The following is a 54,706-nucleotide window of genomic DNA, read 5'->3' on the forward strand; positions in this document are numbered from 1 at the left end:
CGCGCGAGCGGCTCGACGAAGAACGTCAAGCAAGCCTCCGTTGCAGAGTTTTGGGCGAGATCGTCAGTCCGAGATCGTCAGTCCATTGCCGGCAGCGATACCTTGTCGAGCGTGGCTTCGTCGACGTCGCGCGAGCGGCTCGACGAAGAACGTCAAGCAAGCCTCCGTTGCAGAGTTTTGGGCGAGATCGTCAGTCCGAGATCGTCAGTCCATTGCCGGCAGGTGCGCCAGGCGCGCCCTGCCTGGTCAGCCCTTCGACTTCGGCTTCAGGCTGCTCTCTGCCTGCTTGACCGAGGAACCGAACGGGGAGGCGGCCTTGGCCACCACCTTGTCTTTCTTGGGCTTGCGCGTTTCGCGATTGCTGCGCTGCTGACCCTTGGCCATCTGTCTGCTCCTTCGTACGTGCTGGGTGGGTGCGGTGTCAGACTGCCTGGCTGTCGGGGACAGCCGGGGCGTCCGCTACTTCGAGGTTGTCTTCCGTGGTGACCCGCTCATAGGTCTCCTCCTCGCTGCGGATGCGATATTGCGGCGAGCCATCCTTGACCGGCAATCTGCTCTTGATCTGAAACAGCTCGGCGGTCTTCTGGGCGAGCCCGCTGCGGCTCTTCATGCGCACGGTCTGGCCGATGGCGAAGAGGTGCGAGGGCGTGTCGGTGCGCGGACGCGCATTCTGCTGGAAGCGGATCATGCTGCGTTCTCCTGGTCGCGCCTCAGCGCTGTTTCGAGTTCGAGGTAGTCGATGGCGACAAGCTGGCTGGTGGCCGGGTTCTCCACCGCCCTTGCCGGCAAATGGATGAAGATGGCGACGCGACGCCAGGCAAGCCGCGACATGCCCTCGATCAGCTCTTCGTCGTGATCGATGTCATAGTCGCCGGCCGGCAGTTGCCCTTCCAGCCCGCTAAGCACGAAGGGTGCCGCGAAATGGGCGATGGAACGGGTGGTGCGATCCGGCATTGGCTTGGCTCTGGTTCGTCGATGCTTTCCGGCATCAACCGGGAACTCAACCATCGGCGATTGGAATGAGTTTGGCGGGTCGAGTATCTCCGACGCCGCTATATGCCAAGCTTGACCCAAAAAACGATCTCAGATCAATAATCCGAAATTGTTGGTTATTCAAGCTGATTTCCGCCGCGGCTCGACCGGTATAAAAAATTTCTCGTATAAACCCCTAATAAATCTGCTATTGTGGAACAATATCAGCCAATTTCTTATTTAGAGAGCATCGGAATAATTATTCCTGTGCCCCTAAGATTATTTTTTACGAAAGGCAAAAATATATGAGATTCATGAAAACGCCGGATCGTCCGACCGCAACAATCGAGCCAATCGTCCTCTTCCCCAAGGCAATATCAGTGCGCCTGACGACAAGAAGCGACGAAGCGGCACGGCGCAAGATTGCCGACACCGACGGCACGCAACGGCGGGAGCGCCGGCTCGCCGAGAGCAACCGGCTGATTTGAACGCTACATTTTCCTGGAATTCCTCTAGAGTTTCGAAGAGGTCCGCGCCCTTGGCGAGCCCACTCTTCCCTTGAACCTGCAGCGCCGATGGCCTAGATCGCGGCAAGCGGACAAAACACGGCAGGTTTCCCATCAACAGAGATCAGAGAAGAGCGGCGGGTGCTGGAGCTGGCGGACAGCCGCCGCTGGGCCTCGACCAATATGTGCAGCAGGCGCTGCAGCTGCATCAGGCCGGGCGCCGGCAGGAGGCCGAGACGCTGTACCGGCAGGTGCTGGCGCGCAAGGCCAATCACCCGGCAGCGGCGCATTTCCTGGGCCTGTTGCTGCACCAGACCGGGCGCAACCCCGAAGGGCTGGAGCTGATCGAGCAGTCTGTGCGTCTGCAGCCGAAGAATCCCGATTTCCTCAACAATCTCGGCACGGTGATGCGCGATCTCGGCCGCATCGCAGCGGCCGCCGATTTCTTCCGCGGCGCGGTAGATCTCAAGCCCGACCAGCTCGCGGCACGCGACAATCTGGGTTCGGCGTTGAAACAGCTCGGCCAGTTCGAGGCTGCGGAGGACATCTATCGCGGCACAATCGGGCGCAATCCCTTCCATGTCCGCGCCCGCATCGGGCTTGCCGAAACGTTGCAGGAAGCCGGTCGTCTGGACGAGGCGCTGGCGACCTTTCGCGAGGCGCTGACGATCCGGCCCAGGGATGCCGACCTGTTGCACGGGCTCGGCGTCGGGCTGATGGAAAAAGGCAAGCTCGATGAGGCGGCCGACCTGTTCCGGCAGGCGCTGGCGATCACGCCAGGCATGGCAAAAGCCTGGCTGATGCTGACGCAGGTCAAGCGCCAGAAGGAGCGCGACGCCGAACTCGCCGGCATGGAGGCCCAGCATGCCAAGGCGCCGGCCGACAGCCTGGCGCGCATGCAGCTGTCCTTCGGTCTCGGCAAGGCCAATGACGATTTGAAGGACTACAACAGGGCCTTCGACTATTTCGCTGAAGGCAATGCGATCCGCCGCAAGGGCATCGATTATGATCCGGTCAGGACGCGGGCCGAATTCGAGGCGATGAAGACGGTGTTCAACGCCGGCTTTTTCGAAAAGCACAAGCCAAGTGCAATCTCCGACGACACGCCGATTTTCGTCGTCGGCATGCCGCGCTCCGGCACCACGCTGGTCGAACAGATCATCGCCAGCCATCCACAAGTCTATGGCGCGGGCGAGCTCAGCATGTTGAAAACCGCGGTCGGCAAGCAATTTCCGCTGACCATGCCGGGAGGTTTCCCCTGGGGACTGGTCGATGTATCCGACGCGGAGTTTGCGGAGGCGGGCCAAGCCTATCTCGACATGCTGCATGAGCGCTATCCCAACTTCAGGCATGTCACCGACAAGATGCCCGGCAACTTCCTGCTCATCGGCTTCATCCATATGATGCTGCCGAAAGCCAAGATCATCCATTGCGCGCGCGATGCGGCGGCGACCTGCCTTTCGATCTACAAGGTGCATTTCCGCGGCGACAACCACCGCTACGGCTATGATCTGGGCGAGCTCGCCGATTTCCACAACATCTACACCGACATCATGGCGCATTGGCACGATGTTTTGCCGGGCGTCGTCCATGACGTGCGTTACGAGGATTTCGTGGCCGACCAGGAGGGACAGACGCGGGCGCTGATCGGGCATCTCGGCCTGTCCTGGGACGACAAGGCGCTGTCGTTCCACGAGACCGACCGCCCGGTGCGCACGGCCTCGGCCGCGCAGGTGCGCCAGCCGATGTATCAGGGCTCGGTCGATCTCTGGAAGCGCTATGGCGACAGGTTGAAGCCGCTGCTGGACAAGCTGGCCTGAGCAGCGGCTAAAGCTCGATGAAGGGCTGGAAGCCGCCGAAGATCATGCGCTTCATATCGAAGGGCATGGGCCCCGAATCGGGCGTCAAACGCGGATCGGCCATAACCTTGGCCATTACCGCGTCGCGGCTTTGCCTGGACGAATAGACGGCCCAGGCGAAGACGACGATCTCGTCGTCTTTTGCCTGAACGGCACGCGGAAACGAGGTCAACTCGCCATAGGGCACGTCGTCGGCGGTACATTCGACGTAGGCGAGCGCTCCGTGTTCCTTCCATATCGGGCCTGCGAGGTTGGCCAGCTTCTTGTAGTCATCGATATTTGCCTTCGGCACGGCGAGCACGAAACCATCGACATAGGACATGAGGTTCTCCTTGGAGTATCTCACAAAGCTCCTTACCGGCGTCAGCCGGTGAGGAGCTTTGTCAGCGGTGGTCAGTCTTTCTTCGCCGGCGCGTTCATCGCCCATTCGACCCCGAAGGGGTCGCGCATGTTGCCCCACTGGTCGCCCCAGAACATCAGCTGCAGCGGCACTGCGACTTCGCAGCCGGCACCGACCGCGCGCTTCCACCAGCCATCGATCTCGTCGGCGCCGAGATGGAGCTGCATGGTATAGCCCTGCGGCTTGACGGCAGGCATGCCGTTTTCGGGGTAGAAATCGGAAATCATCAGCGTCGAGCCGTTGATGTGGAGATGGATGTGCATCGTGCGGCCCTGCTCATCGGGCGGATAGAAGAACACCTGTTCGGCGCCGAAAGCCTTCTTGTAGAATTCGGCGGCCTTGAAGGCGCCGTCCAGCTGCAGATAGGGGGTCAATCCACCGAGAACTTTCGCGGCCGGCTGAATGGGGGTCTGGTCGGTCATGTCTTGTTCCTCTTTGGGTTTGGTCTGGGCATTTGGTTTGGCCTTGCGAACCCTAGGACGAACGAGCCGGCCGCGATCCTACATGTCTGATGCGATTTTCTGGCGAAACGAACTTGCGTCGGCGGCGCCCAATCAGAGCGCAATGCTCGCTGTCAGCAGGCTAGAAAGGGGACTGCTCCTTTAACCCCGCTGAGACGACAATGATCCTCTATTACCAGACCCATTCGCCCTTTGCTCGCAAAGCGCTCGTCTTCGCCCATGAGGTCGGGCTTGCCGACCGGTTCGAGGTCATTCATCACGAGACCAGCCCGACCTTGCGCAATGCCCGTGTCTACGCCGAAAACCCGCTCGGCAAGGTGCCGGTGCTGCTGCGGCCGGATGCGCCGCCGCTCTTCGATTCCGATGTCATCTGCGCCTATCTGGATACGCTGCATGACGGCCGCAAATTGCTGCCGCAGGACGGCGAAGCGCGCTGGCAGGCGTTGCGGCTGCAGGCGGTCGCCCAAGGCCTGGCGCAGACGGGCATAGGCCTGCGCTGGGAGACGGAAAGGCGGCCCGAACAGTTGCGCTATGCAGCGCTTGCCGAAGGCTACCGGGAAAAAATCGAGGCCAGCTATGACTGGATCGAAAGCGCGCTGGACGCCGAGACATCGCTCCATGTCGGCCATATAGCGCTTGCCACCACGCTGTCCTGGATGGCGTTCCGCCAGCTGCCGTCCTTTCGCGCGCGGGCGCGGCTGACGCGCTGGTTCGAGGCGTTCGAAAAGCGTCGATCGATGCAGGCGACGCCGCTGTCTGGCGATACGCATGACTGAGCAACGGTCGCCCCGCGGCGGCCTGCATCGATCTTTCCCGACCGCATGGTCAGGGCGCCCTGCAGATCCGCGGGCCGTTTTGCGCGTCGATGAGGATTTCCGGCCAGCCGATATCCTTGCGCAGTTCGATCGGCAGGGCCAGAAGCTCGCGCTCGCTGCGATAGCGGGCGCGGTTCTGTGCGTATCGGGCGGCGACGCGGCCTATGGATGACAAAATGGACATGATGCGTTCTCCTCAGATGAAGCCGGCATCATCGTGTCGGCATCCCAAGGACGCAGCAGGTTCAGCCGATCCGACAGAACGCTGAAAATATTTGCGGGAGATGCGAAAGCATGGACCGCAACACGGTGCGGCCCATGGTGGTAGTTCCTCAGCCCGCCGTTTCAGCCACCGAGCGGAAGAAATCCTCGGGGTCTTCGACTTCGGTCAGCTTCCGCTTGTCGACCAGCCAGAAGCGGTTGCCGACGGCGCGGATGAAGGAGCGGTCATGCGAGGCGAGCACACAGCTCGCCTGGTGCTTGAGCAGTTCCTCCTCCAGCGCTTCCTGGCCGTCGATGTCGAGATGGTTGGTCGGCTCGTCCAGCAGGTAGAAGTTGGGGTGGGTGAGCCTGAGCGCCAGCATCATCAGCCGCGCCTTCTGGCCGCCGGACAGCACACCGATCTTTTTCTCCTGCATCTCAATGACCACGCCAGCGCCGGCAAGCAGCGAGCGGGCGCGTTGCTCGCCGACATCGTAGCGGTGCGAGACCAGGGCCAGCGGGGTCTCGTCGCCACTGATGCCGGCCAGCGCCTGGTCGCTGTAACCGAGCACCGTCGACGGCGTCACTTTGACGTTCGGCACCGTGTCCGGCTCGGCGATGGCGTTGCGGATCAGATCGACGAAACGCGACTTGCCGACGCCGTTGCGGCCGAGCAGCACGATGCGGTCGCCCTGGCAGATGTGGCGCTTGCCGGTCTTGAACAGCAGCGTGCCGTCCGGCGTTTCCACCGCGGCGTCGTCCAGCGTAATCAGCACCTTGGCATGGGTGCCGCGGTTGGCCAGCCGGATCGCGCCGGCTGATTTCTCGCGATGCGCCGATACCGCGGCGTCTTCCAGCTTCTCCGCCCGTTCCCTGAGTTGCTTGGTCTTCACCGTCAAAAGGTCGCTGCCGGAATTGATGCCGATGTTGTTGAGCTTGGCGGCCTGCTTGCGCAGTTGCTGCGCCACCTTCATGTCGCGCTCGAACCGGCGCGCCGTCGAAGCGTCCAGGTCGTCGAGCGCTTGCCTCGCCCTGGAATAGGGCAGTGCAAACACCGGCGAGTCCTCCGGGCGCAAGAACAGCGTGCGGTTGGTGACAGCGTCGAGAAAGGCGCGGTCGTGACTGGCGATGACCACCGGCACCTCGCGCGGCAGGGCGTTCAGCCAGCTTTCCAGCTGGCTGATCTTGGCGAGGTCGAGATGGTTGGTCGGCTCGTCGAGCAAAAGCACATCCGGATCGGTGACCCAGACGCGGGCGATCAGCGCCAGCCGCTGCCATCCGCCGCTCAGCGCCTGCATCGGCCGTTCGCGCATCGGCTCGGGCACGTCGAGCGAATCCAGCACCACATCGACGCGCCACATCTCGCTGTCGGCCTGCTCGGCCGGCAAGGCATCGGCCACCACCTGATGGAAGGTGCGGCTAAGAAGGGCAGGTGGAACCGACTGCTCGACATGGCCGACACGCAGGCCGCGCGTGCGAGAAATGTCGCCCGAGGTCGGCTCCAGCGCGCCGGTCAGGCATTTAAGCAAGGTCGACTTGCCACGGCCATTGGCGGCGACGATGCCGAGCCGGTCGCCGGCGCCGATGGTGAGGTCGAGGCTGGAAAACAGCGGCGCACTCATGGTGACGCCGAGGGATTTGAGGCTGATCAGGGCCATTTTGATTTCTCTGGTCTTGCCGGAGAGAACTCCGGATCCACTTTGACGGTGTGCTTGCCGGCCATCAGGCTCAGCTTTGCGCACCACGAAGGGCAGACCAAAAAAATCGAGCGGGAAAAAACCCGTGATGTCCCCGGTCAGCCCTGCAAGCGAACTCGCAGGGCAGAAATCGGGCCACGCTGACGATGGTGACGATGAAACGTAAACACGTGAGCCCTCCTTTCAAGACAAGACGTTGAGTGTGCGGAGCGATTACACCAAAGGCGGGGGTGGTGGCAAGTGGGCGGGTCGGTTGGCAATCGGCCGCTACTGTCACACGGGCCTCAGATGGCCTCCGCTCACTCCGTATTCCCTGTTTGGATCCAGCAGGAAATGTCCGAACACTGCGCTCCTGTGAAGATCAACAACGATCACAAGCAGGGCGTTGAACCTGCCGGTGCCAATCAGAACTTGATCGAACCGGTTTTGGGCATCCCGGTAGACATAGTGGACGTCGTTCAAATAGGGCAGGCCGATCTCATCGAGATCCAGCGCCTCGACATACGGCCATATGTCCACGGCAGCCTCTGCCTTGGCGGTGACGTTCGTCATGGGCTCGGCGAAGCAAGCCTTGAACTCGTCTTCCTGAAGTCTGCGCGTGACGATCATCACGCATTCTAGTGGCCGGCGTCGAAAATTCGCAACGGTGCAGCGGGTCGGTTCTTACCTTCTCCCCTTGTGGGAGAAGGTGGCCGAGCGAAGCTCGGTCGGACGAGGGGTGTTCCAGAAAACACCAACGTCTCACTCCGCTGGAACACCCCTCAACCGTCTCGGCGCTGCTCGCCGATCCACCTTCTCCCACAAGGGGAGAAGGGGAAGGGCGCTTACTTTCCTGGCCGTCCCGTCTTCCCCGGCCGCCGCTTATCACGACGCGCATCGCCTGGGTCCTCGTAGGAGCCGATGCCAGCACGCTGGCGAATGATTGGCTTGGCGTCGCGATCCTTCGCGCCTGTCCCACCGGACATCTCCCCCACCTGGGGGGAGATTGGCTGCGGCTTGGCCGGCACTTTTCCTTCGATCGGCTTTTCGGTCCGCCGAACCGTCATCTCGTCCAGTGAGTTCTTCTTGAACAGCGGCTTGGTGGCGTCGCCCGGGATGCCGAAGTCGGAGCCGTGCGCTTCCTGCGCCGACTGTTTCTTGAACAGCGAGCGCGACACCGCCCCTGACGGTGTCGGCATGTCGGTGCCAGGCCCCATATCGTCGATCGACGGCTTGGCAAATAACGGCTTCTTCACCGGCACGGCGCCGTCGGCACCCATTTCGTCGAGCGCCGGCTTGCGGAAGAGGTTGGACCGGGCAGCCCTGGCCGCCTCTTCAGCCGCGCGTGCGTCGTCGAACTTGCGGAAACGCTCCTGTTCCTCAGCCGTACGGTGCTTGGCCACGCCCTTGTTGTGCTTGCCCTTCTCGCGGCCCGATACCGGGCTCTCCATGTCAGCGTATTTGGCCAGAGGGTCTTCCGAGATCGACAGTTCCATCTCGCGCAGCCGCTTGATCTCGTCACGGATGCGGGCGGCCTTCTCGAAGTCGAGATTGGCGGCGGCGTCGCGCATCTGCTTTTCCATGGCGTCGAGATGAGCCTTGAGATTGTTGCCCATCATCGCACCGGCGCCGTCGGTGAACTGCGAGATGTCGGCGCGGACATGGTCCTTCTCGTAGACCGAATCCAGAATGTCGGAGATGCGCGACTTCACCGATTCCGGGGTGATGCCGTTGGCCGCGTTCCATTCCATCTGCTTTTCGCGGCGGCGGTTGGTCTCGGCCATCGCCCGCTCCATCGAGCCGGTGACCTGGTCGGCATAGAGGATGACCTTGCCGTCGACGTTGCGGGCGGCGCGACCGATGGTCTGGATCAGCGACGTCTCGGAGCGCAGGAAACCCTCCTTGTCGGCGTCGAGGATGGCGACGAAACCGCATTCGGGAATGTCGAGGCCTTCGCGCAGCAGGTTGATGCCGACCAGCACGTCGAAAGCGCCGAGGCGGAGATCGCGCAGAATCTCGATGCGCTCCAGCGTGTCGATGTCGGAGTGCATGTAGCGAACGCGCACGCCTTGCTCATGCAAATATTCGGTCAGGTCTTCGGCCATGCGCTTGGTCAAAACGGTGACCAGCGTGCGGTAGCCGGCGGCCGTGGTGTCGCGGATTTCGCCGACGACATCGTCGACCTGGCTTTTCGCCGGGCGGACTTCGACCGGCGGATCGATCAGGCCGGTCGGGCGGATGACCTGCTCGGCGAACACGCCGCCGGCCTGTTCCATCTCCCAGGCGCCGGGTGTCGCAGAAACCGCGACGGAGAGCGGACGCATGGCGTCCCATTCCTCGAAGCGCAACGGGCGATTGTCCATGCAGGAGGGCAGGCGAAAACCATACTCCGCCAGTGTCGCCTTGCGCCGAAAGTCGCCACGATACATGCCGCCGATCTGCGGCACGGTGACGTGGCTTTCGTCGATGAAGACCAGCGCATTGTCGGGGATATATTCGAACAAAGTCGGCGGCGGATCGCCCGGCTGGCGTCCCGTGAGATAGCGCGAATAGTTCTCGATGCCGGCGCAGGAGCCGGTGGCTTCCAGCATCTCAAGATCGAAGCGGCAGCGCTGTTCGAGCCGCTGTGCCTCCAGCAGGCGGCCGGCGCGCTCGAGCTCGACCAGCCGGTGCTTGAGCTCCTCCTTGATCGACTTGATCGCCTGGTTGAGCGTTGGACGCGGCGTCACATAGTGCGAGTTGGCGTAGATCTTGACGCTCTTCAGCTCGCCGGTCTTCTGGCCGGTGAGCGGATCGAATTCGGTGATCGCCTCGATCTCGTCGCCGAACATCGAGATGCGCCAGGCGCGGTCCTCAAGGTGGGCCGGGAAGATTTCGATCGTGTCGCCGCGCACGCGGAACGAGCCGCGCACGAAATTGATGTCCTGGCGCTTGTACTGCTGGGCGACGAGGTCGGCGAGCAGCGCCCGCTGGTCGAGCCGATCGCCGATCTGCATCTGGAAGGTCATCGCCGTGTAGGTCTCGACCGAGCCGATACCGTAGATGCAGGACACCGAGGCGACGATGATGACGTCGTCGCGCTCGAGCAGCGAACGCGTCGCCGAATGGCGCATGCGGTCGATCTGCTCGTTGATCGAGGATTCCTTCTCGATGAAAGTGTCGGTGCGCGGAACGTAGGCTTCCGGTTGGTAGTAGTCGTAATAGGAGACGAAATACTCCACCGCATTGTCTGGGAAGAATTTCTTGAACTCGGAATAGAGCTGCGCGGCCAGCGTTTTGTTGGGCGCCAGGATCAAAGCAGGGCGCTGCGTCTGCTCGATCACCTTGGCCATGGTGAAGGTTTTGCCGGAGCCGGTGACGCCGAGCAGCACCTGAGTGCGATCATTGTTGTCGACGCCCTCGACAAGATCCTTGATGGCGGTCGGCTGGTCGCCGGCCGGCTCGAAATCCGACACCATCTTGATGGCGATGCCGCCTTCGGATTTTTCCGGGCGGGCAGGGCGGTGCGGCGTCCACAGCACGCCGTCCTTGTGCAAGGGGTTGCCGGATTCGATCAGCGCCGACAGCGCCGCGACCGTGGCGGTGACGCTGCCCGAGGCCATGGTCTCGGCGTCTTCCAGCGAGATGTCGAGGCCGGCGACCGGATTGAGGCCGGCTGCGGTGCGTTCGCGGGCCGTGGCCGCGCCGCCCATCGAGGTGCCGCGCGAACTGCGGCCGGGCGCAGCGGACCGCTCCGGGATCTTTTTCGCGGACTTTGGCGGTCTACCATCGCCCTTACCGGTGAGACGCCCTTCCTTCTCGGCCTCCTGCTCTATCTGCTCTGCCCAGTCGGCAATCGAGCCGCTCAGCGGCGTGCCGGTGAAATCGGCTTGCGGCGCTTCGGCGAAGCCGCCCTTGTGCAGGGGCTCCGAGGCATCGAGGAAATCGGTCAGCGGGCTGCGCCGCTTGGGCGGCGAAGCGCTGTTGTCACCCGCCGGAGACGGTGTCTTTTTCTCGGGAAGTTTGGCCATGCCCCAAATATGGGCAGAGTCCGCCAAAATGGAAAGAGTGCAGTGGCAAGGGACACTAAGCGGGTCGAAGCTCCTGACACAAGGGTGTCAGGAGCTGTGTCACGCAAAGCCGGGCCACCTGCTCAATTGAACCACAGCGCGAAGGTCAAAAACCCACCGCCACCGAACTGACGCTGGATCTGGTCGAACTCGCCGCTGGTCACGATCTCACCGCTCTCGAGGTAGGGCGCGATGGCCGGGCCGGTAATCGACAGCACGAGGTCGAAAGGCTTCGGTTCTTCGAAGAAACGCTTCATGTTGATGCCCTGGCCGGTGCTGGCCGTGATGCGGAAATGCGGCAGCAGCTTGCGGCCTTCCAAAAGGTCTTCGGCCATGGTCAGAGTGGCGAGCCAGGCCTCGACCTGCTCCTCGCCGACTTCGAGCCCGGTGAGCGGGTTCTCGCCCTTCTGCTGCGGTCCCGGCAACCATTCGCGGTCATTGTCGGTCTCGGCGCGGATCGCCTTCCAGTCCTGGCGCGACAGCCGGATCATTTCGAGCAGATGGCGGCGCGCCGCTTGACGTCGCTCGGGCTCGACCACCGGCCAGTTGACGAGGTGAACCATGGAGATGAAATCCGCGATGCGCCATTCCGATGAGAAGATGCTGCTGCCCATGTCCCCGGCGGGAGGCACGAGAATGTCCTGCAGCGGCAGTTTGGCGCGCGGAAACAGCATGTGGAACGAGCCGTCGAACATGGTCCTGAAATCATGCGCCAGCCAGAAATCGGCCTGCGCCATCAGGAATTCGGCATAGCCCTGCAGCCAGAAACCGTCGGCCCGATCGAAGCGGAATGTGAGCGAGGGAGCGGCGCCGTCCGACGAGATACCGCCGCGCGACAGCGCGGCCATGACCGCCGCGATGCTTTCATCCGGCGTGATACTGCCGTCCTCGTTGAGATCGATGCCGGCATGGGTGAGGTCGACGACCATGCCGATAGCGGCTCCCGCGGGCACCGAACCCAGTGTCGCCGCCGACCGTTCCAACCGGTCGCGAAAGGCGACCAGGATGGCGCGGAACTGCTCATAGGTCAGCGGTTCGGGATTGGGATTGTCCGGAACCGGCAGCCGCATCAGCGGCAGCATGAAGGATTGCGGGCTTTCGAACCCGTGGCGGTGCAGGCCGCCGGCCAGGATTTCCAGGGCGGTGAAGAATTCGCCGGCGCCGGCGGCGAAGGCTGACGCCGGATCGCCTTTCGCTGCAGACTCAAGCGTTGTGAGCGCACGGTTGCGCTCAGCCACCGTTTTGGCCTCGAACAGCGCGGTCGCTGCTTCGGGCGCGGCGGCGTGGGCCGAAGATAAAGGCAGCAACAGGAGGAAGGCGGACGCCAGCAGGCCTGCAAAACGTGTCATCTCATTCCTCCACTATGCCATTGCGCAGACATTACACGCATTTGGCGCCGTGTCTGCCGGCGGCAGTGTTCAAGGACTGACGGTCGACACTTCCCGGGCAGACCGTCTACACAAGCTAACCGATTGGGCAAACGATTGGGCGTCGCGTGTCGAACTATCCGCTTTCCTACAAACTGTCATGGCTGCCGCGCTTCCTGAAACCATCTCTCGGCGGCGATGTCAGGGATTTTGCACCGAGGGCGACGACGACGATCATCGATCCGCCGCCGGGGCGGAAGGTGCGGCTGGCCTTTGTCGGCGATATTTCGGCGGTGGCCAACCGTAGTGCGCCGGAGTGCGATTCGGAAATCGCAAAGCTCTTGGGCTCAGCCGATCTGGTGATCGGCAATTGCGAAAGTCCGGTCGTCGAGCGGCCGAGCGTGGCGTTTGGCACGCGGCTTGGCACGCACCATGCGATGAGCGAGCGGTTTCTTGCCGCGGCGCTTGCCGCCGTAGGCATCGCGCGTGAAAAGCTCGTGCTGTCGCTGGCCAACAACCACGTGCTCGACCAGGGCGTCGCCGGTTTCGACGAGACCGTTGCGGCGTTGAAGCGGCTTGGAATCCGCACCATCGGCACCGCGAAAAAAGGACCGGTCGAGCAGGTCAAGGCCGGGCCGCTGACGATCGGCTTTGCCGCCTTCACACTGTGGCGCAATGGTGACGCCGGGCCATTCACCGAGCTTGTCTCGATGCAAGGCGATCCGGCGGCATGGCCGAGAGGCGCGGCCGACAAGAACATCGATCTCACCTGTGCGGTGCCGCACTGGGACTGGGAGTTCCGGCATTTTCCGCAGCCGCAAACGCAAACGCTGGCGAGGTTGCTGGCCGGTCACGGCGTGGGGCTGATTGCCGGGCACCACGCCCATGTCGTGCAGCCGGTGCAATGGGTCGGCAAGACGCTCGTGGCTTACGGGCTTGGCGACTTCCTCGGCACGGCGCTGGCGCGACAGCCCTGGCCCGGCCGCATCGGCGGCATTTTCGTCGTCGATGTCAGCGCCGATCTCGGCAAGCGCGGCGCGATCGCCGGCTACCGGATGCATCCCTTCATGCGGCTGCGCTCAGGCGGGCATGAGCGGTTGGTTCCGGTCGAGGCGCTGACTGGCCGGATGAAGGGCAAGGTCGAAGCCAGGCTGAAGGCGATCTTTGGCGACTGACGACTTTCCCGCTATTATAGGCATAAACGGACTTGCGAGGGGGCGATGGAAGCAGCTGAGTTCATGCCTGATGAAGCGGTGGTCGCCGGCATCAGGAAGAATATCGAGATCTATGAGGCTGGACGGGCTTCGGCCTACCGCCAGGTGCGCTGGCGGGTGCCGGTGTTTCTGGGGCTGCTGCTGGTTTTGGTCGTGCTGGTGGCCTGGCTGTTCAACAAGGTCGCTGACTTGAACGAGCAATGGTTCTCGACGCCGCATGTGTTCCTCTATGCCGGCGGTTTCTTCGCGGCGCTGCTGCTGTACTTCCTGGCGATCAGGCCGGCGACGAGGCTGCAGCAATCGTTCCGTGACACGCTGCTGCCGATCATCTTCGGCTTCATCAGGGATGTGCGCTATCAGCACAGCGTGACGCCGAATTCCTTCGACCGGCTGCCGCGCGCCGTGGTCGGCGCCTTCAACCGGCAGAGCTTCGACGACATCGTGTCAGGCCGCTACGAGGATTTTCCGTTCGAGCTCTACGAGGCGGAGTTGCGCCAAGGTTCGGGCAAAGGCTCGTCGACGGTCTTCAAGGGCGTCATCGTTGCGTTCGAGACGATCGCGCCGTTCCCCGGCATATTGGTTGCGACGCGCCGCAGCAACGCGGTGGTCGGTTTCTTCCGCGGCATCTTCGCCGGCAAGATGCAGGAACTGTCCAGCGGCGATCCGCTGCTCGACGGCGACTACGAATTTCGCACCGACAATGTCGCCGCCGCGCAGCCGCTGGTGAGCGGCCGGTTGGCGCAGGCGCTGAAATGGCTGCACGAGACATGGCGCGATGATCCGGCGCGGGTGGCACTTAATGGCAGCGATGGCTTCCTGCTCTTGCCGCAGCCGAAGAATTTCTTCGAACTGCCCGCCATTTCCGTGCCGCTCGATTACACCAAGCACATCGCGCCGATGATCGCCGATATGGGCGCGATCTTGGCGACGGCGGCGCTGGTGCGCAAGATCGGCGCGACGGATGGCGAGGCCTAAAGCGCCGCGCGTCGAAACGAATTCATGCGACGCGCTTCAGGTCTTGTTTTCATGCATATCGTTGCCCCAAAACGGCGGTCCTGTTTGGGCGCATGCATTAGCCAGGCTGCCGCGCGTCAGCAGGCGAAGCCGTAGTTCTGGCGATAATATTCGACGTCTTCTTGCGCCATCGTCTTGAACATCACGCAGACGGTGAAGCTGCCGACCTGGCGACCGTTTTTGGTGTAGCCCCAGTCGGAAATATCGTCCGGTTGAATTCGAGTTCCTGGCCGGCCACGACATTGTGCACCGCTTGCGGCTCATTGGCCAATGTTCCTGCAAAGCCGGTCGCGGTCTTGTGGAAGGGGATGATCCAGAAATGCTCCGAGGCGTCTCCGTCCCTGACCTCGACTTTCAATTTGTAGCTGGTTGTCCCGGCTGGCGGCGCATCCGACAAGGACAGGAATTCATCGAGGCTGGCGCGCGCCTGCGCAATGGCCGCCGCCATGTCCGGATCGTCCCTGGCGACGCCTACAACCTTGTCGCCGCCCTGGCCGGAATCCTGCGCACCGGCCGGAATCGGCGCCAAGGCCAGCACCAGGGACAGCACGGTTCGAACTGCATGCTTCATGAAATGGCGCTCCTGCGTGTCGATGCCTGACACCATCATGCATCTATCTGGAGTTTTCAACGGCAGTGCGACAGCGTGGTATGGTCCGAACGGCAGGCCGCTCACAACCCGCTCGGCACCAGCCCTGCCAGCCAGTTCGCGGACCGCTTGGCAATGCCGACCGTTGCCGACGCGACGCGGCTGAGATCTGTCTTGACCACGGCGTAGCCGTTCCTGGTGCGGTAGAGCACGCCTGTTCCGCCATCGACCACTTGCTCGTAGGCGACGGGCCGTACCGCTGCTGCCTCCATGGCCGTCGTCGGGGAGCCGACGGGAACGCTCGGCCGATGGCTCAGTTCCGGCGGCAACGGGGTTTGGACATTCCGGCTGGCCGGCTTCAGTTCCGGGCGGGATGCGGCCGCCGCCAGTTGCGAAGAAGACGCCGACCCCTTGCTGCGGCAGATGCCGGAGACCAGCGGATAGTCGAAGTTCTTCTGGTGCAGCATCTGGCTTTTCATCGCCGCTTCGCAGTCGGCGATAGTCGCCCACTTCGCCGGCGTCTCGCCGATATATTCGCAAAGCTTGGCGTCGCAGTCGCAGCCGACAATGGTCATGGCGACAAGGGCGGTCTTGATCACGGTCTTGTCCTTCGGATTGCCCCCCGGCAGCCAGTCCTTCCATCGCGCGCGAACAAGGCGGGATTTTGGCCGCGATCACGCGATGAGCCGGGGGATGCGTTTTTCGGGTACGGCTCACTATAGGTGGATTTCGAGACACCCGGTAGCAGATAGGGCGGGAGCGTGATGCATTTGCAGGAAGAAGCCTGAATAAATCTTGTCGGCTATGGCCGCGACAACTGTTTCTTGGCCCGGTTTTCTACTACGATACTCACGGGGCGATACAACAATATAGGAGGGGTTTGTCATGGGAAGAATTGTCCGGTCCGCTGAGCCTGTGCCGAAAAGGGATTCAACGCTCGAGGGCATTCCAGGCGATGCTCCGCTCGGCGTCGACGATGACAAGCAAGAAGATCAAGGATCGAAAGGCGGCGACGGCTATCTCGACCGGGTTGCGAAGTACGTGCCTGCCGAAGTCGTGGCATTTTTCATCTTCGTCAACTCCATCCTGGTCAATGCCACTGAGCAGCCGGTTGCCAAGGCGTTGACCGATGCGGTGGCGGAAGAGACCAAAGGCAATCCGGGGGACATTCCGGGTAAGGTGCAGGCAGCCATCTATAAGATTGAAATGGCCGGTATCAGCGTCTGGACCATTTCATGGATCATGTTGATCGTCGCGCTGGCGATGACGCCGGTGTATCTGAAATCGGTCAGCGATTCAGCCGACAATGCGGAGGCTCCGGGAGCCAACATCGTCATGTCGATGCTCGCCTTCCCATTCTGGGCCTATGCCGTCAACGCGCTGGCCCTCAGGCCATGGCATGACGGTGCGCTGGCCAGCATCATGCTCGCCACCTTCACGCTCATCAGCGGCGCCATACGGCCGGAATATATAAACGCTGGCCTCAATTTGATCCCGGGCATCGGCCCGAAGAAGTAGCTTGGCCCGCCGGGCAGGCCGCGGTGCAGGGCGCGGCTTCAGTTGTAGACGCGCTCCAGCCTCGCGCCTGCTTCGAACAGCGCCGGCAGCACGATGTGCAGCTTGCGCACGGCGACGATCAGCCCGGTGCGACGGGTGGCCGGATCGATCGGAACGGTTGGCTGAACAGCGCCCGGGCGCCTTCGGGCGGAGCGAAGTCTGCCGCCGAAAGCACGGTGAGCATGATCGCGTCATTGCCACCGATCTCGACGAAGGACACGCCTCTGTCGATCAGGCGCGGGATCATGTCGGTGAATTGCTGATCGCGCCTGGTGATGAAGATGGTTCCGTCAGCGCCGAAATCTCGTTCCAGCAAAGTATCGGCTTCTTCACGCGTCGCTTCGCCGACCGGACCTTGGCCCAAAAGACAGTCGGCGCCGGGATTTCTCCCAGCGCCTCCCTGTCAGATCAGGACACGGTCGCGGCAGCAACTTCCGCAAAGTCGTCGCGCCATGCCGGCCTTGATTTTGACGGTCCTGCCAGTCACCGCCCGAGGGCAGTGCCCGTTCCAGACCACGCCGTTCTCCACCCTTGCGAGCTTCGTTCGGCGCGCCATCGAAGGTTTTCGCCGTCCTTCATGGCAGCATCGGTCCGCCGTTGGCGTTCGCACGCTTTCCGCGGCCCCGTAGGTCTCGGCATCCGTCCCTCGAACAAGCAAGCCTGCTCTCGCTTCGGGCCGTACGGGCCTCAGGAAATCCGCCTTTTCGCTTTGCCTTTCGGCGTGGCGATCGGTAGCCGCCTGAGATGGTTAAACTTACGCCGGGTAAGGGTTTTGGGGAATGGGCGTGAGCCTGTGGATAACGGGATTATCGGGGATCGTTTGCCACAAAGCTCGGAATTTCGACTCCAGCTGCATTAGACAGCCCGCCCGCTTTTTGGCGCCTGATCGGCTGTGCCCCTTGCTCCGCCGGCTGGCGCGGGCTTCAATGCAGGCAAAGCATCGAGCCTATCGGCTCGGTGCGGGGAGGGTGCGCATTGAAAGTCGGGGTGGTGCTCAATCCGATTGCCGGCGGCGGCCGGCTGAAACGGCATTGGCCGGAGGTCGCCGCATCGCTGAAAAAGCATTTCGGCGAATTCGAGCTGCGCGAGACGCAGGCCGAGGGCGACGCCGAAAGGCTGGCGCTCGACCTCGCGGCAAGCGGCTTCGGGCTGGTGATCGCGGCCGGCGGCGACGGCACCGCCAGCGAGGTGGCCGACGGATTGCTGCAGGCTTTCGATGAGAGCGGCCGGACAACCGAACTTGGCTTGCTGCCTTGCGGCACCGGCATCGATTTCGCGCGCGGACTTGGCCTGCCGAAAGAGGTGGATGCGGCGTTGAAGCGGATCGCCGAAGCCAAGGCGCGCAAGGTCGATGCCGGGCGCATCTGCTACATCGACGACCATGGCGCGCTGGCCAGCCGGCACTTCATCAATATCGCCAGCCTCGGCCTGTCCGGCGCCACGGACCGTGCGGTCAATGCCGACAAGCGCAAGGGCAGGATGTCGGCCAAGGCGCTGTTTTTCTGGCGCACCGTGGTCGAGTTCATCCGCTACCGCTTCCAGGACGTCAGGATCACCGTCGACGATGGCACCCCGGTCGAGGCGCGCATGGCGCTGGTGGCGGTCGCCAACGGAAAGTTCTTCGGCGGCGGCATGATGATCGCCCCGGACGCCGCACTCGCCGACGGCCAGTTCGACATCGTCATCCTGCGCGCGGCCGGCAAGCTGAAGCTGATCTGGGATATTCGGCTGCTCTATGGCGGCCGGCACCGCAACCATCCGGCCATCACCATATTGCGTGGCCGGAAAGTGGTGGTCGAACCTATCGGCGATGTCGAGAAGAACGGCGCGCTGGTCGACATAGATGGCGAGTCGCCGGGGCGTATACCCGCGACGTTTGAGATCCTGCCCGGAGCGCTGACGCTGAGATATTGAATCAAGGCGTTGAGGGATTGATTCAGGTGGTTTGAGCGGCGATTCCGGCGAACCGGCCAAGGGCCTGAAATCGCAGGACATATTTACCCGGCTTAGCTTTCCAGCTTGGCTGGGAAACCGGGCGCGCGCAGATCCATGTCGACGGCATCCTCGAGCAGTTTGACGATCTGGGTCGACCAGGCGCCGCCGCCATATTCCTGTTTGCCCATCAGGAAAATCTCACTCACAAGCGGCGCCAGTTGGAGTGGCAGTCTGAACTCCCTGCCCATCGCAAGCGCAAAGCCGAGGTCCTTCAGTGCCAGGTCCATGGTGAAGCCAATGTCGTAGGAGCCGTTGAGGATGAGCTGGCTTTCGGTCTCATGGACGAAGCTGTTGCCGGAGGAGGCGACGATGGCGTGGTAGGATTGCGCGAGGTCGAGGCCGCCTTGCTTGGCCAACATCAGCGCCTCGCCGGCGGCGACGAGATGGATGAAGGCCAGCATGTTGGTGATGACCTTGATCACCGCCGCCGAGCCGACCGGACCCATCAGGAACGACTTTGCGCACATCGCTTCGATGGCCGGACGATGGCGCTCGTAAAGCGCAGCATCGCCGCCGACAAGCGCGGTGATCTTTCCGACCGCGGCCAGATGCACGCCGCCGGTGACCGGGCACTCAAGCGTTTCGACGCCCTTGGCCGAGGCGAGGGCGGCGAGGCGCAGAATCTCGTCGCGGCCATTCGTCGACATCTCGATCCATGTGCCGCCCTTGGGCAATCCTTCCAGCAGTCCACCGGGACCAGCCAGCACCGCTTCACTGACCTTGGGCGAGGGCAGGCATGTGATGGCGTTGCCGGCTAGCGCTGCCGCTTCAGCCGGGCTGTTCGCTGCGATGGCGCCGAGCGCAACCAGGCGCTCGACGGCGGCGGGGTCGCGGTCGAAGACGATGACGACAAAACCGTTGCGCAACAGGCTGGCGGCGAGGTTGCCGCCGAGATGGCCAAGGCCGATGAAGGCGTAACGTTCGCTCACGGCATCAGCGGCATTTGCATCATCTGCAAATGCAGGTCCTTGCCGGTGTAGGGATGCGCCTCGCAGACCGCCTCGTTGAGCTCGACGCCGAGGCCGGGCTCCTTCGACGGAATGACATTGCCGTCCTGCCACTCGATCTTCTTCTTCAAGAGCGTGGCGTGGAAACCGTCCCACTGCTTCAGCGATTCCAGGATGAGGAAATTGGGCAGCGTCACCGCCAGCTGGATGTTGGCGGCGCCGACGATCGGCCCGCAATAGCAGTGCGGCGCGATCTGGATGTGGTATGCCTCGGCCATGGCGGCGATCTTCTTGGTTTCGAGAATGCCGCCGGAACGGCCAAGGTCCGGTTGCAGGATGGTGGCGACGCGGTTCTCGATGATTCGGGCGAATTCGAACTTGGTCGTTAGCCGCTCGCCGGTGGCGATCGGGATCGACGTGCCTCGCGCCACCTGAGCCATCACTTCGGGCATGTCGGGCGGCACCGGCTCTTCGAACCACAAGGGATCGTAGGGCTCGATCGCGCGTGCCATCCGCAGCGCACCCGACGCGGTGAACTGGCCATGCGTGCCGAACAGAATATCGGCGCGGGTGCCGACGGCTTCGCGGATCGCCTTGACCATGCGGGTGGAGACATCGATGTCGATCAGGCGCGGCTGGTGGCCGTCGAAGGCGGTGTAAGGACCGGCCGGGTCAAGCTTGACGGCGTTGAACCCCTGCTCGACATATTCGAGCGCGCAGGCCGCCGCCAGTTCAGGGTCGTTATAGACGTTCCTGCCGTCCGGCGCGTCCTCCGAATGGACGCTGCCGGTGTGCGGGTAGAGATAGGTGTAGGAGCGCAGCGTCTCGTGCACCTGGCCGCCGAGCAGTTTGTAGACCGGCTTGTCGGCTTCCTTGCCGACAATGTCCCAGCAGGCCATTTCCAGCGCCGAGAAACAGCCCATGCCGGTAACGTCGGGGCGCTGGGTAAATCCTGAGGAATAGGCGCGGCGGAAGAAGGTCTCGATGTCATGCGGATCGTGGCCGATCAGGTAACGCTCGGCCATGTCCTCGACCAGCTTCGCTGTTATGTGAGCCGAGAAGGTGGCGTTGTAGGCCTCGCCGTAACCGACGACGCCGCCATCGGTGGTCAGCTTGACGAAGATGAAATACTTGCCGCCGATGCCGGGCGGCGGGTTGCCGACTACCCAGGTCTTGACGTCGGTGATCTTCATTTTTGGTCCTCCAGAACCAGTTCGGCGCCCTTCCATCCGGTCATGACCGAGGCGGCGTTGGTGTTGCCGGTGATGTTGGCGGGAAAGATCGAGGCGTCGATGACACGCAGACCTTCGAGCCCGTGCACTTTCAGGCGCGGGTCGACGACGGCGGCCCCGGCGTCCGGCCCCATGCGGCAGGTCGAGACCGGGTGATAGACGGTGCCTGAGCGCTTCCTGAAATCCTGGATCAGGTCGGCATCCGATTGGATCGATGGGCCTGGCAAAACCTCCTCAGTGATGATCTCGGCCATGGCGGGCATCGAGGCTATCTTGCGCACGAATTTCACCGCCGCCAGCATCTCGTCGACATCGGCGTTGGTGGAATAGGCGTTGGCGACGATCCTGGGATAGTCCAGCGGATTGCTGGAGCGGATCATGATCTCGCCGCGGCTGGACGGGCGGCAGTTGGAGAGGCCGATGGAAAAGCCCGGCCACGGATCTGGCGTCAGGATCGGCCGCTCGCCGCTCTTCGGAATGACGGTCGAGAAAGCCTGGAAATAAAGCTGCATGTTGGGGCGCGAAAACGCCGGGTCGGTTCGGAAGAAGCCGCCGCCATGGTTCATCGACAGCGACAGCGGGCCGGAGCGGGTGAGGATGTACTGCATGCCAACCAGCAGCTTGCCCCACCAGGGCCGCAAGATTTGGTTGAGCGTCGGCACGTTTCCCTTGAAGGTATAGTTGATGCCGACATGGTCCTGCAGATGCGCGCCGACATTTTCGTTGGCGTGGACGACCGGGATGCCAAGCCCCTTGAGCAGTGCGGAGGGACCGACGCCGGACAGTTGCAAGAGCTGCGGCGAGTTGATCGAGCCGGCGGACAGGATGACTTCGCGGCCGGCCCGCGCCGTCTTGGTCTCGCCATTCTGCAGATATTCGATGCCGACGGCGCGCTTGCCCTCGAACAGGATCCTGCGCGCCAGCGCATTCGTCTCGACGCGGACGTTTTTGCGCTTCATCGCCGGGCGCAGGAATGCGCGCGCGGCCGACATGCGGCGACCATTCCTGGTCGAGATCTGGTAGGTGCCGACGCCTTCCTGGGCGGCGCCGTTGAAGTCGGGGTTGAGTGGCAGCCCTGCCTGCTGGCCGGCGGCGAGATAGCGCCTGGTCAGCGGATGGACGGCGTTCGTCGTGTCGGTGATATGCAGCGGCCCGCCGGTGCCGCGCCATTTGTCGGCGCCGGCCTCATTGTCCTCGAGCGCCTTGAAGCCCGGCAACAGATCGTCATAGCCCCAGCCGGGATTTCCGGCATCGCGCCAGTCGTCAAAGTCCTCGCGCGCGCCACGGATCCAGACCATGGCGTTGATCGAGCTGGAGCCGCCAAGCAGCTTGCCGCGCGGCCAATGGTCGACATTGCCGGCAAGGCCGGGGTCCGGCTCGGGCCTGTAGTTCCAGTTGACCGCCGGATCGAAGAAGGTCTTGCCGTAGCCGAGCGGCATCTGGACATAAAAGCGGCGGTCGCTGCCGCCGGCCTCCAGCACCAGCACGGAGAAGCGGCCCGAAATCGACAGCCTGTCGGCCAGAACCGAGCCGGCCGAGCCGGAGCCGACGATGATGAAGTCATAAGTCTGCATGATTGGTGTTGGCGGCTCCGCAAAACTGAGCGCAGCCTATCCGCGACGGCTTGGCCGCGCCCCTGCGGCTTCCGGCATGGCTTGTGAAAAAAGCGACCGTGAGACGCCTGGTCGGAAAAGCCACCATGGAACCGACATTGCGCCGGGAGCCTCGCCCGTCGCGTTGACCTCTTGGGTCCATGACGCTACGGGATCAAGGGCTATCGCTTCAGGGGAATCTCGGATGGTGCATTACGCGGACGGACGGCCGATCGGTGATCTGACCTTGCGTACGCTCGCCATGCCGGCCGATGCAAATGCGGCCGGCGACATCTTTGGCGGTTGGGTGATGGCGCAGATGGATCTTGCCTGCGGCATCCGTGCGGCCGAGCGGGCCAAGGGCCGCGTGGTGACGGCGGCTGTCAAGGAAATGTCCTTCGCCAAAGCGATGAAGATCGGCGACACGCTGTGCATCTACACCCATGTCGAGCGCGTCGGCCGCACCTCCATGACGCTCAAGGTCGAGGCGTGGGCGCAGCGCTACCTCTCCGACCTGATGGAGAAGGTCACCCACGCCGATTTCGTCATGGTGGCGCTGGATAGCGACGGCAAGCCGAAGCCGATTCCAACCGAAAGTTGACATCGTCGATTCTGCCAAGCTTGCGCTTATGTAACATCCCCCGCGCGGGCGATGCGCTGCGCGACATCCAATGGTTGCCTTCACATCCGATTCTGCGGGCGGCGGAGGGAAGACAATGCGTCAACACATGCTGAACGGCTGGCTCGTGGCGGCCCTCGTCGCAGTGATCTGCCTGCTTGGCACGACCGCTTATGCCGAGATCAGGAAAGAGCTTCCAAGCGTTGCCTGCACGCACGACCGGACCGTCGGCAACGAGCGGACTGCCCAGCGGTCTGCAAGAGCAGAGACGTGCGGCCCGATGTGTTGCAGCAACCCTGCGTCAAAGGCCTGAGGGCCCGTCAGCGGAAGACCTCGTCAGCCTCAAAAATGATGATGCGCCGGCGAACGAAACGCTGCAGCTATGTCGCGATGGCGTGACCAACGATGCAAGGGCGGATCCAGTTAAACCCGGGTACGCGTCGTCGGCGGCAAAATCCGTAAACCGTTGCTGGACAACGGTTTTCAGGCGTGCACGCCATCGAATCTTTCGCGCGCCGCCTGGACCCGAACGGTGTTCCTGCGTGCCCATTCGCCGAGCGCGCCGACCGGGACCAGCAGCTCATGGCCGAGCTCCGTCAGCTCATAGTCGACGCGTGGCGGGATGGTCGGGAACACGGTTCGGGTGACGAAGCCGTCGCGCTCAAGACCGCGCAAGGTGGTGGTCAGCATCTTCTGCGAAATGCCGCCGACAGCGGCGCGCAACTCATTGAAACGCAGCGGTCCGGCGCCCAGTTTGCCGACAACCAGAACGGTCCATTTGTCGCCGACGCGCTGCAGGATTTCCGAGACGGCTCGGCAGTCTTCGGTGTTGTGCGGGTGCCTCAGTAACATAACGGTGCCTCCTTGCGCTGCCATTTGTCAGTATCTCATATAGCGCCGGTATCCAGACGATACCAGCTTCTGCATATATGGAGAGCCCCATGTCCAAGCCCAAAATTGCCATCGTCGTCGGTTCGACACGCGCCGCGCGTTTCGCCGATGTGCCCGCCCAGTGGATCGCCAAGATCGCGAAATCCCATGCCGACATTGACGTCGAGACCGTCGACTGCGCGACTGGCCGCTGCCCTTCTTCGACGAGGTCGCCTCGTCCGCCTGGGCGCCGTCGCAGAACGAAGTTGCCCAGCGCTGGCAGAAGAAGGTCGCCGAATTCGACGGCTTCATCTTCACCGCCGCCGAATACAACCATGGCCCGACGGCCGTGCTGAAGAACGCCATCGATTACGCCGCCAATGAATGGAACAAGAAGCCGGCCGGTTTCGTCGGCTATGGCAGCGTCGGCGGCTCGCGCGCTGTCGAACATTTGCGTCTTGCCGCGGTCGAATTGCAGATGGCGCCGGTCAAATCCGCCGTTCACATTGCCTGGAGCGATTTCCTGGCGGTGCGCCAGGGCGAGAAGAAGCTCGAGGAGATCGAGCATCTGAACCAGGCTGCCACGGCGCTGGTCAACGACGTTGCCTGGTGGGCCCGCGTGCTCAAGGCAGCGCGTCAGGCCGACGCGATTGCCGGCGAAGCCCAGGCGGCCTGAGCCTTATCCTCCCAAGGACCGATGATTTTTCCAAAGGGCGGCGTTTGCGCCGCCCTTTTTCATTCACGTGAAGAGGCGCTCTCGGCTCCCTTGGCCGGATGGTGGAGTCGGACCGGCAAGGTCGCGCTGATGCCTTGACGATCCCGCGCGAAGGATCGCCGCCTGTCACAGCCAACCGCCGGAAAACCCGGCCCGGCGCAGTCCTGTGGTGATGGCCGGCACGCGGCGCATCAATCGCCACAGGAAGTCGGACCGGTAGTTCTCGATCATCAGGGCGATCGGCCCCTGGTTGATGCCGACATGGTCCGGCGATACCCAACCGCAGGCGCGGCCGTCGTCGGCAGCGATCGTCGGGTTGAAGCTCGCGGTGAAGCCATAAGGGTTGCCGTCGCGCAGGTCCATCTCGTGGAAATGGCGCAGCGCCGGCAGCACGATTTCCGGCGCAAAAGGCAAGGAGGCGATTGCCGCCCATGGCGACAGCGTGCCGTCATCGGGGCCAAACGGTGCGCCGCGGGCGAGATAACCGAAGAAGCGGCGTCCATCGGCTCGCCGCGCGATCGGACCTGGGCCGTCGCTGGCGGTGACGCCCCAGCAATTCTCGCCATAGCCCGCGAACCCCCTCGGATTGCGGATTGCGTAATCGCGCTGCAGATACGTCGCCTGGCGGCTGTTTTCGAAATAGTCCCGGTCGTGATCGCGCATGAAGGCATCGCGGATGTCGCGAAAATCGATCCAGATATGCGAGAACTGGTGGATGAAAAGCGGGCCGGCATAGACCATCTCGCGGCCGTAGATGGTCTTCCATTTGTAAGTGGACAGCCAGGCCGCGTAGCTCTCGGGAGTTAGCGAGTGGGTCGGCGAACCGAGACCCAGGACGTACAGGATCAGCGCCTCGTCAAATCCTTCCCAGCGGTAGCGGAGAAAGCCTTTTCCAGGCCGCCAGCCATGGGTGACGGTGGCGCCGCCGTTCTGCGCCCAGCGCCAGTCGGCACGGCGGTAGAGCGCATCGGCAAGCTGGCGGATTTCCAGTTCGAGCTCATCGTCCTCGTCGAAATAAGCGCCGGCGGCCAGAACACCGGCAAGCAAAAGGGCGGTATCGATCGTGGACAGTTCGCAATTCCAGACGCGGCGGCCGGTCTTCATGTCGAGGAAATGATAGTAGAAACCCCTGTAGCCGGTGGCATCGGGCTCCGGCCCGTGCGGGGCGTTCCAGAAGAAGCGAAGCGTGGCGAGCGTCCGCTCGATTGCGGCATCGCGCGTCATGAAACCGCGCTCGACACCGACGGGATAGGACGACAAAGCGAGCCCGACGGCGGCTATGCTGGCAGGCGACGCCTGCGTGTTGCGGTCGGCGACCAGGCCGTTGGCAGGGTTGGCCTCGTTGAGAAAATACTCGAAGGACAGGCGCTGGATATCTTGGAGAAGCTCGTCGTTTAGCGCGTGTTCGTTCGATGCATCCATGACAATCGATATAGAGGCTTTGGTTGCTTTTGCCATTCTTCCAGCGGATCAATCATGGGTGAGGGCAGGCTGGGGCCGATAGCGAAAGGCGCTGCCGACGCACCGAATTCAAATCGAGGGGCTGCGAAGATCGGTTGGACCGCCATATGCACGGCCCTGCCATCTGGCCCGGCCGTCCTCCCCTGATATATCCGGCTGCGATCCATCACATGAGCATGCCCCGTGAAGTTACCCAGCCCGTCAGGCGTCGTTTCCCCCATGACCCCGGTGCTGGTCTGTGCACTTGCGATCTTCCTTCTGTCCGCCATGGATGCGGCAATGAAGATCCTGGTCATCGCCGTCGGTGTCTACAACACGGTGCTGTGGCGAAGCATGCTTGCGAGCGTGGTCGCGGGCACGGCCTGGGCGGCGGGGCCGCGTTCCCTTCCCACGCCTTCCGTGCTGCGGCTACACGCGCTGCGCGCCGTGGTCGTGGGCATAGTTCTGCTGTCGTTCTTCTGGGGCCTTGCCAGATTGCCGCTGGCGGATGGGATCGGGCTTAGTTTCGTCGCGCCGCTGTTCGCTCTCCTGCTGGCGGCGCTGCTTTTGGGCGAACGCATACAGCGCCAGGCGATCTGGGCGTCGCTGGCGGGCATCGCCGGCGTCGTCATCATCATGGCCGGACAGTTCGGGCAAGGGAATTATACCGGGGATGCCCTCCTTGGCACGGTGGCGGTGCTCGCATCGACGGTGTTCTACGCCTACAATCTGATCCTCTCGCGGCGGCAGGCGCTGGTGGCCAAGCCAGTCGAGATCATGCTGTTCCAGAACCTTTGCGTTGCCGCCGTCCTTCTCCCCGCCGCTCCATGGCTCGCGGTTGCCCTGCCGGGCAATCTCTGGCTTCCACTGGCCGGGGTGACGGCGCTGTCGCTCTCCGGCCAGTTCCTGATGAGTTGGTCCTACGCGCGGGCCGAAGCGCAATATCTAATCCCGACGGAGTATTCCGCCTTCATCTGGGCGATCGTGTTTGGCTGGCTGTTCTTCGACGAGGCGGCGACCTGGACCACGCTGGCTGGAGCGGCCCTGATCGTGGCCAGTTGCCTGATCGCCTCGCGCTCCAATCCGAAGCTTGCCGAACCGATCGAAGCCGCGGTCTGAGGGCGCTATTCGCTTTGACGGCAGAGCGTCAACGCACCACTTCGCGATGGCCGCTGGGCAGCCGGGTGGCGATCAGTTTGTCGATGCGGCGGCCATCGAGGTCGACGACCTCGAAACGCCAGCCTTGCGCGTCGACGCATTCGCCGGTCGCCGGCAGATGGTGCATGTGCGACAGCACATAACCGGCGACGGTCTCGTAGTCGCGGTTTTCCGGCAGGTCGATACCGAGAACGTCAGCCATCTCGTCGGCTTGCATGTATCCCGCGAGCAGCCATGAGCCGTCCTCGCGCTTGACGGCGTTTTCCTCGTCGCCGGCGTCGGTATCGGCGCGGAAGACGCCGGTGATGGCCTCGAGAATGTCGGCAGGTGTGACGATCCCTTCGAAATGGCCGTATTCGTCATGCACCAGCGCCATCGGCACGTCGGATTCCTTCAGCTTCTGCAGCACATCCAGCGCGTCGGCCTGGTCGTAGACGATGGGGGCGGCGCGCACATGCTTGCTCGGATCGAGTGCGCGGCCGGCGAGCAGGGCGGCCAGCACGTCGCGCGTCTGAACAACGCCAACCATGACGTCGACGCCGCCGTCGCCGGCCGGCAGGCGCGAATGCTGGGTCTCCATCAAGAGCTTGCGGATGGCACCCTCATCGGACTGCAAATTGATCCAGTCGACCTCGGTGCGCGGCGTCATCACGGCGCGCACGGCGCGATCGCCGAGCCGCATGACGCCGGCGATCATGCGCCGCTCGTCGGATTCGATGGTGCCGTGGTGCTCGGCCTCGGCGACCAGCATCTTGATCTCTTCGTCGGTGACTTTCTCCTCGCTCTCGCCGCGCTGGCCAAGCAGCCACAATATGGCGCGGCCGGAAATGTCGAGCAGGAACACCAGCGGCGCCGAGACGGTGGCTAGGATGGTCATCGCAGGCGCCGCGCGGGCCGCAACACGCTCGGGATCGCGCAGCGCGATCTGCTTGGGCACCAGCTCGCCGACGATCAGCGAGAAATAGGTAATGATCGCAACGACAATGCCGACGCCGAGCGGGTCGGCGATGTTTTCGCGCATGCCGGTCGTGGCCAGGTACACCGAAAGCCTGTCGCCCAGCGTGGCGCCGGAGAAGGCGCCCGACAGCACGCCGACCAGAGTGATGCCGATCTGCACCGACGACAGGAATTTGCCGGGATTGGAGCCGAGCGTCAGCGCACGCCCGGCGCCATTGACGCCGCGGTCGATCATCGCCTTGAGCCGCGCCGGGCGCGACGACACGATGGCGAGCTCGGACATCGACAGAAGGCCGTTCACACAGATGAGGACGACCACGGTGGCGATTTCGACGTATAGCATCAGGGCTCAATAGCATTGCGGCGGGCCGCAGGAAAATAGTCCGCGATGATTTTTGGGAAATGACGGTGGTTCAGGGGAATTGCCTGAGCACCCCGACAAGAGTCTTGCCGTCGGTGAAATAGGGATCGCCGCCGCCGTTGCGTCCGGTCCTGGTGGCGCCGATGCCCGGGATGTCGCTCGCCGAGGTCACCATGCCGGCCGCCGACAGGTCGTGGATCACGAGATCGCGCTCGGCGTCGATGTCAGGGGCGATATGGTGGGTGATGGCGCCGGTATCGTGGCTGAGACCAACGCCGCGGTCGAAGCTGGCCGAGCCCATCCAGAGCGTTCGGCCGTCGTCGCCGGTCGCATCGCTTCGCCAGAAGCGGACATGATGGCGCCGGTCGGCGCTCCCGCCGACCGGCTTTTCGAAGGCGAGATCCTGGGCGCGGCCTTCGAACAGCAGCCGGCTGACCGGGGCGTCAGGATAGGGATGGTCGAACAGCACGCTCTCACCGATTTCGATCGCGGTCTTTAGCGTCACGCCATCGGCCGTATCCCATCCGGCCATGGCGAAGGCATGGACCACCTCTTTTTCGGTACCGACAAGGCCGATATTGATCGGGTCGCCCGGAATGCCTTGCGGCGTGTGTGTCACCATCTCGAAAGTCTGCGTGCGAAAGCCGCGGTCGCGAAACGTCCAGAATTCCGGCGCAGCGACATAGGCGAGGGCCAGCCAGACCGCCAGAAGAGCGGCGAGCCAGGTCAATGCGCGTCGTTGCAGGCTTCGTCGGCTCATGAAAGCGGCTCGATCCGTGCGGTATCTGTGCCTGACGGACCCTGGAAATCAATGGCCAGCGGCGAGCAGCCGTTCTATCGTCGGCCATCGTTTTTGCGGGGGGTGAGCAGCAATGGATAAGAAGCCGGTGGGTCGCAGCTCGATGGCATTGACCGCGGACCTTGTCGCAAGGGTCGAGCGTGTCGAACCGGATGCGGGTCCCGAGCCCGGAACAACCGAGCATACAGACGCGGAGTTCGATAGTCTTGTCGAGCAACTTCTGTCGGAGCATCGGCCTGAAGCGCTATGGGTCTTTGCCTACGGGTCGCTGATCTGGAACCCCGAATTTGCCCATGTCGAGCAGCGCCCGGCCACGGCGCCAGGATGGCACCGCTCGTTTTGCCTGACACTGACCCGTTGGCGCGGAACCCGTGATTTGCCGGCGCTGATGCTGGCGCTCGATCGAGGCGGCAGCTGCAACGGCATCGTCTATCGGCTGCCCGCGGAAGACCATGTCGGGCAACTTGGCCAGTTGATGCGCCGCGAGATCGATGCCAATCCGCCGACTAACGTGCCATGCTGGATCAAGGTCAAGACCAAGGATGGGCCGTTGCGGGCCTTGGCTTTCGTCGCCGCGCCAGACGGCAGGGCCTATGCCGGCCGGCTGCCATTGGAGCAGGTTGCCGACACGCTGGCGCGGGCTGCCGGGCATTGGGGCTCGTCGGCTCAATACCTGTTCCGAACCGTCAGCAAGTTGGAAGAGAGCGGTATCCGCGACAGGAACCTTTGGCGCATCCAGGATCTGGTGGCCCAGCAAATCATCGCTTCCACCAGGAACGCCAATCCCGACTGATTTCTGAACGGTGAAACGCCTTAGCGGCAGGCGCGGTAGCCGCTTTTGCGGTTCTTGATGTCGAAATGGAAATGGTTGCGGTGATCGTAATTGTAGCCGGGACCGAGCACGGTGGTGAAGTACTGGCAGCCGTCGGCACGCACATTGTTGAGGAAGCCGCGGGTGCGGAAGGCAAACAGGCCGGGCTTGCGCACGTCGATGTCGTCGCCGTTGTTGAGCTCGATGCTCATGACGTCGAGGGCGTTGCCCTTGCCGTGCTCGGACAGGACACCTTCGCCGGCGATGTTGCGGCAGGAATAGCTTGAGCCCTGGTGGATGGTCTTGACGCCCGAGAAATAGCGCCAGCGGGCGGAGGGAACCAGTTCGTTGCTGGTCCAGGCGGCGAAACTTGCGGCCATGTCGCAGGTCAATGTTGCGGCGGGCTTCATCTGGATGCCGCCGATGGCGGAGACCTTGACCGGCCAGTCTATGCCGCACTGTCCCTCATGGATCGGCTGGACATCGGTGTAGACGACGCGAAGGCGCTTCAGCTCGCCACGGCAATCGGTTTCGCTGGCCGGCATCTGCTGCGGCTCCGACTCCGACATCGGCTCGTCCATGCGCGGATAGGCGGCAGTCATATAGGGATTGGACGGGACGAGCTTCTGCATGCCTTCATATTGCGGCACGGCCGCGGTCTGCGAGCCGACATCGACGGCCGGCTGCAGCGACAGCACGCTGCCAGTGTTGCAAGCCGAAACGGCGGCCAGCGCAAGACCGGCGGCCAGTATCGCTGCGCTTTTTGCCTTCGCGGCGCGAAATATTGCGGCCATGGGCGGAATCCTGTCCTTGATCGGTGGGATTTTAACGATCAAGGGTAAAGGAAAACTCAGCGTCCACGTTCATGCCTGCGGCCAAAATGCGGCCGCCAGACCATCACCGGCATGACGATCACTGAAGGGCCATCACTGGCAGAAAGTGCCACCATTCCGGCGCGGTTCGAGATCCAGATGGAAATGCAGGGAATGGTCCGGGTCCGCGCCCGGCCCAAGCACGGTCTTGAACGGTCCGCAGGCGGCCTTGCGCACCGCATTGAGGAATTTGCCGTCCTTCTCGGGCGGCGTTGGACCGACTTCGACCTTTCTGCCATCCGACAACGTGAAGCTGGCAATATCGAGCGCATTGCCGAAGGCATGTTCCGACAGATGGCGCGTGCCGTTGCGCGGCCGGCAGACAAAGGCCGATGCCTGGTTGATCGATTTCAGGTCGGCTCCGAACTCGGCTTTCGCCGCCGGCTGTATGATTTCGGCGGCAAAGCGGGCTGCCGCCTCGGCCATCGGGCAGTTGAGTTCGGTCGCGGGGCCGATGGCGATGGATTTTCCGAGCGACTTCAGCAGCAGGGGATAGGGGATCGAGCAGCCGATGTCGGGATTGCTTTCCGCCTTATGCTCCTCGAATTCGACACCAAGGGCCGTCAGCCGCTCGCGACAGGCGACTTCCGCCGCCGGCATTTTTGCATCGGGCAAATCGGCCGAGCGCGGATCAGGCAGCATCTTCTTGTCGCCGGCATCGGGTTTTTCAGGTGGCTGCGGAGCAACGGCCGGCGGCTGAGCTTCAGGTTCCGGAGTGTCTGGCTTTTGTGTCGGAATCGGCTCCGCGGCCGGCGGCTCGGGCTCGCTTTGCTTATCGGTCGACGGCTTCGGGGCTGACGGTCCGGGCCGCGCCTGCTTTCTAAAACGGGACTTTTCTTCGTTGAATCGATCGTCATTGGACCGGTTGGGCGCGCCAAGGGGGTTCGGACCTTCGGCCTTTTGCTTTTCGATCGGTGCCGCGCCGGTCTTCGGCGCCTCTGAAGGACGCGCCTCGGGCAGCGGGATAACGCGCGAGGGCTGCACCGGAACATCGGCGGGCGAGGGCTCTTTATCCGGGGTCTTTTGTTCCACCTGCTTTGGCGTGATGTGCCGCTGTGGCCTGGGCTTCTGGCGGTGTTTGCTGCGCGGCTTAGGATGCGAGTCGACCCGCGGTGAAAACAGCTGCTCCAACCGCTGTGACAGCGGCGTGTAATGCTTTTTGCGCTGTTTGGCGTCAGCTTGCGTCAGCAGGGGCGCCAGCAGCAGAGCCGTGACGACCATGACCAGTGCAACCCTGCATGTTCGGGAAAGTACAACAGACCCCATCGTCCTCAACGGCGCGAGCTCCCGGAGGTTGCCTGCGGCCCATCACGAACGGTAACCACGCCGTTACGCGCCAATCGCTTCCAGCCCTTCTTCCAGCCAGTCGGCCAAAAGCGGCATGCCGAGCAGGTATTTCGCCGTGCGCTTGTTGGCGCGGTCGCGCGCGGCGGCAACCGCATCGGACCATTCCGCTGCGTCATAGTCGCCGCGGCCGACCCAGGCCAGCGCGATCAACTCGGCCGCTTCGTCGACGTTGAGGTCGTTGATCAGCTCGCGCAGCTCTTCCTCGGTGAGGTCTTCCGCGCTTTCCTCCGCCAGACCGTCATGGTGGTGATTGGCATGTGATTCACCATCGAGCTCGACCTCATGCTCGGCACCGTCGGCATAGTCTTCGTTGACGGCAGCACTCAGTCCCTTTGCCTTGAGAATGAACAGGCGCACGGTGTCCGGGCCGATCGATAGCTCCCATTCCCGCTCACGGCGCTGTTGCACTCTCGGGCACCCCCGCTGATCGTTTCCCGAATGATAGCGGATTTGCAGCGCGCGTCACGTCATGTTCTGATCCCTGACTCCCGCCTTTGACCGAATTCAGGTCAGGCACGGCCGCACAAATAGTTTCGGCGGCTGCGGGTTTCCGGGATGAAAAGTCTGCATCCCGGCGTTAGCTTTTCATTATCGTCATTTTCCCTCAAGCTTGTCATTATCCCTCAAGGAGGCTCCGATGCATAAAAGAGTGTTGATCCAGGCGGCTGCGGCGCTTGTCGCGCTGCAGTTCTTTGCGGTTCCGGTGTTTGCGGCCGGCGGCGGTGGCGGTGGTACCGAAACCACCACCCAGTGCAAGAAGGGGCAGGTCTGGGACAAGAAAAAGCAGAAATGCGTCGCGCCGAAGTACGGCATGCTGGACGACGACAACATCTACGATGCTGGTCACGACCTGGCCATGGCCGGGCGTTATGACGAGGCGATCGCCGTGCTTAGCCTTGCCGCCAACAAGCAGGATCCGCGCATCCTCAACTATCTCGGCTATTCGCATCGCCATTCCGGCCGTGTCACCGTCGGCCTCGGCTATTACGAGGAAGCGCTGCGCATCAACCCGGATTACACGCTGGTGCGCGAATATCTCGGCGAGGCCCATCTGCAGATCGGCGACCTGGCCGGCGCCCAGGAGCAGCTGGCCGAGATCGAGAAGCGGACCGGCAAAGGTTCCCGCGAATACGGCATGCTGGCCGAACAGATCTACCATTTCATGAGAAGCTGACCCCACCCCAACGGCTTCTCTGGGCCGGCTGCGAGCAATCGCAGCCGGTTTTTGTTGTCGCAGCTGCAACACGCTGCACATGCCGTGACGGCAATTGCGCAAGTCGGCTCATGATTTTTCAAAGAGCCTGCTTTTTCAGCGTGAAAAACGCGCGAGGATCGCTATATTGGGGAAAATTGCGGTGAAACGGTTCCGTTAGCCCGAGGCTGCCGGACCCGTTTTCTTTTTATACCATCGACAAGGCTTTCCCCGAAATGCGGGGGTGGCGGCAGGAAAGGTCAGGCATCATGAACAAGGTCCCGATGACAGGCGAGGGGTTCGCGTCATTGAAGGAAGAGCTGCGTTGGCGCCAGCAGGAGGAGCGGCCGCGCATCATCGAGGCGATCTCCGAAGCGCGCTCGCATGGCGACCTGTCCGAAAATGCCGAATATCATGCCGCCAAAGAGGCGCAGAGCCTCAATGAGGGCCGTGTCAACGAACTGGAAGACTATATTGCTCGGGCCGAGGTGATCGACGTCACCAAGCTTAGCGGCGACAAGGTCAAGTTCGGCGCCACGGTGGTGCTGGTCGACGAGGACACCGAGGAAAAGAAGACCTACCAGATTGTCGGCGACCAGGAAGCGGACGTGAAATCGGGCCGTATCTCGATCTCATCGCCGATCGCGCGCGCGCTGATCGGCAAGGAAGTCGGCGACGCCATCGAGGTCAACGCGCCTGGCGGCGCCAGGGGTTATGAGATCGTCCAGGTGCAATTTATCTAGCACCTCAGATACTTCTGAAAGGCTCTAGGCTGGTGCTCGTGATTTGAGCGCCAGCTGCTTGTCAGCTTCCGCCACCACCTTCGCCGGCGTTAGGCGCTCCCCCGATGCGGCCAGCAACGTTGAGGCATATTGCCCGCGCGGGCCGGTCAAACCCGGCTCGGTCGCAAGGAACACCGCGACCGTCGGCAGGCCAAAGGCGCTGGCGAGGTGGGTCAGACCGGTGTCGGCGCCGATAACCAGCGTCGAGCGGCCAAGGATCGCGGCAATGTCTGCCAGCGGCGATCTCGGCACCACGATCGTTGACGGCACGGCTTTTGCGATCGCATTGGCCACCGCCTTCTCACGCTCGTTCGACCAGGTGGTGACCGGCGTCATTCCGCTACCAACCAGCAGGCGAGCCGTTTCGATCCAGTCTTCGGCGGGCCATTTCTTGTCCTCGCGGCTGGTGCCGTGCAGCAGGAAGGCCGTCTTGCCGTCAATGCCGGCCAGGCCGCCGGGAGGCGGCACAATCCCGGATGCGAGCGCCGAAAGATCGGGCTCGTAGCCCAGCGCCAGCCCGAACAGCCGGCGCGTGCGTTCGATGGCGTGCAGGTTGCGCGGCACGGCGTATTTGCGCTGGTAAAACAACGTTGCCGAGGGCTCCCGCGCGCTTGCGCGGTCGAAACCTGCGATTGGTGCCGCTGCCTGTTTCGCCACCAGGGCCGATTTCAGCAGCCCCTGCGCATCGATGACGAGGTCGTACTCGCCTGCTTGCAGAGCGCGGCGCAAGCTTGTCGCCTCCCGCCATGTGCCGGCGTTGAACAGATGCTTGCGCCAGCGCCGGATGGCGACGGTATGGATCTTTGCTATCGCCGGATGCAGCGCGACGATGCCGGCAAAGGCCTCTTCGACGCACCAGTCGAAGGCGATATCGGGGCGCTTGCGGCGTGCATCTTCGACGGCGGGGAAGGTGTGGATGACGTCGCCCATCGAGGAGGTCTTGACGATCAACACCTTCATGCGGCGGCCGGGAGTTCCAGCAACCTGTCCGCCGCCGCTGCCACTCGGGCAACGTCCAGCGTCTTCAGGCAGTTGAGGTGGCCGAGCGGGCAGATCTTCCGGTGGCAGGGCGAACAGGACAGATGCAACCAGATCAGTTCGCGCTGTTCAGCCAACGGCGGCGTGTTTTCCGGCGAGGTCGAACCGTAGACGGCAACGACCGGCGTGCCGACGGCGGCCGCGACATGCATCAGCCCGCTGTCGTTGGACACCGCCAGCCTGGCCGCGGCGATCAGGTCGATGGCGTCCTCCAGTCGCGTCTTTCCTGCCAGATCGACGACACCGGGCGCGAGTGCTGCGATCTCGGCAGTGACGTCGCGATCGTTCTTCGAGCCGAACAACGCGACCTCGAATCCTTTCGCCATCATCTCTCCGGCGAGGCCGGCATAGCTTTCGCTAGGCCAGCGTTTGGCCGGACCGAATTCGGCGCCGGGCATCATGGCGACGAATTTTCCCGGCTGCAGGTCGAAGCGGGCGAGCAACTCTTTCTGATTGCCGCCATCGACGGTCAGGTGCGGCGCCCTGAAATGGCCACCCTGGGCAAGACCGAAATAGGCCTGCGCGGTGAGCCGTTTGACGGCATCGGGCAGCGGCACGATGTCGGTCAGCAGGCCGTAGCGCATTTCCCGGAGATTGCCGAAACGGCGCGGAATGCGGGCAAAGAACGGGATCAGCGCCGATTTCCAACTGCCCGGCAGGACGTAGGCCATATCGTAGCGGCCGCGCAGCAGGCGGCCGAAGCGGCGGCGAATGATGAATTCGAGCGCGCCGGGTTGCAGCGGGAAATCGATCTGCTGGCGAATCTCGGGCATGCGCTTGACCAGCGGGGCCGCCCAGGCCGGGGCAAGCACGTCGATGGCGGCGTTGGGATGGAGCTCCTTCAACGCCGAGAACAGGCACTGAGCCATGACCATATCGCCCACCCAGCGTGGGCCGATCACGAGGATCGTTGGGCTTTCAGCCATTCGACATAGTCTCTGACGCCGGTTTCCACGCTGCGGAATTGCCCATTATAGCCGGCTGCACGCAAACGGGACATATCAGCCTGGGTAAAACTCTGGTAGCTGCCCTTGAGGTGATCGGGGAATTCGATGAACTCGATCTCGCCCGTGCCCAGCGTATCGATCACGGTCTCGGCAATGGCGCGGAACGGCTGGGCGCGGCCGGTGCCGCAGTTGAAGATGCCGCTCGAGCCGCGCTTCCACAGCCACAGATTGACGTCGGCGACATCGCCGACATGAATGAAGTCGCGGCTTTGTTCGCCGGGGCCGAAGCCGTCATAGGCGCCGAACAGCTTTGGGTTTTCGCCGCGCCCGACCTGATTGAACAGATGGAAGGCGACCGAGGCCATGGCGCCCTTGTGCGCCTCGCGCGGGCCATAGACGTTGAAGTAGCGCAGGCCGGCGACCTGCGAATGATCGGTGTCGAACACGGTGCGCCTGACATAGTCGTCGAATAGTTTCTTCGAATAGGCGTAGACGTTGAGCGGCCGCTCAAGTGCGGGGTCCTCGCGAAACTCCGAACCGCCGCCGTAGACGGAAGCCGAGGAGGCATAGAGGAACGGTATGCGCAGCGAAAGACAGCCATGCAGCAAGCGCTTTGAGAAGGCGTAGTTCACGTCCATCATGAACTTGCCGTTCCATTCCGTGGTGGTCGAGCAGGCGCCCTGGTGGAAGACGGCCTCGACGCGGCCTAGGTCGCCGGCTTCCAAGGTGGCCAAGAATTCGTCCTTGTCGAGATAGTCGGCTATCTGCAAATCGGCCAGGTTGGCGATCTTGTGGCCGTCGGTGAGGTCGTCGACGACGAGGATGTCATCATGGCCTTCGGCATTGAGTGCGGCGACGATGTTGGAGCCGATCATGCCGGCCCCGCCCGTGACGATGATCATGAATGCCTCTGGTTGCTTGCGATTCCGGTCCTTATAAGGGAGGCCAAGCGTACTGTCGATGAAGCACCACGACGCCACAGTGAGACCGCGAAGCGGCCCGCTTTATTCGAGGCCCGCAAGCTAGGGGACAAAAAATGCCGTCGACCGAACTGCTCATTGCGTTTTTCGCCACCACGGCGATCTTTGCCTATATTCCAGGACCGGCGATGCTCTATGCCGCCGCGCAGACCATGGCGCGCGGGCGCTGGTCGGGGCTGACGGCGGCACTTGGCATCCATCTTGGCGGTTATTTCCATGTCTTTGCGGCTGCCGCCGGGCTGTCGGTGCTCTTCCATGCAGTGCCGCCGCTCTACATGGCGGTCAAGCTCATCGGCGCGCTCTATCTGATCTGGCTTGGCGTGTCCTTGTTCCGCAAGCGCGGGGACGGTGACACGGCGCTGCCGGCGATCGAGCGCAAATCGGCGCTCCGGGCATTTTTCGAGAGCATCACCGTCGAAGTGCTCAATCCGAAGACGGCGATCTTCTTCATGGCGTTCCTGCCACAGTTCATCGATGCCTCGGCGGGGTTCCCGGTTTGGCTGCAATTCGTCGTGCTGGGCACTATCGTCAATTTAATGTTCTCTTCGGCAGATATTGTCTGCGTGTTGCTGGCAGGCATGGTGATCGCCCGGCTGAAGCGCTCCAGCCGTGCGCAGCGCATCATGCAGCGGGCGGGCGGGGCGGTGCTGGTCGGACTGGGCGTCCACGTCGCGTTGCAGAAGAGCTGACGGCCGCCCTGACGTTGCGCTGCGCGGATTTGCGGTATATCGGCTTCGCCATGAACGATCCGGCCCGTAAATTGACAATTTTCAGCGTGATTGAGGTCGGCCTTTCCCTCGCATTGCCAGTGACATGATCAAGCACAATCCGCCTTCGCCCGAACCTTTGCACCGCGCCATTGCCCGCTTTGGCGACGTTGCCGTGCTGGTGGTCGGCGACTTCATCCTCGACCGTTTCGTCAACGGCGTCATCGAGCGCATCTCGCCGGAAGCGCCGATCCCGGTGCTGCACGGGCGCGGCGAGACCTCGACGATGGGCGGCGCAGGCAACGTTGTCGCCAACATCGTCTCGCTGGGTGCCAGCGCTATTCCTATATCGGTGATCGGCACCGATGTGGCCGGCGACAATCTGGTGCGCATGCTGCGCGAACTCGGCGCCGATACGGCTGATATGGCGCAGGAGCGCGGTCGCATGACGTCGTCGAAGAGCCGCTTCAGCGCGCTCAATCAGCAGGTGCTGCGCTTCGATGAGGAAGAGATCAAGCCGCTCGACGACAAGGAACGGGCGGACCTGGTCCGGCATTTTCGCGCCGCACTCACGCGCGCCGACATCGTCATTCTGTCCGACTATGGCAAGGGCATCTTGCTCGACGGCGTCGCCGCCGACCTGATCGCCATCTGCCGCGAGGCGGGAAAACCGGTGCTGGTCGATCCCAAGGGCCGCGACTATGCGCGCTATGCCGGCGCGACCGCCATCACGCCCAACCGCAAGGAGCTTGGCGAAGCTGTCGGTCGCCCGGTTTTCGCCGACGACGAGATCGTCGCGGCGGCACGCCAGCTGATTTCGGCACATGGCTTCGACTTCGTCGTCGCCACCCGCAGCGAAAAGGGCATGAGCGTCGTCGGCGCGGATGAGGCGCGCCACATCGCCACCCAGGCGCGCGAAGTGTTCGACGTTTCGGGCGCCGGCGATACGGTGATCGCGAGCTTCGCGCTGGCTCTGGCCGCGGGCGCCGATCGCGTCATGGCCGCCTCCATCGCCAATGCCGCCGGCGGTGTGGTGGTGGGCAAACGCGGCACCGCGCGGCTGACGGTGGAGGAACTCACCGGCGCGCTGTTCCGCTTGCACGGCCCCACCGCCCACAAGGACGCCATCCTCGATGCCGCATCGGCCGCGCGCATGGTGGCGGCGTGGAAGGACGAGGGCCTGAGCGTCGGCTTCACCAATGGCTGCTTCGATATATTGCATGCCGGCCATGTCAGTCTTCTCCACGCGGCGCGCAGCCAGTGCGACCGGCTGGTGCTTGGCCTCAACAGCGATGCTTCAGTGCGGCGGCTGAAAGGCGCCGGGCGCCCGGTCAACGATCAGCACGACCGTGCCTGCGTGCTCGCCGCGCTTGCTTCCGTCGACGCGGTCGTCGTCTTCGAAGAGGATACGCCGCTGGCGCTGATCGAGGCGCTGCTGCCCGACATACTGGTCAAGGGCGCGGACTACACCGTCGAGACCGTGGTTGGCGCCGATGTGGTGCAAAAGGCGGGCGGACGCGTCGTGCTGGTCGACCTCGTTGCCGGCAAGAGCACCACCGGCACCATCGGCAAACTGCGCGCCGGCGGCGCCACCAACTGAGGGATTTCATGTCCGGACTGAATGACTATCTGGTCCGCTCGGCGGCCGCGATCACCGCGACAGTCGAGCGTGACCTGACCGCCGAGATGGAACGTGCTGTAAGTGCGGTCGTCGCCGCGCTTTCCTCGGGCAAGGCGCTGCTGGTCTGCGGCAATGGCGGCTCGGCCAGCGACGCTATTCATATCGCCACCGAACTGGTCGGCCGCTTCCTTAAGGAGCGCAAGGCCTACAATGTGATCGCGCTGCCGGCCAACGCGGGCATGCTGACCGCCTGGGGCAATGATTATGGCTTCGACACCGTGTTTTCGCGCCAGGTCGAGGCGCATGGCGCGCCCGGCGGCGTGCTGCTTGCCATCTCGACCAGCGGCAATTCGCCGAGCATTCTGGCTGCCGCCGAACAGGCTCGGATGATGGGCATGACGGTGGTCAGCCTCACCGGCGACAGCGGTGGCAAACTCAAGCCGCTCACCGACATACTGCTCAACGTGCCCTCGACCTCGACGCCGATCATCCAGCAGGGACATCTCTGCCTCTACCACTATCTCTGCAAGGTGGTGGAAGACCGTCTGTCGAATGGCTGACACCGGGGCCTACGGTCCATACCCGCTGGCTGAGCCCGGCCTGTGGGTTGAGCGGGTGGGTTCGCGGGTGTTTCCAGCCAACGCGCCGGCGCTGTTCCTCGACCGCGATGGCACCGTCAATGTCGACACCGGCTATCCCGACGATCCAGCCAAAATGGCGCTGCGCGACAGCATCGTGCCGGTCATCGCCGCCGCCAACCGGGGCAACATCCCGGTGGTCATCGTCACCAACCAGTCAGGCGTCGCGCGCGGCTATTTCGGCTGGAAGGAATTTGCCGCGGTCAACGGCCGGGTTCTCAAGCTGCTTGCCGCCCGCGATGCCTTCGTCGACATGGTTCTGGCCTGCGCGTACCACGAGGCGGGCAGCGGGCCACTGGCGGTCGCCGGCCATCCGATGCGCAAGCCCAATCCGGGCATGCTGCTACAGGCCCGGCAGCGCCTCGGCCTCGATCTCAAACGCTCGCTGATCGTCGGCGACAATCCCGCGGATATGCAGGCCGGACAACGTGCCGGCCTGCCGCGCGGCTGGCTGGTGGATGGCGAGGGAAGTAATGAGCCGGGCTTCGAGGTTTTGCCGCTGCGCAACCCCGATGATCTGGTAGGGCTTTTGGGGGCTATCGAGTCGCTCGCCCGAATCTAGGACGATCATGGGGCGCTGAACGCCACCAGCCCTTCGTCCTTGACGCGGCGGATGGTCAGCGCGGTGCGCACCGTGTCGACATTGGCGGCCGAGGCCAGTTCTTCGATGACGAAGGTCTGGAACGTGCCGAGGTCGCTCGCCACGCAATGCAGCAGGAAGTCGGATTCGCCCGAGACCATCCAGGCGTCGCGCACGATCGGCCAGCCGCGAGTGCGCTCGGCGAAAGCTTTGAGCTCCGCGTCGGCTTGGTGATGCAGGCCGATCAGGCAGAAGGCGACGACATCCATGCCGAGCGCCGGCGCGTTGAGCAAGGCGCGATAGCCTCTGATGATGCCGGTTTCCTCCAGCCGCCGGACACGGCGCAGGCAGGGCGGGGCGGAAATGCCGACGCGGCTCGACAGTTCGACATTGGTCATGCGCCCGTCGGCCTGAAGCTCGCGCAGAATCTTCCAGTCGATGGCGTCGAGGTCGGCTTTCAGGGGCATGGCGGTCTCGGCTTAGCGCAAGAATCTTTCGCGCTCTCGTCCTTAAACGACTTTTGTGTCGATGCCAGCCCTTTGGTCGGGCGATTTCGCAACCATAACGAAAGCGGCCATTGCGCGAATAAGCCTGTAGGCCGAAGCTTTCCGGGGACGACGGCCTGATCGTCTTGCTGGTGTGGTTGGCAACCCTTACATTACCAGCACCGTTTCACGTCGTTTTCCAAGGCACACTCGATTGTCTGCCCCGCAGAGGCTTTAGATGACCACCAAGCACGCGCCTGTCCTTATCATCGGTTCTGGCCCGGCCGGCTATACCGCCGCAGTCTACGCCGCGCGCGCCATGCTCAAGCCGATGCTCGTAGCAGGCTTGCAGCAGGGCGGGCAGCTGATGATCACCACCGATGTCGAAAACTATCCGGGCTTCGCCGATCCGATCCAGGGCCCGTGGCTGATGGAGCAGATGCTGAAGCAGGCCGAGCATGTCGGCACTGACATCGTCAACGACATCATCACCGAGGTTGACCTCAATGTGCGGCCGTTCCGCGCCACGGGCGATTCCGGCACCACCTACACGGCCGACGCGCTGATCATTGCCACCGGCGCGCAGGCGAAATGGCTGGGCATCCCCACCGAACAGACCTTCATGGGCTTCGGCGTGTCGGCCTGCGCCACCTGCGATGGTTTTTTCTATCGCGGCAAGGATGTCGCTGTCATCGGCGGCGGCAATTCGGCGGTGGAGGAGGCGCTCTATCTCTCCAATCTGGCGAAGAGCGTGACCGTCATCCACCGGCGCAACGATTTCCGCGCCGAGCGCATCCTGCGTGAGCGGCTGTTGAAAAAGGACAATGTCCGAGTCATCTGGGACACGATCGTCGACGAGATCACCGGCCGGCCCGGCAAGACGCCGCTGCCGCCTTCGGTCGAAGGGCTGAAGCTCAGAAATGCGGTGACCGGCGAGGTCACCCATCTCCAGGTGGACGGCGTGTTCGTGGCGATCGGCCATGCGCCGGCGGTGGAATTGTTTGTCGGCAAGCTGAAGCAGAAGCCGAACGGCTATCTGTGGACGGCGCCGAATTCGACCCGCACCGATGTGCCCGGCGTGTTCGCCGCCGGTGACGTAACCGACGACATCTACCGTCAGGCGGTGACCGCCGCCGGGCTCGGCTGCATGGCCGCGCTCGAGGCGGAAAAATACCTGGCCGGCATCGAGGTGCACCGCGAAGCGGCGGAATAAAATCTATCAAGACGGCGTCGCAAGCCGTTCAAAAGCCTGATTTTTCATTCAGACGCCAAGAACAGAACGAGGGGAATTCAATGGCGTTGGACTGGGACAAGCTTCGCGTGTTTCACGCAGCGGCGGAGGCTGGGTCGTTTACCCATGCCGCCGAGACTTTGCACCTGTCGCAATCGGCGATTTCACGCCAGGTCAGCGCGCTCGAGCATGACGTCGGGGTGCCGCTGTTCAATCGCCATGCCCGCGGCCTAGTGCTGACCGAGCAGGGCGAAATGCTGTTCCGCACGGCGCATGACGTGCTGATGAAGCTGGAGACCATCAAGTCGAAGCTGACCGAGGCAAAGGACCGTCCCTCAGGCGTGCTCAGGGTGACGACGACAGTCGGGCTTGGCGCCGGTTGGCTGACCGAACGGGTGCAGGAGTTCATCGAGCTCTATCCCGAAATCAGCCTGCAGTTGATCCTCGCCAATGAGGAACTCGACCTCACGATGCGCCAGGCGGATTGCGCGATCCGTCTGCGCCAGCCGCAGCAGCCGGACCTGATCCAGCGCCGCCTGTTCACTGTGCATTTCCACCTCTATGCCTCGCCGTCCTATGTCGGCAAGCACGGCAAGCCGACCTCGGTCGCCGATCTGAAGAACCATCGCATCGTCACTTTCGGTGTGCCGGTGCCGTCGCATCTGTCGGAGCTGAACTGGCTGGAAACGATCGGCGATTTCGACGGTGGGCAAAGGGTGCCGACGCTGCAGATCAACGACATCTTGTCGATCAAGCGCGCCGTGCAGGGCGGCGCCGGCATCGCCATGCTGCCCGACTACGTGATCTCCAAGGAATCGGATCTGGTGCAGCTTTTGCCGGAGACCGAGGTGCCGTCCTTCGACACCTATTTCGCCTATCCCGATGCAATGAAGAACCAGGCCAAGCTGCACGTCTTCCGCGACTTCATCATCGCCAAAGCGCGCAGCTGGTCATTTTAAACATGCCCTTGGGAGGTGCTGGTCACCCCCGCCAAGGCGTCAGCCGTGGCAGCCAGCCGGGAACATTGCGGCGGTAGGTCTCGTATTCGCCACCGTAGCGGCGGGCGAGAGTCGGCTCCTCATAGAACCTGACGAAAGAGCCCATGACGATCGCGCCGATGGCGGCATAGGCAGCGACGCTCCAGCTTGAAAACAGCAACGCCTGGCCCAGGATGATCGACAGTACTGTGACATACATCGGGTTGCGGACATGGCGGTACACGCCGCCGATCACCAGTCTCTCGGTGGGCGCGACAGGCGCCGGCGTGCCGAGGCCTTCGAGCGCGAAGCGGGCAAAGGAATGGACGAGCAGGGCGATGGCCGCGACAATCAGGATGGAGCCGGCCGGCACGAAGCCGGGCACCGTCGACAGCGGCAGACGGTAGCGGTCCGTGAGCAGCCAGGGCACCAGCCCGGCGACGACACAAGGTGCGGCGATGAAGAAGACCGCGCTGCCGGCGATCGCCTGGGGTGTCCGCATGTCAGGTCTCCCTTCTTCCGGCCGGCCCTTCCCATCCCGCTGCCGCAAAAATAAACGCCTGTTGCCCGATTCAACGTCATTCGGCTTTTTGCCCGCGAGCGCGAGAATCAGCCCGACTTGCGGTTCTGCGAAGGCAACAGCACGGTCGCGCCATTCATTTGGCAACTTTTCGTGGTCCTATGGCCCCTAGACATGGGTTAGACCACAGCCTGTACCTTTTTGCATGCGTGTGTTGCAAAATAGATGCTTGTTTCTTGGGCATGAACAGCACATATATAGATCATCTCCTGGGCGCGTTCTCCTCCCATTAGCGCCCTCGAGTGTTCCCCTCTGGAGGTTAGCCTTAACAGGCACTTCCAATCAAACTCAGCCGGATCTTCATTGATCCGGCTTTTTTGTTTCCGGCCCTGCCGTAGCCAGCGAAAAATCGAGCAAAATCGCCGCGTAACAGTGACATGTAACCTCAGGTAACATGCCGCAGGCGCGATTCATCGTTTAAGCAGATCATAGGACGCGGTGTGGTTCGACCGGGAGATGGGGGCATCACTCGGAAGATCCGGGCTCAGGCGGCTACCGCGTCCGAACCTGTTCGTCTGCCAGTGCCGTATGGCGCGGCGGATACGTGCGGCGGACCTGCCGTTTTCCTCCCAAGAAGACGGTCCGCAATAAGAGCGGCGTCCGGATCATCCGGGCGCCGTTTTTTGTGCGGATCATCCTTCGGCCTGTCAGGCAGCCTTGCCGTTGGCGTTCATCGCCTCGTCGGCCAACCGTCCGGTCAGCTCGGCCATGTGATCGAAGGCGCAACGATAGCTGGCGACGCCGGAGGTCGCCGAGCGCAGTTCGATGATCAGGTCGCCGATCTCGGCCTGCGGCATGGTCGCCTCCACGACATCCCATCCCGGCCAGTCAGGCCGCGCGTCGTAGCCAAGGATCTGGCCGCGCCGTTGCGGGATCAGCGCGATGATCTTCGAAGTGGCTTCGGACGGCGTGACGATCTCGACCTTCATGACCGGCTCGAGCAGCACCGGCGAGCAGGCCGCCATGCCTTCCTTCATGGCCAGCTTGGCCGCCATCTGGAAAGCCATGTCGGAGGAATCGACGGCGTGGTAGGAGCCGTCGGAGAGGTTGACGGCGACATCGACCACAGGGAAGCCGAGCGGGCCGGATTTCAGATAATCGCGCACGCCGGTTTCGACCGACTGGATGTAGGTCTTGGGCACGACGCCACCGGTGATGGTGTCCGAGAACTGAAAGCCGGAGCCGCGCGGCAGCGGCTTGATCTCGATCACCACATCGCCGAACTGGCCATGGCCGCCGGACTGCTTCTTGTGGCGGCCGCGCTGCTGCACCGTCTTTCGGATCGTCTCGCGATAGGGGACGGCAGGCGCATGGCCTTCGACCGGAATCTGATTCTTGCCTTCCAGCCGCTCGCGCACGACCCGCAGATGCATCTCGCCATGGCCGGACAGCACGGTCTCGGCCGAGTCCTGGTTGTGGCGCAAGGTGAGCGAGGGATCTTCCTCGGCCAGGCGCTGGATGGCCGCCGACATTTTGACCTCGTCCTTGCGCTCCTTCGGCCGCAGGGCAAAGGCAAAGACCGGCTGCGGCGGCGTCAGCGTGACCAGCGGCTTGATACCGCCCTTCGTGGAGCTCAACGTCTGGCCGGTCTTGACCTCGTCCAGCTTGCCCAACGCCACCGTGTCGCCGGCCTTGGCAGCGGTGAGCTTGGACTGGTCCTTGCCGAGCATCTTGTAGATGCCGGAGACCTTCGCCGTCTCGCCATTCGACAAATAGAGTTCGGCTGCATCGGCGATCTGGCCGGAGAGTACGCGCGACACGGACAGCTTGCCGCCATGCGCGGTGTGGATGGTCTTCATCACCTGGACCACGGTGTGATTGCCGTCGGGGACGCCGAGCCGTTTGCGCGTCGCCTCGACATCCGGTGCATCATGGCGGATCGCCTTCAAAAGGCGCAGCACGCCGTTGCCTTTTTCGGCGGTGCCGATCAGCACCGGCGTTATGGCGCCGGCGCGCAGGTCGGCGGACAGATCGTCGAAGACCGCGTCTTTCGGCGGCTCGATCTCCTCCAGTAGCTGCTCCATCAACTGGTCGTCATGGTCGGCAAGCGTCTCCAGCATGGAGAAGCGAGCCTCCAGTTCGCGCGCCTTGTCGTCAGTTGGAATTTCGGCAACCTGGCTTTCGGCATATTCGCGGTAGATGTAGGCGCGCTCCAGCGCCAGGTCGATCGAACCGATCACCACATTGTCCTTGCGCAGCGGGATCTGGCGCAGCAACAGCGGCGCCGCGCTCGTCGGCTGCAGCATCTTCAGCGTATCGCGTACGCCGGCAATTGCCTTGTCGACCTTGTTGAGGAACAGGATGCGCGGCACGCCGAGATCGTCGAGCTTGCGCATGATGAGCTGCAAGGCTGGGATCTTCTTCTCGTCGGCCTCGGCGACGACCACCGCGAGATCGCAGGCTGCCAGCACCGGCTCGGCCTCGAAGGAGAATTCGATCGATCCGGGACAGTCGACGAAGGTGATCCGCTCGCCCATGAATTCGGTGGTGGCAAAGGTCGCCTCGACGCTCATGGCGTGCGCCCGCGCCTCGGGCGAATGATCGGAAACGGTGCTTCCCGATGAAACGGGATTTTGGCGGGGGATGGCGCCCGTACGGGCGAGGATGGCTTCGAGAAGTGTCGTCTTACCGCTTGCAAAGGGACCGACTATGGCAATGCATTTCGGTCCCGTGCGTCGTCCTCCGGCGCGAGTACCCATGGCTGACCTCCACTCAGGCGTTGCCCTTGGAGTGCGATCAGCAAAAGTGGAAACGGTTTTGCGCCGATCGCACCCTGTCGTGAGCGGCGGCCGGCCTGTTCGACCGTCGCGGGCGGGGTTGTTTTCATTTAGCCACCTGCCCAACCCATCGTCCCACGGGTTAGCCGGGAGGGCAAGGAAAATAGAAATCGCGCCGCCGTCAGGCGGCCGAGGCAAGACCCGGGGATCAGAACCGTCGGGCGATTTCAGCTTGCCTGAGTGCGGCGCGTGGGCGTGGCGGCTGCACTCTGCTTCACCACCATCTCGGCGTAGCGCGACAGCAACGGGTTGAACAGGTCCGGACGTTCCCAGAAGGGCGCATGGCCGGCGCCTGGTATGACATGGCACTGTTCCCACAGCGAGCTGTAGGCGACGGTCTCGAAATAGCTCAGCCGCACCAGCGGATCATGCTCGCCATTGATCACCGCAACGGGGAACGGAGCGTGCTCGACCACCTGTTTCTGGTCGGCGCCCTTGCCCGCAAACATGGAGCGCGCCACGCCGGCGCGAAGCCGGCCGTCGGTGCGCCTGATGGCTTCGCGGAAAGACGGACTGGCGGTGTCGCCGTAGCACAGAGCCTCAAAACGCTCGATGTCGCGTTCGGAGTAGACCTTCTTGGAGGCGAGCAGCATGTCCCAGTTGGCGTGAAAGCCGCGCAGCATGCCAAGCGGCCCCCGCGACACCGGCGGCGCTCCGGTCAGCACCAGGCCGCTGACCGCATGGTGAAAGCTGGCCAGTTCGACCGCCACATGGCCGCCGAGCGACCAGCCGAAGATGATGGCGTGGCCGATGCCCAAAGCGTCGAGAAGCCGGGCTGTGGTCTGGGCAAGGCCGGTAATCGTATAGGCGGTCGCCGGGTCCCGGGCATCGGAGGACTCGCCGTGGCCGGGAAGGTCGAAGGCGATCAGCCGATGGGCGTCGGCAAGCGGGCTATCGAACTGACGGGCAAACACGGCGCGCGAACTGCCCGAGCCGTGGATCATGACGATGGGCATGCCGGAACCAGACGACTGGCTGAGGCGCAAGTCGGCCTGCGGCGTGCGGATGGTGCGGTGAGTGATGCTCATGCTGGATTAGACCTTGAGATTTGCCTGACCGCCAACATCGCATCGCTGGCTCTATATGTTCTTTAAACATGTGGTTAAGAAAGGATTTCTAAAGAGATAGCCGGCACGATCGCTGGCTCCATGGCAATCACGCGCGGAATCCCGACAATGGAACCAGTCCTCGATCTTCTTGTCTCGATCTGCAGCATCGCGACGGTTGGCCAATATGTCTGGTCGATGCGGGCTCATTTCCAATCCCAGGCGATGTCGCCAGGCGCCATGGTGATATCGGCGGCGGTCATCGCCACGGCGCTGTTCTTTCTCGCCATCCTTTGGATCCAATCGCAGCCGGTTTCGGCAAAGCTCACCGGGCTCGCCGTCGAACTGGCGAGCTCTGCCCTGTTCTGGTGGGCGATTGTCACGTCGCGCAAGGCGCGGCTGCGCTTCGCCTTCGCACCCGACGATCCGCACAGCCTGCTGATCGACGGCCCCTACGGCCATGTCCGCCACCCCTTCTATACGTCCTACATCATCTTCTGGATCGGCTGGGGGATCGCGACCTGGTCGATCTGGGTGGTGGTGCCGGTCGCCGGGATCGCTATCCTCTATGTGTTTGCGGCGCTGGACGAAGAGAAGAAATTTTCGCGCACGCCGCTGGCCGGAGCCTACGCGGACTATCGCGTGCGTGCCGGCCTGTTCTGGCCCCGGCTGGGGTGGTAGCCGGCACCGGAGCAGGGGAGCTTCTGCCAAACTTAGGGATCACCAGAGATGAAGATCATTGCCTGCGGCAGCGTGCCGACCATCGTCGCACCGGAGAAGTATTTCACCGGCCGCGTGTTGCAGACGCCCATCATCGAGAAGGAAGCGCCGGCCCGGCTCAGAGCCACGCTGGTCAGCTTCGAGCCCGGTGCGCGCACCCACTGGCACACGCATCCGCTGGGGCAGACGCTTTATGTCACTGCGGGCGCCGGCCTTGCGCAGACATGGGGCGGGCCGATCCAGGAGATCAAGGCGGGCGACGTCATCTCGTTCGAGCCGGGCGAGAAGCACTGGCACGGCGCGGGTCCAAAGACGACAATGACCCACGTCGCCATGCAGGAAGCGCTGGACGGCGTCCATGCCGATTGGATGGAAGCGGTCACGAGCGAGCAGTATGGCGGCTGAGGTCTGCTCTTGACAAAAACCCGGCTCGAAAGGCCGGTTTCATGTCTCGGAGCCTGATCAGGTCAGCGATGCAGTGAATCGCTGGATGCGCGTGCAGGCTTCCTCCAGCAGGCTCTCCGTCGTGGCGTAGGAGATACGGAAGTTGGGGCCGAGGCCGAAGGCCGAGCCGAACACCACTGCGACACCCTCGCCTTCGAGCAATTCGGAGCAGAAAGTCTCGTCGGTGTCGATTATCTTGCCGGCTTTGGTCTTCTTGCCAATCAGCTGGGCACAGGACGGGTAGACATAGAAGGCGCCTTCCGGCGACGGGCAGGTTATGCCGCGCGCCTGGTTGAGCATCGACACGACGAGGTCGCGACGGCCCTGAAAGGTCGCCTTGTTCCTGGCGACGAAATCCTGCGGGCCGTTGAGCGCCTCGACCGAGGCCCATTGCGCGATGGTGCAGGCGCCCGAGGTCTGCTGGCCCTGGATCATGTCCATCGCCTTGATCAGCTGGACGGGACCCGCTGCATAGCCGATGCGCCAGCCGGTCATGGCATAGGCTTTCGAGACGCCGTTCATGGTCAGCGTGCGCTCGTAGAGTTTCGGCTCGACCTCGGCGATCGTCCTGAAGACGAAGTCGCCATAGGTCAGGTGCTCGTACATGTCGTCGGTCAGTGTCCAGACATGCGGATGCTTCAAGAGCACGTCGGCCAGCGCGCGCAGCTCGGCTTCCGTGTATGCGGCGCCGGACGGGTTCGACGGCGAGTTCATCAACAGCCATTTGGTCTTCGGCGTGATCGCCTTATCCAGCACGGCGGGAGTGAGCTTGAAACCATTGTCGATCGAAGTATCGGCGAACACCGAGGTGCCGCCGCAGATCGCCACCATTTCGGGATAGCTGACCCAATAGGGGCGGGGGATGATGACCTCGTCGCCTGGGTTCAGCGTCGCCATGAAGGCATTGAACAGGATCTGCTTGCCGCCGGTGCCGACAATGGTCTGCTCGGGCTTGTAGTCGAGATTGTTCTCGCGCTTGAATTTTTTCGCGATCGCCTCGCGCAGCGGCGCGATGCCCGAAACCGGTGGGTACTTGGTCTCGCCGCGGCGGATCGCCTCGATCGCCGCATTCTTGATGTTGTCGGGCGTGTCGAAATCCGGTTCGCCAGCGCCGAGGCCGATAATGTCACGGCCGGCATTTTTCAGCTCGCGGGCTTTCTGCGTCACCGCGATGGTGGCGGAAGGCTTTACGCGGGCAAGGGTGTCGGCAAGAAAGGCCATGACCAGATATCTCCAGAGGGGTCGGCGCAACCGCAAACAGCTGCGGCGCCTCTCATGTCGCATCGACCCGGCAAGTGCAAGCATTGTCGGATGAGCCAGGGTCAAGGACCCGTGAAGATCGGCTTTTTGGAGCGCGTGCATGACGGTTTCACTCTGCGTTGCGGGCTCTGCAATCGACGGCTTATCCCCGGCAAGACTAAATTCATCAACGGGCGCTAAAACCTTTGGCTGCAGGATCGCCAGCCATTTCGCCTGTCTCGCGGAGCGAGGGACCCTTGTCGCGCAGCACCGGGCTTGCCCACATCATCCGTCACGATGACGGCACCGCTTCAGGTGTCTGGGGTCCCTACACGCTGCAGAGCGCCTTTCAGCCGATCTTCGCCTTCAAGGACGGCAAGCTCTCGATCGCAGCGTTCGAGGGGCTGATCCGGCCGTTTCGTGACGGCGAGCCGCAATCGCCGATGAACTTCTTCCGCACCTGTCCGGCCGGCGACCGCCTGCACATCGAGGCGCTGACGCGCACGCTGCATTTGCTCAATGCCGGCGCCTGCCTGCCGCAAGAAGCCTCGATCTTCGTCAATTTCGACCCGTCGGTGTTCACCGAGCGCACCGTTGCCGACAACGCGCTGCGCGACATGCGGCTGGTGCTGCACGAGGCGGGGATCGATCCGCGCCGCATCGTGTGCGAGGTGACCGAGCAGAAGTCGGCGTCGCAGGAAACGCTCTACAGCTTTGTCGAGGCGCTGCGGGCCAATGGCTTTCGCATCGCCGTCGACGATTACGGCGCCGATGAATCCGACATCAACCGCATCAAGGAGCTCAAGCCCGACATCGTCAAATTCGATGCGCACTGGATCACGCAGCTCATGGAATCGGGCGCCGGCTTTGCCCTACTGACTGCCATGGTGACGAACTTCGAACTACAGGGCATCCGGACGGTGTTCGAAGGCATCGAGGAAGGCTGGCAGCTTCAATTGGCCGAGAAATCCGGCGCATCGATGGTGCAGGGCTTCGTGCTGGCGAAGCCGGAACTGGCGCCGACCAGCTTTCGCGCTTTCGGCAAGGATGGGCAGCCATCTGTCGCGGCGGCCGAGCCTGGCAAGACGCCTGCCGGCCCGACTGCAGCGCCTCCGGCGCGGTCGGGCAGGGTGTTCGGGCGCAGGACCGGGCCATGACCGGGCAACGCGAGAGGCGTCGCGATATCGGCGAAGCGATCTTTGCCGACGAGGTCGGCATCGAATACGGCGTCTATGGCGCGTTCCGGCTGAAGAGCGCCTACCAGCCGATCTTTGCGCCACGCGGTGGCGCGTTGGCCGCGGTTGCCGTCGAGGCGCTGATCGAACCGCAGCGCGCTTCCATGCCGGTTGCACCGGCCATGTTCTTCGACAGTGTTGCGCCGGGCGACCGCCTGTTTGTCGAGACGATGTGCCGGATGCTGCATCTGAAAAACTTCCGCAACATCGGCGTCGACGGGCTCGACCTGTTCTTCAATTACAACCCGATGATCAACGATCATCTCGGGCGGGCGCTGGCCGAGATCCGGCTGATGACGCGGCATCTTGGCGATCTCGACCTGCATGCCGCCATGCTGGTCTGCGAGATCACCGAACAGGCGGCCGACGATAATGTGCTGGCCCCGCTGGTGCGCGAGATGCGGCGCCACGGCATCCGCATCGCCATCGACGATTTCGGCACCGGCCACTCGACCGCGGAGCGGATGAGCCTGCTTCAACCGGATATTGTGAAGATCGACGGCGGCTGGTTCGCCGAATTCTGCCGCCACGCTGCCGCCGAGCGCTTCTTCCGGCCGCTCGTCTCGTCGCTGCACGATCGCGGCGCCAAGGTGCTGGTGGAAGGCATCGAGCAATCCGTGCATCTGCGCGTCGCGCTGGATGGCGGCGTCGACCTGCTACAGGGGTTCCATCTCGGCCGCCCGGCGCTGGCCGGCACGATCTTCAACCGGGAGCCGCTGTCGATCGAGGCGCTGCTTGGCGCCGACAACAAGGTGGTGCCGCTGCATCTGCGGCGCTGATTTGTGCTCGCGCTTGCCGCCGCTTCGCGGCTCGTTCCGGACCGGACGCCAACGGGCGCGATGCCCGGTTGGGCTTGCGGCCTTCGGCCGTAGCGCGCATTCAAAGAGGGCGAACTCGGCCCGCGTGAAGTTCAGCCAAAGCCTGCTCGGCAAACTTATCCAGCCGGCCAGCCTTGGCGTCCGCCTCGATCTGCATGTCCCACACCTCTGCCTGATACGCTGCGAACCATTTGGTAAAGGCCTTTAGTTCTTTGGTGTTCAGGGCTGCGATGGATCTTTCAATCTGTTCGAGCTTGGTCATGGGGCGAAACTAGCATGGCCATCGTCCAATTCCAGACAAACAAAAAGGCGGGATAAATCCCGCCTTCCCATTTTCGGTAGCCTGATCGGAGCTTTAAGTCCGGGCCGGCAGCTATCTGCTGATCCAGCTTGTCGGGTCTTTCTGCTCCAGCGCGCTTCTCGCGCGACCGTCAGTACATCCGTGACTTGCCGCCCGCCCCGAACTCTCGTCCGGCGCGCGCTATCGCAAAATCAGGCTGCCTTGCTCAGAGAACCAGCGGACGACTTGCCTGTGCGGCGGTCCTGCTCGATCTCGAAGTTGATTTTCTGGCCTTCGACCAGGGTCGACAGTCCAGCGCGCTCGACAGCGGAGATGTGAACGAAAACGTCCGCACCGCCCGAATCAGGCTGAATGAAGCCGAAGCCCTTGGTGGCATTGAACCACTTGACCGTACCAGTTGCCATATGAATAGTCCTCGCATTTGCTTTGGTTTGACCGAACCGAGGTTCAGCCGGTTTGTATCGAGATTTTGGAGATAGACGTCAGCAAACGCGAAGATCGCGAGGCCCGGATCGATCGGCCGAAATATCAATGGAGCTGATATAGGCGGGTTTCGCACCAAAAACAAGATGGCTCGAAAAATGGCGTTGCGGTGGCGCCGCCCAAGGGCCGTCCCAATCGCATGAAAGCGTCGAGCAATCGGGAAGATCGGGACGCCCGACGGCGTTAGTCCGGTTTTGGGAGAATGTCATGAAAACGGTTGTGAAAACCATTCTGCTTGCCGCCTGCCTGACGCTGGCGGCCGCCGAGGCGCAGGCGATCTCGCGCTACGACCCCACTCGTATGAGCTGCGACAGGGTGCAAGGCACGATCGCCCGCCAGGGCGCGGTCATCCTGCGCTATCAGTCCAGGCGCGTGCCGGGGCTGCCGCTCTTCGACCGCTATGTGCAGAGCCAGCAATTCTGCAATGTCGGCGAGGTCAGAAAGCGCGCCTATGTGCCGAGCGCCGATACCGAACTCTGCCCGGTCTATCTCTGCAAGCGGATCGAGAACGACCATTTTCACCGCCGCTTCCTGCGCCGTCATTAGGCATATTGATATTCAAGTGAGGCCGGTCTTCTGCGCTTCCGGCGCCCACGTACATTAAGTACGCTCCGCTCCGGTTCTCGAAGACCATAGTTCTCGGTGCGGCCTGACCTGAATCTCAACATACCCAGCCGGCATACCATTCAAGCTCTTAGAACCCGAACGAGACCTGCGCCGCCGGCGGCGGGCCGACCCGCACGCCTTCCATGGCCAGCATCTTTTCCTTGGTGGCCGAGCCGCCGGGCGCCGAGAAGCCGCCGATCTTGCCGCCCGCGGCTAGTATCCGATGGCAGGGGATGACCAGCGGCACCGGGTTGGCGCCCAGCGCTGCCCCGGTTTCGCGCGGCAGGCCGGCTTGGCCGGCGCGCTTGGCCAGTTCGCCATAGGTGGTGGTTTCGCCGTAATGCAGTTTCCGCGCCGCGTCGTAGATGGCGAGACGGAAGTCGTCGACGCCGTCGAGATCGACCGGCACACCGGAGAAATCGACGTCCTCGCCTGACGCATACGCCTTGATCGAGGCGATCAGCTCGACCACCCATTGCGGCTGCCCAATGTTCGCAGTCGTATTGGCGGCAACACCGGCATGCCGCATCAGCCGGCGTTCCACCGCTTCGCGGCTCCTTTCGGGCAGGCAGAGCCGGATCAGGCCCTTTTCGCTCCAGGCGATGCCCATGAAGCCGATCACTGTTTCTAACACTGCGTGGCCGGCTGTGATCGAAGATGCCGTTTCCATGATGCGCTCCTTTCCGCAAAGTGGCGAAAACCGGGATGCCGACCTGTACATATGCAGAACAATATGGCATCTGAGCCCGGCTCTCGCCACCCGAAAACCACCAGATGGTTCCGATTGCCCACCAGGAATCGCTGGTGTAAGGACTTCTTAACAACCGACAAATCGGACCCGCGCGGCTTGCCAGCAAAATTCAACCTTTTCGCGATCTCTGTGA

General features: G+C 63.1%; 57 protein-coding genes and 2 pseudogenes (1 of these 59 cut by a window edge). 25 read left to right on the forward strand and 34 right to left on the reverse strand.

Annotated elements, in window-relative coordinates; translation table 11 throughout:
- Window positions 1-246 precede the first annotated feature (246 nt).
- The 3 genes from NKI31_RS09740 to NKI31_RS09750 are packed head-to-tail and all read right to left on the reverse strand — an operon-like array spanning window position 247 to window position 954.
- Complete coding sequence (locus NKI31_RS09740; RefSeq protein ID WP_023683725.1) at window positions 247-384, reverse strand: hypothetical protein; 138 nt, start codon at window positions 382-384, stop codon at window positions 247-249.
- Between the two features lie 37 nt (window positions 385-421).
- Complete coding sequence (locus NKI31_RS09745) at window positions 422-688, reverse strand: hypothetical protein (RefSeq protein ID WP_023672015.1); 267 nt, start codon at window positions 686-688, stop codon at window positions 422-424.
- Entirely contained in the window at window positions 685-954 is a 270-nt protein-coding gene (locus tag NKI31_RS09750; RefSeq protein ID WP_352651415.1) for a hypothetical protein, read from the reverse strand. Before NKI31_RS09750 ends, NKI31_RS09745 begins: the two co-directional genes overlap by 4 nt.
- 323 nt (window positions 955-1,277) lie before the next feature.
- Here NKI31_RS09750 and NKI31_RS09755 point away from each other — a divergent pair, with 323 nt between their 5' ends.
- Together NKI31_RS09755 and NKI31_RS09760 are read left to right on the forward strand one after the other, a co-directional pair.
- A complete protein-coding gene (locus NKI31_RS09755; protein ID WP_023741078.1) occupies window positions 1,278-1,460 on the forward strand; it encodes a hypothetical protein in 183 nt (60 codons plus the stop codon).
- A gap of 203 nt (window positions 1,461-1,663) precedes the next feature.
- Complete coding sequence (locus NKI31_RS09760; protein WP_023691564.1) at window positions 1,664-3,298, forward strand: tetratricopeptide repeat-containing sulfotransferase family protein; 1,635 nt, start codon at window positions 1,664-1,666, stop codon at window positions 3,296-3,298.
- Window positions 3,299-3,305: 7 nt separating this feature from the next.
- Here the strand turns inward: NKI31_RS09760 and NKI31_RS09765 are convergent, their stop codons facing one another.
- Together NKI31_RS09765 and NKI31_RS09770 are read right to left on the reverse strand one after the other, a co-directional pair.
- The gene (locus tag NKI31_RS09765) at window positions 3,306-3,659 is read right to left on the reverse strand and encodes a DUF1428 domain-containing protein (RefSeq protein ID WP_023733342.1); all 354 of its coding nucleotides are present in this window, start codon (window positions 3,657-3,659) and stop codon (window positions 3,306-3,308) included.
- 71 nt (window positions 3,660-3,730) lie between these two features.
- Window positions 3,731-4,159 carry a VOC family protein gene (locus NKI31_RS09770; protein ID WP_023691563.1) on the reverse strand — a complete coding sequence of 143 codons (429 nt, stop codon included), beginning with the start codon at window positions 4,157-4,159 and terminating at the stop codon, window positions 3,731-3,733.
- Between the two features lie 200 nt (window positions 4,160-4,359).
- Here NKI31_RS09770 and NKI31_RS09775 point away from each other — a divergent pair, with 200 nt between their 5' ends.
- Complete coding sequence (locus NKI31_RS09775) at window positions 4,360-4,974, forward strand: glutathione S-transferase family protein (protein ID WP_023741079.1); 615 nt, start codon at window positions 4,360-4,362, stop codon at window positions 4,972-4,974.
- 49 nt (window positions 4,975-5,023) lie between these two features.
- Here the strand turns inward: NKI31_RS09775 and NKI31_RS09780 are convergent, their stop codons facing one another.
- The 5 genes from NKI31_RS09780 to NKI31_RS09800 all read right to left on the reverse strand — a co-directional run bounded on the left by NKI31_RS09780 (window position 5,024) and on the right by NKI31_RS09800 (window position 12,288).
- Window positions 5,024-5,197 (reverse strand): hypothetical protein, encoded by a 174-nt coding sequence (locus NKI31_RS09780; protein ID WP_023672009.1) that lies wholly within the window; start codon window positions 5,195-5,197, stop codon window positions 5,024-5,026.
- 148 nt (window positions 5,198-5,345) lie between these two features.
- Window positions 5,346-6,872 carry an ABC-F family ATP-binding cassette domain-containing protein gene (locus NKI31_RS09785; protein WP_352513938.1) on the reverse strand — a complete coding sequence of 509 codons (1,527 nt, stop codon included), beginning with the start codon at window positions 6,870-6,872 and terminating at the stop codon, window positions 5,346-5,348.
- Window positions 6,873-7,184: 312 nt separating this feature from the next.
- A complete protein-coding gene (locus NKI31_RS09790; RefSeq protein ID WP_023728225.1) occupies window positions 7,185-7,520 on the reverse strand; it encodes a hypothetical protein in 336 nt (111 codons plus the stop codon).
- A 215-nt stretch (window positions 7,521-7,735) separates the two neighbouring features.
- Entirely contained in the window at window positions 7,736-10,900 is a 3,165-nt protein-coding gene (uvrB, locus tag NKI31_RS09795; RefSeq protein WP_352651416.1) for an excinuclease ABC subunit UvrB, read from the reverse strand.
- Window positions 10,901-11,022: 122 nt separating this feature from the next.
- On the reverse strand, window positions 11,023-12,288 hold the full coding sequence (locus NKI31_RS09800) for a hypothetical protein (protein ID WP_352513937.1): 1,266 nt from the start codon (window positions 12,286-12,288) through the stop codon (window positions 11,023-11,025).
- Window positions 12,289-12,434: 146 nt separating this feature from the next.
- Here NKI31_RS09800 and NKI31_RS09805 point away from each other — a divergent pair, with 146 nt between their 5' ends.
- Together NKI31_RS09805 and NKI31_RS09810 are read left to right on the forward strand one after the other, a co-directional pair.
- Window positions 12,435-13,481: a CapA family protein gene (locus NKI31_RS09805; protein ID WP_023749775.1), complete on the forward strand. Its 1,047-nt coding sequence runs from the start codon at window positions 12,435-12,437 to the stop codon at window positions 13,479-13,481.
- A gap of 45 nt (window positions 13,482-13,526) precedes the next feature.
- Window positions 13,527-14,495 carry a hypothetical protein gene (locus NKI31_RS09810; RefSeq protein ID WP_352651417.1) on the forward strand — a complete coding sequence of 323 codons (969 nt, stop codon included), beginning with the start codon at window positions 13,527-13,529 and terminating at the stop codon, window positions 14,493-14,495.
- 116 nt (window positions 14,496-14,611) lie between these two features.
- Here NKI31_RS09810 and NKI31_RS09815 read toward each other — a convergent pair.
- Window positions 14,612-15,144 (reverse strand): annotated as a pseudogene (locus NKI31_RS09815) (YegJ family protein).
- 62 nt (window positions 15,145-15,206) lie between these two features.
- Entirely contained in the window at window positions 15,207-15,722 is a 516-nt protein-coding gene (locus NKI31_RS09820; RefSeq protein WP_023728220.1) for a hypothetical protein, read from the reverse strand.
- Window positions 15,723-16,008: 286 nt separating this feature from the next.
- Between NKI31_RS09820 and NKI31_RS09825 the strand changes: the two genes are divergently transcribed.
- A complete protein-coding gene (locus NKI31_RS09825; protein ID WP_155923215.1) occupies window positions 16,009-16,641 on the forward strand; it encodes a hypothetical protein in 633 nt (210 codons plus the stop codon).
- 118 nt (window positions 16,642-16,759) lie between these two features.
- Here NKI31_RS09825 and NKI31_RS09830 read toward each other — a convergent pair whose 3' ends face one another.
- The gene (locus NKI31_RS09830) at window positions 16,760-16,996 is read right to left on the reverse strand and encodes a hypothetical protein (protein ID WP_023733333.1); all 237 of its coding nucleotides are present in this window, start codon (window positions 16,994-16,996) and stop codon (window positions 16,760-16,762) included.
- Window positions 16,997-17,655: 659 nt separating this feature from the next.
- Here NKI31_RS09830 and NKI31_RS09835 point away from each other — a divergent pair.
- Window positions 17,656-18,594, forward strand: a complete 939-nt coding sequence (locus tag NKI31_RS09835; protein WP_352651418.1) for a diacylglycerol/lipid kinase family protein — start codon at window positions 17,656-17,658, stop codon at window positions 18,592-18,594.
- A gap of 92 nt (window positions 18,595-18,686) precedes the next feature.
- On the opposite strand, the gene NKI31_RS09840 is transcribed toward NKI31_RS09835, so the two are convergent.
- The 3 genes from NKI31_RS09840 to NKI31_RS09850 are packed head-to-tail and all read right to left on the reverse strand — an operon-like array spanning window position 18,687 to window position 22,428.
- A complete protein-coding gene (locus NKI31_RS09840) occupies window positions 18,687-19,604 on the reverse strand; it encodes an NAD(P)-dependent oxidoreductase (protein ID WP_023728216.1) in 918 nt (305 codons plus the stop codon).
- Window positions 19,601-20,815 (reverse strand): mandelate racemase/muconate lactonizing enzyme family protein, encoded by a 1,215-nt coding sequence (locus tag NKI31_RS09845; RefSeq protein ID WP_352651419.1) that lies wholly within the window; start codon window positions 20,813-20,815, stop codon window positions 19,601-19,603. Before NKI31_RS09845 ends, NKI31_RS09840 begins: the two co-directional genes overlap by 4 nt.
- Complete coding sequence (locus NKI31_RS09850) at window positions 20,812-22,428, reverse strand: GMC family oxidoreductase (RefSeq protein WP_352651420.1); 1,617 nt, start codon at window positions 22,426-22,428, stop codon at window positions 20,812-20,814. The genes NKI31_RS09845 and NKI31_RS09850 overlap by 4 nt, the downstream gene beginning before the upstream one ends.
- 223 nt (window positions 22,429-22,651) lie before the next feature.
- Here NKI31_RS09850 and NKI31_RS09855 point away from each other — a divergent pair, with 223 nt between their 5' ends.
- Complete coding sequence (locus NKI31_RS09855) at window positions 22,652-23,047, forward strand: acyl-CoA thioesterase (protein ID WP_023671995.1); 396 nt, start codon at window positions 22,652-22,654, stop codon at window positions 23,045-23,047.
- A 501-nt stretch (window positions 23,048-23,548) separates the two neighbouring features.
- On the opposite strand, the gene NKI31_RS09860 is transcribed toward NKI31_RS09855, so the two are convergent.
- Window positions 23,549-23,917: a winged helix-turn-helix transcriptional regulator gene (locus tag NKI31_RS09860; protein ID WP_023671993.1), complete on the reverse strand. Its 369-nt coding sequence runs from the start codon at window positions 23,915-23,917 to the stop codon at window positions 23,549-23,551.
- An 89-nt stretch (window positions 23,918-24,006) separates the two neighbouring features.
- On the opposite strand from NKI31_RS09860, the pseudogene NKI31_RS09865 reads away from it, so the two are divergent.
- A pseudogene (locus NKI31_RS09865) lies at window positions 24,007-24,611 on the forward strand (NADPH-dependent FMN reductase).
- 165 nt (window positions 24,612-24,776) lie between these two features.
- Here NKI31_RS09865 and NKI31_RS09870 read toward each other — a convergent pair.
- The gene (locus NKI31_RS09870; RefSeq protein WP_023724933.1) at window positions 24,777-26,072 is read right to left on the reverse strand and encodes a glucoamylase family protein; all 1,296 of its coding nucleotides are present in this window, start codon (window positions 26,070-26,072) and stop codon (window positions 24,777-24,779) included.
- 258 nt (window positions 26,073-26,330) lie between these two features.
- Here NKI31_RS09870 and NKI31_RS09875 point away from each other — a divergent pair, with 258 nt between their 5' ends.
- Window positions 26,331-27,209, forward strand: coding sequence for a DMT family transporter (locus NKI31_RS09875; protein ID WP_050588054.1), 879 nt, complete (start codon window positions 26,331-26,333; stop codon window positions 27,207-27,209).
- 28 nt (window positions 27,210-27,237) lie between these two features.
- Here the strand turns inward: NKI31_RS09875 and NKI31_RS09880 are convergent, their stop codons facing one another.
- Both NKI31_RS09880 and NKI31_RS09885 read right to left on the reverse strand, forming a co-directional pair.
- A complete protein-coding gene (locus NKI31_RS09880; RefSeq protein WP_352651421.1) occupies window positions 27,238-28,548 on the reverse strand; it encodes a hemolysin family protein in 1,311 nt (436 codons plus the stop codon).
- A gap of 70 nt (window positions 28,549-28,618) precedes the next feature.
- Complete coding sequence (locus NKI31_RS09885) at window positions 28,619-29,326, reverse strand: LssY C-terminal domain-containing protein (protein WP_352651422.1); 708 nt, start codon at window positions 29,324-29,326, stop codon at window positions 28,619-28,621.
- A 112-nt stretch (window positions 29,327-29,438) separates the two neighbouring features.
- Between NKI31_RS09885 and NKI31_RS09890 the strand changes: the two genes are divergently transcribed.
- Window positions 29,439-30,158, forward strand: coding sequence for a gamma-glutamylcyclotransferase (locus NKI31_RS09890; protein ID WP_352651423.1), 720 nt, complete (start codon window positions 29,439-29,441; stop codon window positions 30,156-30,158).
- A gap of 20 nt (window positions 30,159-30,178) precedes the next feature.
- Here NKI31_RS09890 and NKI31_RS09895 read toward each other — a convergent pair whose 3' ends face one another.
- From NKI31_RS09895 to NKI31_RS09905, 3 genes are all read right to left on the reverse strand, one after another.
- Window positions 30,179-30,970, reverse strand: coding sequence for an extensin-like domain-containing protein (locus NKI31_RS09895; protein WP_023733327.1), 792 nt, complete (start codon window positions 30,968-30,970; stop codon window positions 30,179-30,181).
- 132 nt (window positions 30,971-31,102) lie between these two features.
- Window positions 31,103-31,690, reverse strand: a complete 588-nt coding sequence (locus NKI31_RS31840; protein WP_502899113.1) for an extensin-like domain-containing protein — start codon at window positions 31,688-31,690, stop codon at window positions 31,103-31,105.
- Window positions 31,691-32,377: 687 nt separating this feature from the next.
- Window positions 32,378-32,803, reverse strand: coding sequence for a DUF3775 domain-containing protein (locus NKI31_RS09905; protein ID WP_023683751.1), 426 nt, complete (start codon window positions 32,801-32,803; stop codon window positions 32,378-32,380).
- A gap of 229 nt (window positions 32,804-33,032) precedes the next feature.
- Between NKI31_RS09905 and NKI31_RS09910 the strand changes: the two genes are divergently transcribed.
- Window positions 33,033-33,569, forward strand: a complete 537-nt coding sequence (locus NKI31_RS09910; protein ID WP_023695764.1) for a tetratricopeptide repeat protein — start codon at window positions 33,033-33,035, stop codon at window positions 33,567-33,569.
- A gap of 287 nt (window positions 33,570-33,856) precedes the next feature.
- On the forward strand, window positions 33,857-34,330 hold the full coding sequence (greA, locus tag NKI31_RS09915; protein WP_023671981.1) for a transcription elongation factor GreA: 474 nt from the start codon (window positions 33,857-33,859) through the stop codon (window positions 34,328-34,330).
- 24 nt (window positions 34,331-34,354) lie between these two features.
- On the opposite strand, the gene waaC is transcribed toward greA, so the two are convergent.
- The 3 genes from waaC to rfaD are packed head-to-tail and all read right to left on the reverse strand — an operon-like array spanning window position 34,355 to window position 37,256.
- Window positions 34,355-35,329 carry a lipopolysaccharide heptosyltransferase I gene (waaC, locus tag NKI31_RS09920; RefSeq protein WP_352651424.1) on the reverse strand — a complete coding sequence of 325 codons (975 nt, stop codon included), beginning with the start codon at window positions 35,327-35,329 and terminating at the stop codon, window positions 34,355-34,357.
- The gene (waaF, locus tag NKI31_RS09925) at window positions 35,326-36,333 is read right to left on the reverse strand and encodes a lipopolysaccharide heptosyltransferase II (protein ID WP_023821652.1); all 1,008 of its coding nucleotides are present in this window, start codon (window positions 36,331-36,333) and stop codon (window positions 35,326-35,328) included. The genes waaC and waaF overlap by 4 nt, the downstream gene beginning before the upstream one ends.
- Complete coding sequence (gene rfaD, locus NKI31_RS09930; protein WP_352651425.1) at window positions 36,306-37,256, reverse strand: ADP-glyceromanno-heptose 6-epimerase; 951 nt, start codon at window positions 37,254-37,256, stop codon at window positions 36,306-36,308. Before rfaD ends, waaF begins: the two co-directional genes overlap by 28 nt.
- A 134-nt stretch (window positions 37,257-37,390) precedes the next feature.
- Between rfaD and NKI31_RS09935 the strand changes: the two genes are divergently transcribed.
- The 4 genes from NKI31_RS09935 (at window position 37,391) to NKI31_RS09950 (ending at window position 40,862) form a co-directional block, all read left to right on the forward strand.
- Window positions 37,391-38,023: a LysE family translocator gene (locus NKI31_RS09935; protein ID WP_352651426.1), complete on the forward strand. Its 633-nt coding sequence runs from the start codon at window positions 37,391-37,393 to the stop codon at window positions 38,021-38,023.
- Window positions 38,024-38,147: 124 nt separating this feature from the next.
- Window positions 38,148-39,641 (forward strand): D-glycero-beta-D-manno-heptose-7-phosphate kinase, encoded by a 1,494-nt coding sequence (rfaE1, locus tag NKI31_RS09940; protein ID WP_352651427.1) that lies wholly within the window; start codon window positions 38,148-38,150, stop codon window positions 39,639-39,641.
- 8 nt (window positions 39,642-39,649) lie between these two features.
- A complete protein-coding gene (locus tag NKI31_RS09945) occupies window positions 39,650-40,222 on the forward strand; it encodes a D-sedoheptulose-7-phosphate isomerase (protein ID WP_352651428.1) in 573 nt (190 codons plus the stop codon).
- Window positions 40,215-40,862 carry a D-glycero-alpha-D-manno-heptose-1,7-bisphosphate 7-phosphatase gene (locus NKI31_RS09950; protein ID WP_352651429.1) on the forward strand — a complete coding sequence of 216 codons (648 nt, stop codon included), beginning with the start codon at window positions 40,215-40,217 and terminating at the stop codon, window positions 40,860-40,862. Before NKI31_RS09945 ends, NKI31_RS09950 begins: the two co-directional genes overlap by 8 nt.
- Before the next feature lie 5 nt (window positions 40,863-40,867).
- Here the strand turns inward: NKI31_RS09950 and NKI31_RS09955 are convergent, their stop codons facing one another.
- Window positions 40,868-41,347, reverse strand: a complete 480-nt coding sequence (locus tag NKI31_RS09955; RefSeq protein WP_352651430.1) for an Lrp/AsnC family transcriptional regulator — start codon at window positions 41,345-41,347, stop codon at window positions 40,868-40,870.
- A gap of 256 nt (window positions 41,348-41,603) precedes the next feature.
- Here NKI31_RS09955 and trxB point away from each other — a divergent pair, with 256 nt between their 5' ends.
- Both trxB and NKI31_RS09965 read left to right on the forward strand, forming a co-directional pair.
- A complete protein-coding gene (gene trxB / locus NKI31_RS09960; protein ID WP_023689720.1) occupies window positions 41,604-42,578 on the forward strand; it encodes a thioredoxin-disulfide reductase in 975 nt (324 codons plus the stop codon).
- 80 nt (window positions 42,579-42,658) lie between these two features.
- Window positions 42,659-43,555: a LysR family transcriptional regulator gene (locus NKI31_RS09965; protein WP_023671970.1), complete on the forward strand. Its 897-nt coding sequence runs from the start codon at window positions 42,659-42,661 to the stop codon at window positions 43,553-43,555.
- 22 nt (window positions 43,556-43,577) lie between these two features.
- On the opposite strand, the gene NKI31_RS09970 is transcribed toward NKI31_RS09965, so the two are convergent.
- The 3 genes from NKI31_RS09970 to NKI31_RS09980 all read right to left on the reverse strand — a co-directional run bounded on the left by NKI31_RS09970 (window position 43,578) and on the right by NKI31_RS09980 (window position 47,958).
- Window positions 43,578-44,075: a methyltransferase family protein gene (locus NKI31_RS09970; RefSeq protein WP_352461926.1), complete on the reverse strand. Its 498-nt coding sequence runs from the start codon at window positions 44,073-44,075 to the stop codon at window positions 43,578-43,580.
- A gap of 725 nt (window positions 44,076-44,800) precedes the next feature.
- A complete protein-coding gene (locus tag NKI31_RS09975; protein WP_023734961.1) occupies window positions 44,801-46,852 on the reverse strand; it encodes an elongation factor G in 2,052 nt (683 codons plus the stop codon).
- 245 nt (window positions 46,853-47,097) lie between these two features.
- The gene (locus NKI31_RS09980) at window positions 47,098-47,958 is read right to left on the reverse strand and encodes an alpha/beta fold hydrolase (RefSeq protein WP_023713926.1); all 861 of its coding nucleotides are present in this window, start codon (window positions 47,956-47,958) and stop codon (window positions 47,098-47,100) included.
- Window positions 47,959-48,105: 147 nt separating this feature from the next.
- Here NKI31_RS09980 and NKI31_RS09985 point away from each other — a divergent pair, with 147 nt between their 5' ends.
- Together NKI31_RS09985 and NKI31_RS09990 are read left to right on the forward strand one after the other, a co-directional pair.
- On the forward strand, window positions 48,106-48,657 hold the full coding sequence (locus tag NKI31_RS09985) for a methyltransferase family protein (RefSeq protein ID WP_023817643.1): 552 nt from the start codon (window positions 48,106-48,108) through the stop codon (window positions 48,655-48,657).
- 48 nt (window positions 48,658-48,705) lie between these two features.
- On the forward strand, window positions 48,706-49,101 hold the full coding sequence (locus tag NKI31_RS09990; protein WP_352651431.1) for a (R)-mandelonitrile lyase: 396 nt from the start codon (window positions 48,706-48,708) through the stop codon (window positions 49,099-49,101).
- Between the two features lie 57 nt (window positions 49,102-49,158).
- Here NKI31_RS09990 and NKI31_RS09995 read toward each other — a convergent pair whose 3' ends face one another.
- The gene (locus tag NKI31_RS09995) at window positions 49,159-50,361 is read right to left on the reverse strand and encodes a pyridoxal phosphate-dependent aminotransferase (protein ID WP_023737846.1); all 1,203 of its coding nucleotides are present in this window, start codon (window positions 50,359-50,361) and stop codon (window positions 49,159-49,161) included.
- Between the two features lie 275 nt (window positions 50,362-50,636).
- Here NKI31_RS09995 and NKI31_RS10000 point away from each other — a divergent pair, with 275 nt between their 5' ends.
- Window positions 50,637-51,536 carry an EAL domain-containing protein gene (locus NKI31_RS10000; protein WP_023737847.1) on the forward strand — a complete coding sequence of 300 codons (900 nt, stop codon included), beginning with the start codon at window positions 50,637-50,639 and terminating at the stop codon, window positions 51,534-51,536.
- A complete protein-coding gene (locus NKI31_RS10005; protein ID WP_023689726.1) occupies window positions 51,533-52,393 on the forward strand; it encodes an EAL domain-containing protein in 861 nt (286 codons plus the stop codon). The genes NKI31_RS10000 and NKI31_RS10005 overlap by 4 nt, the downstream gene beginning before the upstream one ends.
- Window positions 52,394-52,493: 100 nt before the next feature.
- On the opposite strand, the gene NKI31_RS10010 is transcribed toward NKI31_RS10005, so the two are convergent.
- Window positions 52,494-52,694: a hypothetical protein gene (locus NKI31_RS10010; protein WP_023671961.1), complete on the reverse strand. Its 201-nt coding sequence runs from the start codon at window positions 52,692-52,694 to the stop codon at window positions 52,494-52,496.
- A gap of 230 nt (window positions 52,695-52,924) precedes the next feature.
- Window positions 52,925-53,137: a cold-shock protein gene (locus NKI31_RS10015; RefSeq protein ID WP_015316174.1), complete on the reverse strand. Its 213-nt coding sequence runs from the start codon at window positions 53,135-53,137 to the stop codon at window positions 52,925-52,927.
- Between the two features lie 298 nt (window positions 53,138-53,435).
- Here NKI31_RS10015 and NKI31_RS10020 point away from each other — a divergent pair, with 298 nt between their 5' ends.
- Entirely contained in the window at window positions 53,436-53,762 is a 327-nt protein-coding gene (locus NKI31_RS10020; protein ID WP_352651530.1) for a hypothetical protein, read from the forward strand.
- Between the two features lie 148 nt (window positions 53,763-53,910).
- Here the strand turns inward: NKI31_RS10020 and NKI31_RS10025 are convergent, their stop codons facing one another.
- On the reverse strand, window positions 53,911-54,492 hold the full coding sequence (locus NKI31_RS10025; protein ID WP_023671959.1) for a methylated-DNA--[protein]-cysteine S-methyltransferase: 582 nt from the start codon (window positions 54,490-54,492) through the stop codon (window positions 53,911-53,913).
- 177 nt (window positions 54,493-54,669) lie between these two features.
- Between NKI31_RS10025 and NKI31_RS10030 the strand changes: the two genes are divergently transcribed.
- On the forward strand, window positions 54,670-54,706 hold the 5' end (the start) of the coding sequence (locus NKI31_RS10030; protein WP_352651432.1) for a transglycosylase SLT domain-containing protein. It continues 893 nt past the right edge of the window; the window shows 37 of its 930 coding nt (coding positions 1-37); it begins with the start codon at window positions 54,670-54,672; the stop codon falls past the right edge of the window.

The organism is Mesorhizobium sp. M0659 (assembly GCF_040320605.1).
Classification (GTDB): domain Bacteria; phylum Pseudomonadota; class Alphaproteobacteria; order Rhizobiales; family Rhizobiaceae; genus Mesorhizobium.

Bases quoted from the DNA above. Each gene is read 5' to 3' on its own strand.
- NKI31_RS09740 (WP_023683725.1), bottom strand. From the start codon at position 384: ATGGCCAAGGGTCAGCAGCGCAGCAATCGCGAAACGCGCAAGCCCAAG.
- NKI31_RS09745 (WP_023672015.1), bottom strand. From the start codon at position 688: ATGATCCGCTTCCAGCAGAATGCGCGTCCGCGCACCGACACGCCCTCG.
- NKI31_RS09750 (WP_352651415.1), bottom strand. From the start codon at position 954: ATGCCGGATCGCACCACCCGTTCCATCGCCCATTTCGCGGCACCCTTC.
- NKI31_RS09755 (WP_023741078.1), top strand. From the start codon at position 1,278: ATGAGATTCATGAAAACGCCGGATCGTCCGACCGCAACAATCGAGCCA.
- NKI31_RS09765 (WP_023733342.1), bottom strand. From the start codon at position 3,659: ATGTCCTATGTCGATGGTTTCGTGCTCGCCGTGCCGAAGGCAAATATC.
- NKI31_RS09770 (WP_023691563.1), bottom strand. From the start codon at position 4,159: ATGACCGACCAGACCCCCATTCAGCCGGCCGCGAAAGTTCTCGGTGGA.
- NKI31_RS09775 (WP_023741079.1), top strand. From the start codon at position 4,360: ATGATCCTCTATTACCAGACCCATTCGCCCTTTGCTCGCAAAGCGCTC.
- NKI31_RS09780 (WP_023672009.1), bottom strand. From the start codon at position 5,197: ATGTCCATTTTGTCATCCATAGGCCGCGTCGCCGCCCGATACGCACAG.
- NKI31_RS09785 (WP_352513938.1), bottom strand. From the start codon at position 6,872: ATGGCCCTGATCAGCCTCAAATCCCTCGGCGTCACCATGAGTGCGCCG.
- NKI31_RS09790 (WP_023728225.1), bottom strand. From the start codon at position 7,520: ATGATCGTCACGCGCAGACTTCAGGAAGACGAGTTCAAGGCTTGCTTC.
- uvrB (WP_352651416.1), bottom strand. From the start codon at position 10,900: ATGGCCAAACTTCCCGAGAAAAAGACACCGTCTCCGGCGGGTGACAAC.
- NKI31_RS09800 (WP_352513937.1), bottom strand. From the start codon at position 12,288: ATGACACGTTTTGCAGGCCTGCTGGCGTCCGCCTTCCTCCTGTTGCTG.
- NKI31_RS09810 (WP_352651417.1), top strand. From the start codon at position 13,527: ATGGAAGCAGCTGAGTTCATGCCTGATGAAGCGGTGGTCGCCGGCATC.
- NKI31_RS09825 (WP_155923215.1), top strand. From the start codon at position 16,009: ATGGGAAGAATTGTCCGGTCCGCTGAGCCTGTGCCGAAAAGGGATTCA.
- NKI31_RS09845 (WP_352651419.1), bottom strand. From the start codon at position 20,815: ATGAAGATCACCGACGTCAAGACCTGGGTAGTCGGCAACCCGCCGCCC.
- NKI31_RS09850 (WP_352651420.1), bottom strand. From the start codon at position 22,428: ATGCAGACTTATGACTTCATCATCGTCGGCTCCGGCTCGGCCGGCTCG.
- NKI31_RS09855 (WP_023671995.1), top strand. From the start codon at position 22,652: ATGGTGCATTACGCGGACGGACGGCCGATCGGTGATCTGACCTTGCGT.
- NKI31_RS09860 (WP_023671993.1), bottom strand. From the start codon at position 23,917: ATGTTACTGAGGCACCCGCACAACACCGAAGACTGCCGAGCCGTCTCG.
- NKI31_RS09870 (WP_023724933.1), bottom strand. From the start codon at position 26,072: ATGGATGCATCGAACGAACACGCGCTAAACGACGAGCTTCTCCAAGAT.
- NKI31_RS09875 (WP_050588054.1), top strand. From the start codon at position 26,331: ATGACCCCGGTGCTGGTCTGTGCACTTGCGATCTTCCTTCTGTCCGCC.
- NKI31_RS09880 (WP_352651421.1), bottom strand. From the start codon at position 28,548: ATGCTATACGTCGAAATCGCCACCGTGGTCGTCCTCATCTGTGTGAAC.
- NKI31_RS09885 (WP_352651422.1), bottom strand. From the start codon at position 29,326: ATGAGCCGACGAAGCCTGCAACGACGCGCATTGACCTGGCTCGCCGCT.
- NKI31_RS09890 (WP_352651423.1), top strand. From the start codon at position 29,439: ATGGATAAGAAGCCGGTGGGTCGCAGCTCGATGGCATTGACCGCGGAC.
- NKI31_RS09895 (WP_023733327.1), bottom strand. From the start codon at position 30,970: ATGGCCGCAATATTTCGCGCCGCGAAGGCAAAAAGCGCAGCGATACTG.
- NKI31_RS31840 (WP_502899113.1), bottom strand. From the start codon at position 31,690: ATGCTGCCTGATCCGCGCTCGGCCGATTTGCCCGATGCAAAAATGCCG.
- NKI31_RS09910 (WP_023695764.1), top strand. From the start codon at position 33,033: ATGCATAAAAGAGTGTTGATCCAGGCGGCTGCGGCGCTTGTCGCGCTG.
- greA (WP_023671981.1), top strand. From the start codon at position 33,857: ATGAACAAGGTCCCGATGACAGGCGAGGGGTTCGCGTCATTGAAGGAA.
- waaC (WP_352651424.1), bottom strand. From the start codon at position 35,329: ATGAAGGTGTTGATCGTCAAGACCTCCTCGATGGGCGACGTCATCCAC.
- waaF (WP_023821652.1), bottom strand. From the start codon at position 36,333: ATGGCTGAAAGCCCAACGATCCTCGTGATCGGCCCACGCTGGGTGGGC.
- rfaD (WP_352651425.1), bottom strand. From the start codon at position 37,256: ATGATCATCGTCACGGGCGGGGCCGGCATGATCGGCTCCAACATCGTC.
- NKI31_RS09935 (WP_352651426.1), top strand. From the start codon at position 37,391: ATGCCGTCGACCGAACTGCTCATTGCGTTTTTCGCCACCACGGCGATC.
- rfaE1 (WP_352651427.1), top strand. From the start codon at position 38,148: ATGATCAAGCACAATCCGCCTTCGCCCGAACCTTTGCACCGCGCCATT.
- NKI31_RS09945 (WP_352651428.1), top strand. From the start codon at position 39,650: ATGTCCGGACTGAATGACTATCTGGTCCGCTCGGCGGCCGCGATCACC.
- NKI31_RS09950 (WP_352651429.1), top strand. From the start codon at position 40,215: ATGGCTGACACCGGGGCCTACGGTCCATACCCGCTGGCTGAGCCCGGC.
- NKI31_RS09955 (WP_352651430.1), bottom strand. From the start codon at position 41,347: ATGCCCCTGAAAGCCGACCTCGACGCCATCGACTGGAAGATTCTGCGC.
- trxB (WP_023689720.1), top strand. From the start codon at position 41,604: ATGACCACCAAGCACGCGCCTGTCCTTATCATCGGTTCTGGCCCGGCC.
- NKI31_RS09965 (WP_023671970.1), top strand. From the start codon at position 42,659: ATGGCGTTGGACTGGGACAAGCTTCGCGTGTTTCACGCAGCGGCGGAG.
- NKI31_RS09970 (WP_352461926.1), bottom strand. From the start codon at position 44,075: ATGCGGACACCCCAGGCGATCGCCGGCAGCGCGGTCTTCTTCATCGCC.
- NKI31_RS09975 (WP_023734961.1), bottom strand. From the start codon at position 46,852: ATGGGTACTCGCGCCGGAGGACGACGCACGGGACCGAAATGCATTGCC.
- NKI31_RS09980 (WP_023713926.1), bottom strand. From the start codon at position 47,958: ATGAGCATCACTCACCGCACCATCCGCACGCCGCAGGCCGACTTGCGC.
- NKI31_RS09985 (WP_023817643.1), top strand. From the start codon at position 48,106: ATGGAACCAGTCCTCGATCTTCTTGTCTCGATCTGCAGCATCGCGACG.
- NKI31_RS09990 (WP_352651431.1), top strand. From the start codon at position 48,706: ATGAAGATCATTGCCTGCGGCAGCGTGCCGACCATCGTCGCACCGGAG.
- NKI31_RS09995 (WP_023737846.1), bottom strand. From the start codon at position 50,361: ATGGCCTTTCTTGCCGACACCCTTGCCCGCGTAAAGCCTTCCGCCACC.
- NKI31_RS10005 (WP_023689726.1), top strand. From the start codon at position 51,533: ATGACCGGGCAACGCGAGAGGCGTCGCGATATCGGCGAAGCGATCTTT.
- NKI31_RS10010 (WP_023671961.1), bottom strand. From the start codon at position 52,694: ATGACCAAGCTCGAACAGATTGAAAGATCCATCGCAGCCCTGAACACC.
- NKI31_RS10015 (WP_015316174.1), bottom strand. From the start codon at position 53,137: ATGGCAACTGGTACGGTCAAGTGGTTCAATGCCACCAAGGGCTTCGGC.
- NKI31_RS10025 (WP_023671959.1), bottom strand. From the start codon at position 54,492: ATGGAAACGGCATCTTCGATCACAGCCGGCCACGCAGTGTTAGAAACA.